This is a genomic window from Bacillus sp. MBGLi79 (genome assembly GCF_002953915.1).
Map to the genome: position 1 here is coordinate 2,135,166 of NZ_CP026521.1, position 57,671 is coordinate 2,192,836.

Annotated in this window: 11 protein-coding genes (1 of these 11 only partly in view); all 11 read left to right on the plus strand. The window is 45.8% G+C overall.

Going from position 1 to position 57,671, the window contains the following annotated elements; translation table 11 throughout:
• Positions 1-66: 66 nt before the first annotated feature.
• Positions 67-1,041, plus strand: a complete 975-nt coding sequence (locus C1T29_RS10890; protein ID WP_103748754.1) for an acyltransferase domain-containing protein — start codon at positions 67-69, stop codon at positions 1,039-1,041.
• The gene (gene fabD / locus C1T29_RS10895; RefSeq protein WP_103748753.1) at positions 1,038-3,341 is read left to right on the plus strand and encodes an ACP S-malonyltransferase; all 2,304 of its coding nucleotides are present in this window, start codon (positions 1,038-1,040) and stop codon (positions 3,339-3,341) included. Before C1T29_RS10890 ends, fabD begins: the two co-directional genes overlap by 4 nt.
• Before the next feature lie 54 nt (positions 3,342-3,395).
• The gene (locus C1T29_RS10900) at positions 3,396-3,644 is read left to right on the plus strand and encodes an acyl carrier protein (protein ID WP_003231809.1); all 249 of its coding nucleotides are present in this window, start codon (positions 3,396-3,398) and stop codon (positions 3,642-3,644) included.
• Positions 3,622-4,869, plus strand: coding sequence for a polyketide biosynthesis malonyl-ACP decarboxylase PksF (gene pksF / locus C1T29_RS10905; protein WP_103748752.1), 1,248 nt, complete (start codon positions 3,622-3,624; stop codon positions 4,867-4,869). The genes C1T29_RS10900 and pksF overlap by 23 nt, the downstream gene beginning before the upstream one ends.
• Positions 4,870-6,132, plus strand: coding sequence for a polyketide biosynthesis 3-hydroxy-3-methylglutaryl-ACP synthase PksG (gene pksG / locus C1T29_RS10910; RefSeq protein ID WP_014664042.1), 1,263 nt, complete (start codon positions 4,870-4,872; stop codon positions 6,130-6,132).
• Positions 6,120-6,899 (plus strand): enoyl-CoA hydratase/isomerase, encoded by a 780-nt coding sequence (locus tag C1T29_RS10915; protein WP_103748751.1) that lies wholly within the window; start codon positions 6,120-6,122, stop codon positions 6,897-6,899. Before pksG ends, C1T29_RS10915 begins: the two co-directional genes overlap by 13 nt.
• A gap of 39 nt (positions 6,900-6,938) precedes the next feature.
• On the plus strand, positions 6,939-7,688 hold the full coding sequence (locus tag C1T29_RS10920) for a polyketide synthase (RefSeq protein ID WP_095431334.1): 750 nt from the start codon (positions 6,939-6,941) through the stop codon (positions 7,686-7,688).
• Between the two features lie 44 nt (positions 7,689-7,732).
• Entirely contained in the window at positions 7,733-22,852 is a 15,120-nt protein-coding gene (locus C1T29_RS10925; protein WP_103748750.1) for a non-ribosomal peptide synthetase, read from the plus strand.
• The gene (locus C1T29_RS10930) at positions 22,836-36,461 is read left to right on the plus strand and encodes a type I polyketide synthase (protein WP_103748749.1); all 13,626 of its coding nucleotides are present in this window, start codon (positions 22,836-22,838) and stop codon (positions 36,459-36,461) included. The genes C1T29_RS10925 and C1T29_RS10930 overlap by 17 nt, the downstream gene beginning before the upstream one ends.
• Positions 36,462-36,476: 15 nt before the next feature.
• Positions 36,477-49,268, plus strand: a complete 12,792-nt coding sequence (locus C1T29_RS10935) for a type I polyketide synthase (RefSeq protein WP_095432811.1) — start codon at positions 36,477-36,479, stop codon at positions 49,266-49,268.
• 67 nt (positions 49,269-49,335) lie between these two features.
• Positions 49,336-57,671, plus strand: the 5' portion of a protein-coding gene (locus C1T29_RS10940; RefSeq protein WP_103748984.1) for a non-ribosomal peptide synthetase. The gene runs 8,131 nt beyond the window's last position; the window shows 8,336 of its 16,467 coding nt (coding positions 1-8,336); it begins with the start codon at positions 49,336-49,338; its stop codon lies beyond the right edge, outside the window.

Below are 57,671 nucleotides of genomic sequence, written 5' to 3' on the forward strand. Positions count from 1 at the left end.
TACAGCATATATAGAACTGAAAAATCAAAATAGCCGTCATAAATATAAAAAAAGAAGGTTATACACATGAATGAACCGCTTGTTTTTATGTTTTCCGGACAAGGTTCCCAATACTATCACATGGGGAAAGAACTATTTAAGGAAAATGCCGTGTTTCGCCAATCGATGCTTGAAATGGATGCCATTGCAGCACGGCGAATCGGCACATCTATTGTTGAAGAAATCTACCATCCAGATAAACGGGTGTCAGATCCGTTTGATCGTATTCTTTTTTCCCATCCAGCTATTTTTATGGTTGAGTATTCCTTATATAAAGTTTTGGAAGACAGGGGAATTTATCCTGATTACGTATTGGGATCAAGCCTGGGAGAATTCGCATCAGCGGCAATTTCTGGTTTGTCAGACGCAGAGGATATACTGGATTGCATACTTGAACAGGCTATTGTCATCCAAAATTCCTGCGATAAAGGTAAAATGCTGGCCATTCTTGACAAACCGCAATTGCTGAAAGATTATCCGCAACTGTTTAGAAATAGTGAACTTATTTCTATCAATTATGATTCGCACTTCGTCATTTCTGGTGAAGAAAATCATATAAAGCAGATTATGGAGGCTTTAAAAGAGAAACAGATTCTTTGCCAGCTGCTTCCTGTATCCTATGCTTTTCATTCTTCGCTTATCGATCCGGCAGAGAGTGCCTATGAAGAATTTTTAAGATCAAAATCTTTTAAAAAACCGTTCATACCGATTGTATCGAGCTTAACGGGAAGCTGCCTTCACGTAATCGACAATCATTTCTTTTGGAATGCGGTCAGAAAACCAATGATGTTTCGTGAAGCGATTCGATATTTGGAAAGCAAGCATACATGCAAGTTTATCGATTTAGGGCCATCCGGCACCTTAGCTGCATTTGTGAAACAGCTGATTCCGGGTGATTCAGCTGGCCGCTGCTGCTCAATCATAACACCATTTCATCAGGAGCTGAAAAATCTGAATACGGTTGAGGGTTTCCGTACACCAGAAAGGAAGTTTACAAGATGATTACATATGTCTTTCCAGGGCAAGGCTCCCAGCAAAAGGGAATGGGACAAGGGTTATTTGAACAATATCAGCATTTGACTGATCAAGCAGATCAAATATTGGGCTATTCAATAGAGAAGCTATGTACAGAGAAATCCTATTTAGATGTAAACCATACTGAATACACGCAGCCTGCTTTATACGTTGTAAATGCACTCAGTTATTTGAAGCGAGTGGAGGAAACCGGCAGAAAACCTGATTTTGCGGCAGGACACAGTTTAGGAGAATACAATGCGTTGTTGGCTGCCGGTGCATTTGATTTTGAAACCGGATTAAGACTTGTCAAAAAAAGAGGAGAATTAATGGGACGAATTACAGGAGGCGGAATGGCAGCTGTGATCGGCCTGAATAAGGAACAAGTTACAGCCGTTTTAGAAGAGAACTGCCTTCATGACATTGATGTGGCAAATGAAAATACGCCTCGGCAAATTGTAATTTCCGGCCCGAAAAAAGAGATTGAAAAAGCTCGGGCTGTTTTTGAAAACACCAAGGATGTAAAGCTGTTTCATCCATTAAATGTGAGCGGAGCTTTTCATTCCAGATATATGAATCAAGCAAAACAGGTCTTTAAGCAATATATTGACTCATTCCAGTTTGCACCTTTGACGATCCCGGTTATCTCCAATGTCTATGCAGAGCCATACCATCAGGAACGGTTAAAAGATACATTATCTGAACAAATGGACAACACAGTGAAATGGACGGACAGCATTCGTTTCCTGATGGGAAGAGGAGAAATGGAGTTTGAAGAGATTGGGCCTGGTACTGTATTAACCGGTCTCATTCATCGGATTAAAAATGAAGCTGAACCATTGACATATATACCGAAAAAGAATCTCGCGATCAACGTGCATCTAAAGGAAAAACCCAATGTTCAAGCCGGAATTACGGCAGAATCTTTAGGAAGTGCTGAATTTAAACAGGATTATCATCTTACATACGCTTATCTTGCAGGAGGAATGTACCGCGGAATTGCTTCGAAAGAAATGGTAGTAAAGCTCTCAAGAGCGGGAATGATGGGGTTCTTTGGCACAGGCGGTCTGAGCCTGAATGAGGTTGAAGATGCGATCCGTGCTATACAAGGTGAATTAGGGAAAGGACAAGCCTACGGCATCAATCTGGTACACAATATGAAACATACTGAATCAGAGGAAAAAATGATCGATCTTTTATTGAGGAATCAAGTGAGCGTTGTGGAAGCTTCAGCATTTTTAAGTGTCACTCCTGCATTAGTAAGGTACCGCGCAAAAGGAGTGAAACGAACTGAAAATGGTGAGGTTATATGCTCAAATCGTCTCATAGCAAAAATATCACGTCCGGAAGTTGCAGAGTCATTTCTGAGCCCTGCGCCTGAGAATATGCTGCAAAAGCTTTTAGGAGAAAATAAAATCACCATGAATGAAGCTGAGTTGCTGCGGTGCATTCCGATGGCTGACGATATTTGTGTGGAAGCTGATTCAGGCGGACACACAGATGGCGGTGTGGCATACAGCCTGATGCCGGCGATGACATCTTTAAGAGATGACATGATGAAAAAATATCAATATCGGAAAAAAATAAGAGTTGGTGCAGCTGGAGGGATTGGAACACCTGAGGCAGCGATGGCGGCTTTTATGCTTGGGGCAGATTTTATTCTAACAGGTTCAATTAATCAATGTACGGTTGAGGCGGCAACAAGTGATAAAGTAAAGGATTTGCTTCAGCAGATGAATGTACAAGATACAGCCTATGCGCCTGCTGGCGATATGTTTGAATCGGGCAGTAAAGTGCAAGTGCTAAAAAAAGGCGTGTTCTTTCCCGCACGTGCAAACAAGTTATATGAACTGTACCAGCGGTATGGGTCTATACGTGAGCTGGATGCAAAGATGCTGGCCCAGCTTGAGGAGAAATACTTTAAACGCAGTATAGAAGACATATATAAGGAAATTACCTTACATTATCCCGTCGCAGACATTGAGAAGGCTGAACAAAACCCGAAGCATAAAATGGCTTTGATTTTCCGATGGTACTTCAGATACAGCTCAAAGTTGGCAATCAGCGGAAGCGAACATTCGAAGGTTGATTATCAAATTCACTGCGGTCCCGCGCTGGGAGCCTTTAATCAATGGGTCAAAGGATCGCAATTAGAAAATTGGCGAAACCGTCATGTCGATGAAATCGCGAAAAAATTAATGACAGAAACGGCAGTATTGCTTCATGAACGGATACAATCGATGTATCAGCCGTCGCATGAAACAGACAACATAAGGATAAAAGTTTGAATATTATGAAAATATACCTATATAAAAATCATCCATTGAAGGAGAGATCGTGTTATGGATAAACAGAGAATCTTTGAAGTGTTAATCACCAATATTTGCGAGGTGCTTCCTGAATTAGACGGACACAGATTTGAGCCTGAAGATCAGTTAGTTGAGCTAGGGGCTGACTCTGTAGACAGAGCTGAAATTATCACAATGGTGCTAGAAGATTTATCGTTAAAAATTCCTCGCATTGAGCTATCCGGAGTGAAAAACATCGGTGAATTAGCTGAGGTGCTTTATGACAAAGTGCAATCTGCCTGAGGTTGTAGTGACCGGTGTAGGCGTCACGGCCTCCATCGGTCAAGGGAAGGAGGATTTTGCTTCCTCGCTGCTGTCCGGCAGACATGCCTTTGATGTCATGAAGCGTTCAGGCAGACAAAAAGACAGCCGGTTTATCGGAGCTGAAATCGCATCATTGTCTTATCCCGACCGGCTTTCTAAAAAAATATTGCGGAAAGCTTCATTTTCCAGCCGCGCTGCATTGGTAACTCTCACGGAGGCTTGGGAGGAGGCTGAATTGGACGATACAGATTCCTCTCGTATCGGACTGGTAGTCGGCGGATCAAATTTCCAGCAGAGAGAAACCTTAGAGGTTTATGAAAGCTATCAAGACCGCTCTGGTTTTATTTCGCCGGCGTATGGCCTGTCTTTCATGGATAGCGATCTTTGCGGGATATGTACAGATCAGTTTGGCATCACAGGATTGGCATATACGGTAGGAGGAGCCTCGGCCAGCGGCCAGTTAGCAGTCATTCATGCGATTCAGCAAGTCCTGTCAGGCGAAGTTGATACTTGCATAGCACTTGGTGCTTTAATGGATCTTTCTTATATGGAATGTGAGGCGCTAAGGGCTTTAGGCGCTATGGGAACGGACAAATATGCTGATGAACCTGAAAAAGCGTGCCGGCCCTTCGATCAAAACAGAGACGGGTTTATTTATGGAGAATCGTGCGGTGCATTGGTAATAGAACGAAGGGAGACGGCTTTACAAAGAGGTGTTAAACCTTATGCAGCATTGCCTGGCTGGTCAATTAAACTGGACGGAAACCGGAACCCTGATCCTTCATTAGAAGGAGAGATTCATGTCATCCAGAAGGCGCTGGGGCGTGCCGGCCTTTCACCAGAAGATATTGATTATATTAATCCTCATGGTACAGGTTCTTTTATTGGAGATGAAACAGAATTAAAGGCGCTCCGTGCATGCGGGCTTTCCCATGCTTATATCAATGCAACAAAATCGATAACCGGACACGGGCTTAGTGCGGCGGGCATCGTAGAGATTATTTCTGTTTTGCTGCAAATGAAAAAATCTGCCCTGCATCCGAGCCGGAATTTGGATCATCCAATCGATGATTCCTTTCATTGGGTAAATGAGAAATCGATTTCATACCGCATCAAAAATGCGCTGAGCTTAAGCATGGGGTTTGGTGGAATGAACACTGCGGTTTGTATACAAAACATTGAGAAATGTGGAGGCGAATCATAAATGGTTTCAGCCGGAATAGAAGCGATGAATGTCTTTGGCGGAACGGCATACCTTGATGTCATGGAGCTGGCCAAATACAGACGCTTAGACACTGCCAGATTTGAAAACTTATTAATGAAAGAAAAAGCGGTAGCACTGCCTTATGAAGATCCCGTGACCTTCGGAGTCAATGCAGCTAAGCCGATAATTGATGCTTTATCTGAAGCAGAGAAGGACCGGATTGAATTATTAATCACTTGCTCTGAATCCGGGATTGACTTTGGAAAATCGTTAAGTACATATATCCACGAGCATTTAGGCCTCAACCGCAACTGCCGTTTGTTTGAGATTAAACAGGCATGTTATTCAGGAACGGCTGGATTTCAGATGGCGGTGAATTTTATATTATCCCAGACTTCCCCGGGGGCCAAAGCACTGGTTATCGCCAGTGATATTTCACGTTTTTTAATCGCAGAGGGTGGAGACGCATTAAGCGAAGATTGGTCTTATGCGGAACCAAGCGCCGGGGCGGGAGCGGTGGCCGTTTTAGTTGGCGAAAATCCCGAGGTGTTTCAAATAGATCCCGGAGCAAATGGGTATTACGGCTATGAAGTCATGGACACGTGCCGCCCCATTCCCGACAGTGAAGCGGGTGATTCTGATCTCTCTTTAATGTCATATCTGGATTGCTGCGAACAGACCTTTCTGGAATATCAAAAACGTGTACCGGGAGCCAATTATCAGGACACGTTTCAATATCTTGCTTACCATACGCCCTTTGGCGGGATGGTGAAAGGTGCGCACCGGACAATGATGCGTAAGGTGGCGAAGATGAAAACAGCTGGGATTGAGACGGATTTTTTAAATCGGGTAAAACCAGGTTTAAATTACTGTCAACGGGTTGGAAATATTATGGGGGCAGCCTTGTTTCTGGCATTGGCCAGCACGATCGACCAAGGGAGATTTGATTCGCCTAAACGAATTGGCTGTTTTTCCTACGGATCCGGCTGCTGTTCCGAGTTTTACAGCGGAATTACAACTCCGGAAGGCCAGAAGCGTCAGCGAACATTTGACATTGAGAAGCATTTGGATCGCCGATATCAGCTCTCTATGGAAGAGTATGAGCTGCTGTTTAAGGGGAGCGGGATGGTGCGGTTTGGGACGCGTAATGTAAAGCTAGACTTTGAGATGATACCGGGCATCATGAAGTCTACTCAAGAGAAGCCGCGCTTGTTTTTAGAAGAAATTTCTGAGTTTCATCGGAAGTACAGGTGGATCACGTGACCTATCAAACGATAAAGGTCCGCTTTCAAGCGTCGGTTTGCTATATTACCTTTCACCGCCCTGAAGCGAATAATACGATTAATGACACGCTGATAGAAGAATGCCTGCAAGTGTTAAACCAATGTGAAACATCATCAGTTACAGTTGTCGTTTTAGAGGGGCTTCCCGAGGTGTTTTGTTTCGGAGCGGATTTTCAAGATATCTATCAGGAAATGAAAAAGGGCAGAAAACAGGCAAGTTCTCAAGAGCTTCTCTATGATTTGTGGCTGAAATTACAGACCGGTCCTTACGTCACGATATCTCATGTCAGGGGAAAAGTGAATGCAGGCGGTCTTGGATTCGTTTCTGCCACTGATATTGCCATTGCTGATCAGACAGCGTCATTCAGTCTCTCTGAGCTGCTATTTGGCCTGTACCCTGCGTGTGTTTTACCGTTTTTGATCCGCCGTATCGGCTGGCAGAAAGCGCATTACATGACACTTATAACAAAGCCGATTTCCGTTCAGGAAGCCAGTGAATGGGGGTTAATAGATGCTTTTGATGCTCAAAGTAACGTGCTGCTGAGAAAGCATTTATTGCGTTTGCGGAGGCTGAATAAAAAAGGAATCGCACATTATAAACAGTTTATGAGCTCACTCGTTCATCAAGTCAGCCGTTCGAAAGCCACCGCTTTAACTGCAAATCAAGACATGTTTTCTGATCCCCAAAACCAAATGAGAATCATCAGGTATGTTGAAACAGGACAATTCCCATGGGAGGATCAGTAACCGTTTAAAAATGACAATCAGAACCGTTAGGAGGACATCATGACGCATTCCGTTGTGGAGCTTATTGAAATTGAACACGCCATTATTCAGGTAAAGATGCATGATCGTGCTCATAAAAACGCGTTTTCACAAGAACTTACAGACGGTTTAATTCAAGCGTTTGAATACATACGGCAGCACCCCAAATATAAAGCGGTCATTTTGACAGGATATGATAATTATTTTGCTTCAGGAGGAACGCAAGAAGGACTGCTTCGAATTCAGCAGGGGTTGACCAAGTTCACTGATGACAATCTTTATTCTCTGGCGCTGGATTGCGAAATTCCAGTTATTGCGGCAATGCAGGGCCATGGAATTGGAGGCGGTTTTGTCATGGGGCTCTTTGCTGATTTTGTCATTCTGAGCAGAGAAAGCGTGTATACGGCTAATTTTATGAAATACGGATTTACGCCTGGAATGGGCGCTACCTTTATCGTTCCTAAAAAACTGGGATTCAGCCTGGCCCAGGAAATATTATTGAATGCGGGAAGCTACCGCGGAGCTGAGCTTGAAAAAAGAGGGGTTCCCTTTAAAGTGCTGCCCCGTGCAGAAGTGTTAGATTATGCAGTGGAGCTGGCGCAAGAACTGGCGGAAAAACCGAGAAACTCATTGGTTACCCTGAAAGATCATCTGGTTGCTCCGCTTCGTGATCAGCTGCCGCGCGTCATTGAACAGGAATTGATGATGCATGAGAAAACATTTCATCATGAAGAAGTCAAAACAAGGATCAAAGGTTTATACGGGAATTAACTGAAAATCTATAAAAATTTCGCAGGTGAAATGGAGGCAGCGCGATGAGAAATAATGATAATATCCGCCTATTAGCTAATCCTTCTGTCAGTCATGGTGAGCCTTTACATATATCTGAAGAGCAGCCGTCAACAATACCTGAAGTTTTATACAGAACGGCTGCGGAGCTTGGAGATACAAAGGGAATCATTTATTTGCAGCCGGATGGAACTGAAGTTTACCAATCCTATAGACGTTTATGGGATGATGGATTGCGCATTGTGAAGGGACTTCGCCAATCAGGTTTGAAAGCAAAACAAAACGTGATTTTGCAGCTTGGTGACAATTCACAGCTTCTCCCTGCGTTCTGGGGGTGTGTGTTAACAGGGATTGTTCCGGCTCCGTTAGCCGTTCCGCCAACGTATGCTGAATCGAGCAGCGGCACTCAAAAGCTGAAAGACGCATGGACGCTTCTCAACAAGCCGGCGGTCATTACAGACCGGGGGATGTACCAGGAAATGCTCGATTGGGCAAAAGAACAAGGGCTTGAAGGGTTCAGGGCGATTGCTGTGGAGGATCTGCTCAGCGCTGAAGCGGACACAGATTGGCATCAAGCCAGTCCCGAAGACTTAGCGCTTTTATTGCTGACTTCAGGCAGTACGGGAACACCTAAAGCAGTGATGCTTAATCATCGTAACATTATGAGCATGGTGAAAGGGATTATTCAAATGCAAGGCTTCACCAGAGAGGATATTACGTTTAACTGGATGCCGTTTGACCATGTCGGAGGCATCGGAATGCTGCATTTGCGAGATGTTTATCTTGGCTGTCAGGAAATTAACGTCTCAAGCGAAACGATCTTAATGGAGCCGTTGAAATGGCTGGATTGGATTGATCATTACCGAGCTTCTGTTACGTGGGCGCCGAATTTTGCGTTTGGTCTTGTCACTGATTTTGCAGAAGAAATAAAAAATAGGAAATGGGATCTATCTTCAATGCGGTACATGCTAAATGGCGGTGAAGCAATGGTAGCCAAGGTAGGGCGCAGAATACTTGAGCTTTTAGAACCTCATGGACTGCCTGCTGACGCCATCCGACCTGCATGGGGAATGTCCGAAACTTCATCGGGCGTTATTTTTTCTCATGAGTTTACCCGGGCTGGAACAAGTGATGATGATCATTTTGTTGAAATAGGCTCTCCAATCCCTGGCTTCTCTATGAGAATTGTGAATGACCATAATGAATTGGTTGAAGAGGGCGAGATCGGCCGTTTTCAAGTTTCGGGTCTTTCTGTTACTAGCGGTTATTACAAGCGGCCTGATTTGAATGAGAGTGTGTTTACAGAAGACGGCTGGTTTGAAACCGGAGATCTCGGCTTTTTGCGAAATGGGCGCTTAACGATAACAGGCCGTACGAAAGATGCAATTATCATTAATGGCATTAATTATTACAGTCATGCGATTGAGTCTGCAGTTGAAGAGTTACCTGAAATTGAAACTTCTTATACTGCTGCCTGCGCTGTCCGTTTGGGCCAGAATTCAACAGATCAGCTGGCTATCTTCTTTGTTACTTCCGCAAAATTAAATGATGAGCAGATGTCTCAGCTTCTTAGAAACATACAATCCCATGTCTCGCAGGTGATCGGAGTCACTCCAGAATATTTGCTGCCTGTACAAAAAGAAGAGATACCAAAAACGGCTATCGGAAAAATTCAGCGCACCCAGCTGAAAACTTCATTTGAAAATGGAGAATTCGACCACTTGCTTCATAAACCCAACCAGATGAAAAATACGGTCCAGGATGAGGAGATACAGCAAGCAGACCATGTGAAAAGAGTAAGGGAAGAAATACAGGAGCATCTTCTCACCTGTTTGACTGAGGAACTGCACGTTTCCCGCGATTGGGCGGAGCCAAATGCAAATATCCAAAGTCTTGGTGTGAATTCTATCAAGATGATGAAGCTCATTCGATCGATCGAGAAACATTATCAAATCAAACTTACAGCCAGAGAGATACATCAATATCCTACAATTGAACGCTTAGCCAGCTATCTATCTGAACATGAAGGCATCAGCAGTTTGTCTGCTGACAAAAAGGGCACTGACACATATAAAACGGAACCGGAAAGGAGTCAGGCAATTTTTCAGCCCCTCTCTGAGGTTCAAAAAGGATTATGGACATTGCAAAAAATGTCACCCGAAAAAAGTGCATATCACGTACCGCTCTGTTTTCGATTTTCATCAGGGTTTCACCTTAAAACATTACAGCAGGCTTTCGACTCTGTATTGAATCATCATCCAATCTTAAAGCACGTCATCCAAGAGAAAGACGGAGTGCCATTTCTGAAAAATGAGCCAGCGCTTTCAATTGAAATCAAGACAGAAAACATCTCAAGTATGAAAGAGTCTGATATTCCTGCTTTTCTTAGAAAGAAAGTAAAGGAACCGTATGTAAAGGAAAACAGCCCGTTAGTGCGTGTCATGAGCTTTTCCAGATCTGAACAAGAGCATTTTCTATTAGTTGTCATTCACCATTTGATTTTTGACGGAGTTTCGTCTGTCACATTGATGCGCAGTCTGTTTGATACCTATCAGCTTCTTTTACAAGGACAGCAGCCGGATACAGCTGTTTCTCCTGCTATTTATCATGATTTTGCGGCATGGGAGAAAAACATGCTTGCCGGCAAAGACGGTGTGAAGCATCGTACGTATTGGCAAAAACAGCTATCGGGAACGTTGCCGAATCTTAAATTGCCTAAGGTCAGCGCAAGTTCAGGCGATTCTGAGTTTGAAGAGGATACATACACCCGGCAGCTGTCCAGCGGCTTCATGAATCAGGTCAGGACGTTTGCGAAAGAGCATTCTGTAAATGTTACGACGGTATTCTTAAGCTGCTATATGATGCTGCTTGGCCGTTATACCGGGCAAAAGGAACAGATCGTCGGCATGCCGGCCATGGTGAGACCGGAGGAAAGATTTGATGATGCCATTGGACATTTTCTCAATATGCTCCCGATTCGGAGTGAGCTGAACCCGGCAGACACTTTTTCTGGCTTTATTTCAAAATTGCAATTAACGATATTGGATGGGCTTGATCATGCACCTTATCCTTTTCCAAAAATGGTGAGGGATCTGCATATTCCTCGGAGTCAAGCAGGTTCACCGGTATTTCAAACTGCTTTTTTCTATCAGAATTTTCTTCAATCCGGAAGCTATCAAAGCTTGTTGAGCCGCTATGCTGACTTCTTTTCTGTCGATTTCGTTGATTGTATTCATCAAGAGGGCGAATATGAACTAGTTTTTGAGCTTTGGGAAACAGAAGAAAAAATGGATCTGAACATCAAGTACAACACAGCTCTGTTTGATGCGGCTTCGATATCGGCCATGTTCGACCAGTTTGTTTATGTAACAGAACATGCGATGTTGAATCCTTCTCAGCCCTTAAAAGAGTACGCTTTATTGTCTGAGGCAGAGAAGCAGATGATTCTTAAAACATGGAACGCCACTGACAAAACGTATCCATATACATGTTTTCATGAGTTGTTTGAGCAGCAGGCGAAAAAGACGCCTGATAGAGCAGCTGTCAGCTATGAAGGCCGAACATTGACGTATCGGGAGCTTGATGAAAGAAGCACACAGCTCGCCATTTATTTGCAGGCGCATGGAGTGGGTCCGGACCGTCTGGCGGGAATCTATGTGGATCGATCGCTAGAGATGCTAGTGGGATTATTAGCGATTCTTAAGTCCGGGGGAGCATATGTGCCGCTAGACCCATCCTATCCGGCTGAACGATTGGAATACATGCTAAAGGACAGTGAAGTTTTCATTACACTGACGACAGCAGAATTAGTAAATACTTTGAGTTGGAACGGTATCGAAACTGTTCTTTTAGATCAAGATTGGGGTGAGATTGCTCAAACAGCCTCAGATCGAACAGTGCTTACACGAACTGTCACACCGGAAAACTTGGCATATGTCATTTATACGTCTGGCAGTACAGGAAAGCCAAAAGGTGTCATGATACCGCATAAAGCTTTAACAAACTTTCTCGTTTCGATGGGGGAAACACCAGGTCTTACGCCAGAGGATAAAATGCTTGCTGTCACAACCTACTGTTTTGATATCGCCGCTCTGGAATTATTTTTGCCTTTAATAAAAGGTGCACACTGCTATATTTGTCAAACGGAGCATACAAAAGACGTTGAAAAACTGAAACGGGACATCCGAATGATCAAACCGACAGTGATGCAGGCAACCCCCGCTACGTGGAAGATGCTCTTTTATTCAGGCTGGGAAAATGAAGAGAGCGTGAAAATTTTATGCGGAGGCGAAGCATTGCCTGAGACATTAAAACGATATTTCTTAGATACGGGCAGCGAAGCCTGGAATATGTTCGGGCCAACCGAAACAACAATCTGGTCGGCGGTTCAGCGCATTCACGATGAATGCTCTCATGCCACGATAGGAAGGCCGATCGCCAATACACAAATTTATATTACGGATTCTCAGCTCGCGCCAGTTCCGGTTGGTGTCCCGGGTGAGCTGTGCATTGCAGGAGACGGTGTGGCGAAGGGCTACTACAAAAAGGAAGAATTAACGGATTCGAGATTCATTGACAATCCTTTTGAGCCGGGGTCTAAGCTTTATAGAACGGGAGACATGGCCCGCTGGCTTCCGGGAGGACGAATTGAATATATAGGCCGCATCGATAATCAGGTGAAAATCCGCGGATTCCGTATTGAACTTGGTGATATTGAAAGCAGGCTTAGTGAGCATCCCGGCATTCTGGAATGCGTTGTGGTTGCAGGTATGGATAACCTAGCAGCCTATTATACAGCTAAACATGCAAATGCTTCTATTACAGCGAGAGAGCTGCGTCATTTTGTGAAAAAAGCTTTGCCTGCCTATATGGTGCCTTCTTATTTTATTCAGCTGGATCATATGCCGTTAACGCCGAACGGAAAGATAGATAGAAACAGCCTTAAGACTATCGATGTAACAGGGGAACCGCTAATGGAAAAGCAGCCTTCACGTAAGAACATTCAGGATACTGTTTTGGCCATTTGGCAGGAAGTGCTGAAAACGAGTGAGATTGAATGGGAAGACGGATTTTTCGATGTGGGCGGGGATTCGCTTCTCGCGGTCACTGTGGCTGACCGCATCAAACATGAACTATCCTGTGAGTTTTCTGTCACAGACCTGTTTGAGTTTTCATCGATCAAAAATATCAGCCAATACATCGCTGAACAGCGCATGAACGATGCAAGCGATCATGTGCCGACAGAGCCAGCAGCTCATATTGCCCATTCTATCGAGATGAGCGATCTCCCGGACTATTATGAGAATAGTGTGGCGATTATTGGCATATCGTGTGAATTTCCAGGGGCAAAAAATCATGATGAATTTTGGGAGAACCTCAGAGACGGCAAGGAAAGCATTACGTTTTTCAGTAAAGAAGAGCTCCAGCGCTCTGGCATTTCAAAGGAAATAGCGGAGAATGCCGACTATGTCCCGGCTAAATCTTTTATTGAGGGGAAAGACAGATTTGATCCAAGCTTCTTTCAAATCTCCCCTAAAGATGCTGAATTTATGGACCCTCAGCTTCGAATGCTGCTGACTCATTCATGGAAAGCAATAGAAGATGCCGGTTATGCTGCGAGACAGATTCCGCAAACCAGTGTTTTTATGTCGGCAAGCAATAATTCTTATCGCGCGCTGCTGCCGTCAGATACAACAGAGAGCCTGGAGACGCCGGACGGCTATGTTTCGTGGGTGCTTGCACAGAGCGGGACGATTCCGACAATGATTTCACATAAGCTCGGACTGAGAGGGCCAAGCTTTTTCGTCCATGCCAACTGCTCATCATCTCTGATTGGCTTGCATTCTGCCTATAAAAGCCTGCTGTCGGGTGAATCTGATTATGCTTTAGTTGGCGGTGCAACGCTGCATACCGAGTCAAATATCGGATATGTGCATCAGCCTGGGCTGAACTTTTCGAGTGACGGACATATTAAAGCTTTTGACGCTTCAGCTGATGGAATGATAGGCGGCGAGGGCGTTGCTGTTGTATTACTGAAAAAAGCTGCTGCAGCTGTAAAAGACGGGGATCATATCTATGCCTTGCTAAGAGGCATAGGTGTAAATAACGATGGCGCTGACAAAGTCGGTTTTTATGCTCCAAGTGTCAAAGGGCAGGCTGACGTCGTGCAAAAGGTCATGAATCAAACGAAGATACAGCCTGAATCAATCTGTTATGTGGAAGCACACGGGACCGGAACGAAGCTGGGCGACCCAATCGAGCTGGCGGCTTTAACGAACGTTTACAGGCAATATACAGATAAAACGCAATTTTGCGGCATTGGATCAGTGAAAACCAATATCGGACATTTAGATACAGCCGCCGGTCTCGCGGGCTGCATTAAGGTCGTGATGAGTCTCTATCATCAAGAGCTTGCACCGAGTATCAATTATAAGGAGCCGAATCCAAATACAGACTTAGCCAGCTCTCCTTTCTACGTCGTCGATCAAAAGAAAACGTTAAGCCGTGAGATCAAAACGCACAGGGCTGCACTTAGCTCGTTCGGGCTTGGCGGGACAAATACCCATGCCATTTTTGAACAATTCAAAAGGGATTCAAATCAGAGAAAGATAGACAAGGCCTGCATTATCCCGATCTCGGCGAAAAATAAAGAGAGGCTGCAAGAGTATGCAGAAGATATTCTGGCCTATTTGGAAAGAAGAGGGCTTGAGAACAGCCAACTGCCTGATTTGGCGTATACCCTTCAGGTGGGGCGGGAAGCGATGGAGCATCGCGTTGCCTTTATAGCTGAGCATGTAAATGAGTTAAAACAGAGGCTCGCAGATTTTATTAATGGAAAAACAGCGATTAAAGGCTGTTTTCAAGGAAGTAAGCACAATGCAAGAGAGGTTTCATGGCTGACGGAGGATGAGGACAGTGCTGAACTTATCCGCAAGTGGATGGCCAAAGGAAAAGTAAACAAGCTTGCGGACATGTGGAGCAAGGGAGCGCATATGGATTGGATGCAGCTTTACGAAGGTGAGCGCCCATACAGAATGAGCCTGCCGACATATCCATTTGCAAAGGAACGATACTGGCCGTCACAGGATGACCGCAAACCGGTGGCGCAGGGATCCGGAAATGCAACAGGGGTCGGCTCTATTCATCCGTTGCTTCATCAGAATACATCTGATTTTTCTGAACAGAAATTCAGTTCGGTTTTCACTGGTGACGAATTCTTCCTGAGAGACCATGTGGTAAGAGGAAAGCCGGTGCTTCCTGGTGTTGCGTACCTTGAAATGGCGTACGCGGCTATAAACCAGGCGGCAGGAAGTGAAATTGGCCAAGATGTCAGAATCAGATTGAATCATACAGTCTGGGTTCAGCCTGTTGTGGTTGACAAACATTCAGCTCAAGTCGATATCAGTCTCTTTCCTGAAGAAGATGGAAAAATCACTTTTGATATTTACAGTACACAGGAAGACGGGGAAGACCCTGTTATTCATAGTCAAGGCAGCGCGGAGCTGGTATCTGGAGCCGAAACGCCGGTCGCTGACCTCGCCGAAATGTCACGCCGCTGCGGTAAAGGAGAGATGTCACCCGATCAATTTTACGAGGAAGGCAGGAGCAGAGGAATGTTCCATGGTCCGGCCTTCCAAGGAATTAAGTATGTGAATATAGGAAACAGAGAGGTTTTGGCGCAGCTGGAGCTTCCGGAAACCGTTTCTGGAACGAATGAACAGTTTGCGCTGCACCCAAGTATCATGGACTCCGCCTTGCAGACGGCAACGATATGCATCATGCAGGAATTAGCGGATCAAAAGCTGATTTTGCCATTTGCGCTTGAAGAGCTTGAGGTGATCAAAGGCTGTTCGTCTTCTATGTGGGCTTATGCTCGATTAAGTGACAACGACCACTCCGGGGGGGGTGTCCAGAAAGCGGATATCGATGTCATTGACGAGAGTGGAAACGTATGTGTCAGGATCAAAGGATTCTCAACAAGAGTATTAGAAGGAGAGGTTCATACTTCAAAGCCTTCAACACGCCACGAACGCTTAATGCTAGAGCCGGTGTGGGAAAAACAGAATGGAGAACGAGAGGACGAAGATCCTTCGTACACGGAGCATATCATTGTTCTCTTCGAAACTAAACGAAGTGTCACAGACAGCATTGCCTCCCACATGAAAGATGCCCATGTGATTACTCTGAACGAAGCTGAAGGACATATTGCTGAACGTTATCAATGTTACACGCAGAATCTATTTGAACTCCTGCGAAGCAAGTTCCGTGAGCTTTCTGCAGGCCGCATCATCATTCAAGCGATCGTTCCGTTAGAAAAAGAGAAGCAATTGTTTGCCGGCGTTTCCGGTCTGCTTAAAACAGCAGAAATAGAGTTCAGCAAACTGACTGCTCAGGTTATCGAAATTGAGAAACCTGAAGAAATAAAAGACCTTCATCTCATGCTGAAAGACGATAGCCGGAGGCCATTTGACAAACAGATTCGATATGAAGCTGGAAACCGTTTTGTGAAAGGCTGGCGGGAAATGGCGATTCCTTCAGCTGATACGCCCCATATGCCGTGGAGAGACGAAGGCGTTTATCTTATCACAGGCGGAGCAGGCAGCTTAGGCCTTCTGTTTGCAAAGGAAATTGCCAATCGAACTGGCCGATCGACGATTGTGCTGACGGGACGGTCTGTTTTAAGTGAAGATAAGGAAAACGAGCTGGAGGCTCTTCGAAGCATCGGAGCGGAGGTTGTCTATCGAGAGGCTGATGTAAGTGATCGGCAGGCTGTTCATCATCTTTTTGAGGAAATCAAAGAAAGGTATGGCACTCTCAATGGAATCATTCACGGTGCAGGCAGCATTAAAGATCAGTTCATCATTCATAAAACGAATGAAGAGCTTCAAGAAGTGCTGCAGCCGAAAGTAAACGGGTTGTTACATGTAGACGAATGCAGCAAGGATTTCCCATTGGACTTTTTCGTTTTATTCTCATCCGTTTCGGGATGTTTAGGGAACGCTGGACAAGCCGATTATGCAGCAGCCAATACGTTTATGGATGCCTTTGCCGCGTACCGCCGTTCTCTTGCGGCATGTAAAAAGCGATCCGGCTCCACCATTTCCTTCAACTGGCCGTTGTGGGAAGAAGGCGGTATGCAAGTCGGCGCTGAGGATGAAAAGAGAATGCTGAAAACGACGGGAATGGTCCCGATGTCGACAGATAGTGGCTTGAAAGCATTTTATCAAGGGATGGCATCTGATAAGCCGCAAGTTTTTGTGATGGAAGGACAGCTTCAAAAAATGAAACAAAAACTGCTACCTGCAGGAACGAAAGCCAAGCGGAACGATCAGAGAAAGACGGATCAGGATCACGGACAAGCTCGACAATTGGAAGCAGCCTTAATCCAAATGGTTGGCGCGATTTTGAAAGTGAACACTGACGATATCGATGTCCACACAGAGCTAAGTGAGTACGGATTTGATTCGGTTACATTCACTGTCTTTACAAACAAGATCAACGAAGAATTTCAGTTAGAGCTAACGCCGACCATTTTCTTTGAATATGGTAGTGTCCAAAGCCTGGCTGAATATGTAGTTGCTGCGTATCAGGGCGAATGGGATCAAAATGCTACTTTTAAAGGCGTAGAGGAAAGAACAAACTCATTGCACAGTTTAAACAGCCTGGAGGCATCATTAAGCAACATGGTAAGTACAATTTTAAAAGTAAATCGCGAAGAAATTGATGTCAATACAGAGCTGAGTGAATACGGATTTGATTCGGTTACATTCACTGTCTTTACAAACAAGATCAACGAAGAATTTCAGTTGGAGCTAACGCCGACCATTTTCTTTGAATATGGAAGCATCCAAAGCCTAGCTGAGTATTTGACTGCTAAATATGGGGACACCCTAGTTCAGGAGCGAGAAAAACCAAAGGGGCAGGAAGAGAGAAAAACATTATCCCCTGAAGCGCCGAAAATCACATCGCGTAGAAAGCGCCGCTTTACACAGCCAGATATTGCAAAAGCAGAAAGAAACAAAAAGCAGGCTGCCGATTTTGAGCCGGTTGCAATTGTCGGCATCAGCGGCCGATTCCCTGGCGCTATGGATATAGATGAATTTTGGAGAAATCTTGAGGAAGGCAAAGACAGCATTACAGAAGTCCCGAAAGAACGCTGGAATTGGCGGGAGCATTATGGAAACCCAGACACTGACGTCAATAAAACCGACATCAAATGGGGCGGATTTATTGACGGTATCGCAGAGTTTGATCCATTGTTTTTTGGTATTTCGCCGCGAGAAGCTGATTATGTAGACCCTCAGCAGCGATTGTTAATGACATACGTATGGAAGGCACTGGAAGATGCGGGTTGCTCGCCGCAAAACCTTTCGGGTACAGGGACTGGTATCTTTATCGGTACGGGAAACACCGGTTATAAAGATCTATTTCATAGAGCGAATCTTCCAATTGAAGGCCATGCTGCTACAGGTCATATGATTCCTTCGGTTGGCCCGAATAGAATGAGTTATTTTTTGAATATCCACGGTCCAAGCGAACCAGTCGAGACGGCTTGTTCCAGCTCTCTTGTAGCCATTCACCGTGCTGTGACTGCGATGCAAAACGGTGATTGTGAGATGGCGATCGCTGGAGGCGTGAATACGATCTTAACAGAAGAGGCGCACATCAGCTACAGCAAAGCTGGCATGCTTAGCAAAGACGGCAGGTGTAAAACCTTTTCCGCGGATGCGAATGGTTATGTCAGAGGCGAAGGGGTCGGAATGGTCATGCTGAAAAAGCTGGCAGATGCCGAGCGCGACGGAAATCACATTTACGGTGTTATACGGGGGACGGCGGAAAATCACGGCGGAAGAGCCAATACCCTGACATCGCCTAATCCGAAAGCACAAGCTGATCTGTTGGTGCGTGCATATCGACAAGCAGGCATAGACCCAAGCACTGTCACATATATCGAAGCACATGGAACAGGGACTGAATTGGGCGATCCGATTGAAATAAACGGGCTGAAAGCCGCGTTTAAGGAACTATCCAGCGAGAGACAGCTGGATGTTATTGATCACCGTTGCGGCATTGGCTCAGTTAAAAGCAATATCGGTCATTTAGAGCTAGCAGCAGGCATTTCCGGTTTGATCAAAGTGCTTCTTCAAATGAAGCATAAAACGTTAGTGAAAAGCCTGCATTGTGAGACGCTTAATCCTTATCTTCAGCTGACTGAAAGCCCGTTTTACATCGTTCAGGAAAAACAGGAATGGAAGGCTGTCACAGATCGTGACGGAAACGAGCTTCCGCGCCGTGCGGGAATCAGTTCGTTTGGGATTGGCGGAGTAAACGCTCATATTGTGATTGAAGAATATATGCCAAAAGCCAATTCAGAACACACGGCTACAGAACAGCCAAACGTGATTGTTCTGTCGGCTAAAAATAAAAACAGGCTGATAGATCGTGCCTCGCAATTGCTTGAAGCGATCCGCGATAAAAAATATACAGAGCAGGATTTACACCGCATCGCTTACACCCTGCAAGTTGGACGCGAAGAAATGGATGAGCGTCTTGCGTGTGTTGCGGGGACGATGCAGGAACTTGAAGAGAAACTGCAGGCGTTTGTTGACGGTAAGGAAGAAACAGAAGGGTTCTTCCGGGGACAGTCTCATCGAAATAAAGAGACCCAGGCTATTTTTACAGCGGATGAGGATATGGCGTTGGCAATTGAAGCTTGGATCAGAAAAAGAAAATACGCCAAACTTGCTGATTTATGGGTCAAAGGCGTCACCATTGAGTGGAACACATTATACGGAGAGACCAAACCGCGCCTGATCAGCCTCCCTTCATATCCGTTTGCGAAGGATTACTATTGGGTGCCGGCAAAGGAACATTCACAAAGGGACAAGAAAGAACAGGTGAATGCAATTGAAGACCGCATCCCATGCTTTTTGACAAAACAATGGAGATTGAGTCCAATTGGCTCAACAGTGCCGGGAACAAGAACGGTTGCTATCCTGAGCAACCAAGAGACAGCAGATTTAGCAGCAGAAGTGTCTTCGTATTTTCCAAATCATCTCTTATTAGATGTGAGCCGGATAGACAATAATCAGTCAGACATCGATTGGAAAGAGTTTGACGGTATAGTGGATGTCATCGGCTGCGGCGAGCATGATGAAGACCGGCTGGATTGGATTGAATGGGTGCAAAAACTGGTTGAATTCGGGCATAAAGAAGGACTCAGGCTGCTTTGTGTGACGAAGGGGCTCGAATCGTTTCAAAATGCATCCGTCCGGATGGCTGGCGCCTCACGAGCTGGGTTATATCGGATGCTTCAAAGCGAATACAGCCACCTTACTTCAAGGCATATGGATGCAGAGGGAATTATTGATCGTCACCGTCTCGCGAAGCAGATCGCTGATGAGTTTTATTCAGATTCTCATGATACGGAGGTTTGCTACAGGGATGGTTTACGGTATCAAGCTTTTCTAAAAGCTCATCCAGAAACAGGTAAGGAAGCGAAACAGAACGCGGCCTTCCCGAAAGATCATGTGCTTTTCATTACAGGCGGCACACGAGGCATTGGGCTATTATGCGCCCGACATTTTGCGGAGCACTATGGAGTGAAAAAGCTGGTGCTGACCGGACGAGAGGAGCTTCCTCCGCGAGAGGAATGGGCTCGTTTTGACACCTCGAACACATCAGTGGCCCAGAAAATCCAGGCAGTGAGGGAACTGGAAGCACAAGGTGTGCAGGTGCAAATGCTGTCCCTTGCTTTATCTGATGATGCTCAGGTCGGGCAAACGCTGCAACATATCAGGCAAACCTTAGGGCCGATCGGCGGTGTCATTCATTGTGCAGGTCTGACGGATATGGATACGCTGGCATTTATCAGAAAAACTGCCGATGATATTCAGCGGGTCCTGGAACCTAAAGTGTCAGGTCTTACAACGTTATATCGCCATGTGTGTAACGAGCCATTACAGTTTTTTGTCGTATTTTCTTCTGTTTCAGCCATTATTCCGGAGCTTTCGGCGGGGCAGGCTGACTATGCGATGGCCAATAGCTATATGGATTATTTTGCAGAAGCACATCAGACACATGTGCAGATCATCAGTGTTCAATGGCCGAACTGGAAAGAAACCGGTATGGGTGAAGTGACAAATCAAGCGTATCGGGCAAGCGGCTTATTGAGCATTACGAATTCAGAGGGATTACGTTTTCTCGATCAAATCTTATCAAGAATGTACGGACCGGTTGTTCTCCCTGCGATGGCGAATCAAACAAACTGGGAGCCGGAACTGCTGATGATGAGGAGAAAACGGCATGAGGGCGGTTTGCAGGAAGCTGCTTTACAGAGCACGTCAGCAAGAGACATTGAAGATGTCGATGCAGTTTCCAAAAATGATGGATTATTATCTGAAACACAGTCCTGGCTTGTTGACTTGTTTGCCGAAGAGCTGAGAATAGATCGTGAAGACTTCGAGGTTGACGGGTTATTTCAGGATTATGGCGTGGATTCGATCATTTTGGCGCAGGTGCTCCAGCGTATAAACCGCACATTAGAAGCAGCGCTCGATCCGTCAATTCTATATGAATACCCGACAGTTCAAAGGTTCGCAGGTTGGCTGATTGGTTCTTATTCCGAAATGCTGTCCGCTCTATTTGGAGGCAGGGTATCGGATGCATCAGCCCCTTTGGAGAACAAAATAGAGGCGGAGGTACCTGTTCCTGTGGAGGATCGAGCTCCTGCCACTCAGATTCAGGCGCCAGCGATTTTGTCACCGGGCTCTCATGCAGAAGATGTTGCTGTTGTCGGACTCTCTTGCCGTTTCCCTGGAGCAGATACACTGGAAACCTATTGGTCGTTACTATCTGAGGGGCGTTCGTCAATCGGCCCGGTTCCGGAAGAGCGCTGGGGCCGTAAGACGCCATATTATGCCGGCATGATTGATGACGTCAGGTATTTTGATCCGGATTTCTTTTTGCTTCATGAAGAAGACGTAAGGGCGATGGACCCGCAAGCACTGCTTGTATTGGAAGAATGTCTGAAACTCTTGTATCACGCCGGTTATACACCTGAGGAAATAAAGGGCAAGCCTGTAGGCGTTTATATTGGAGGCAGAAGCCAGCACAAACCTGATGAAGAGAGCCTTGATCATGCTAAGAATCCGATCGTGACAGTCGGCCAAAATTATTTAGCGGCAAATATTTCACAATTTTTTGATGTCCGCGGCCCGAGTGTTGTAGTTGATACTGCATGCTCATCAGCTTTGGTCGGCATGAATATGGCCATTCAGGCGCTGCGTGGCGGAGAAATTCAATCCGCCATAGTCGGCGGTGTCAGCTTGCTGAGCTCTGATGCCTCTCACAGTCTGTTTGATCGGCGCGGCATTTTAAGCAAGCATTCATCCTTCCATGTGTTTGATGAGCGTGCTGATGGAGTTGTGTTAGGTGAAGGCGTCGGAATGGTCATGCTAAAAACCGTAAAACAGGCGCTGGAAGACGGAGATACCATATATGCTGTTGTGAAAGCGGCCTCGGTCAATAATGACGGAAGAACGGCGGGGCCTGCAACACCTAATCTGGAGGCGCAAAAGGAAGTCATGAAAGATGCGCTTTCCAAAAGCGGAAAAAAACCAGAGGACATCAGCTATCTCGAGGCAAACGGGTCAGGTTCAATCGTAACCGATCTCCTTGAGCTAAAAGCGATCCAATCCGTGTACCGTTCCAGTCACTCATCGCCTCTTTCTCTCGGTTCAATCAAGCCGAACATCGGGCATCCGCTATGTGCTGAAGGGATTGCCAGCTTTATTAAGGTTGTGCTGATGCTGAAAGAGCGCCGCTTTGTCCCATTTTTATCAGGTGAAAAAGAGATGGCGCATTTCGATCAACAGAAAGCGAACATCACGTTCAGCCGAGCCCAGGAAAAATGGACAGATTCACGGCCCGCGGCGGCCATTAACTGCTTTGCCGATGGGGGGACGAATGCCCATGTCATCGTAGAGGCGTGGGAAAAAGATGAAAAACACGCCATCAAGCGGAGTCCAATATCGCCTCCTCAATTAAAGAAACGACTGCTTTCGCCAGGCGAGCCAAAGCTGGAAGCGGAGACTTCGAAAATGACTGCGGCAAACATATGGGATACTTATGAGGTGGAGGTCTAACGTGAAAAAGATAACGAAACAACTCACATTATCGTTAAAAAATCCGTTTATTTATCACCATGTGGTTTACGGACAAAATGTCCTGCCGGGATTGGCTTATATCGATATAATCTACCAGATATTCAGAGAATACGGCTTCTCCTGCTCAGAGCTTCAGCTGCGCAATTTATCCATCTATCAGCCATTAACGGCTGAACAGGATGCAGTAATTGTTCTTACTATCCAATGCGCGGAGAAAAAAGAAGGACAGTGGCAAATCACAGCCAAGGGAATTGAAAAACGTGATGGGACAGAAGCTTCAGAAGAAAAGCTCTATATGAAGGCTGACATGTACGCAGACTCCCCAGCCATATTTGAAGAAACACTGGATCTCAGTCAAATCAAAGCATCTGTACAGAACGTTGTTCAGCTTGATGATGTATATGAACAATGCAGACGTCAGGAATTGGTGCACAGCGAATATATGAAAGCAAGTGGCTGCATCTATGAAGAGGAAGACGGCGTCCTTCTTGAGCTTTCTCTCGGTTCGGAAGCAATGCTTCACGCAGAAGGCTTTATGTTTCACCCGACTCTCATAGACGGGAGCGGGGTGGGTGCCAATCATTTGCTCACATCTTTGCTTAAAGGAGAACAGAGGCTGTATTTGCCTCTGTTCTATGAATCCTTTTCCGCTTCTGCACTTTTGCAGTCGGATTGCATGACGAGAATTAAGCGCTCCTCCGTCCGGCGGGAAAAAGAGCTGATTTATGTAACACTTGAATTTTTTAATGCATCGGGAGAAAAAGTGGCTGAGTTGAAAAACTTTACAAGCAAATTGGTGCGCGAAGCGGAGCTGATTAGCGGAAAACATCAAGATGCACAGGAGACCCAGATGACAAGAGCGGACACTGCTGAGCGTGATAAACCTGCTGACGCAGTATCTTCTCCCATAGATTCCTATAGCGGGGCTGAACAGTTCGTAAGTCAATTAATCGCAGAGAAAATCAATAAGCCGATAGAACAAGTTGAAAAACAGGTCGGTTATTACCAAATGGGACTGAATTCATCGGGCTTGCTTGAGGTGGTAGAAACGATCAGTGATAAGATCGGTGAGAGCCTTTCGCCGACTCTTCTGTTTGAGCATACCACCATAGCGGAGCTGTCAGCGTTTCTTGCCGAGGAATATGCTGAGCATTTTAGTGCCGCTGGTTCCGTTGGCCAGAATGAAGGAGCATGCGTTTCCGACACAATAAACGATCGTAAGACTGTTGAAGAATCTCGTGCTGTACCTATCGAGGCAGCAGGCGACATTGCGATAATCGGTTTGGCGGGCAGGTATCCGAAGGCAGCCAATATTCATGAATTTTGGAACAATCTGAAAGAGGGGAAGGACTGCATTAGTGAGATCCCTGAATCGCGCTGGGATTGGCGGCGCTTTGAAGGAATCACATCTCCTTCGGGTAAGGACATTTCCAAATGGGGCGGATTTATTGATGATCCCGAATGCTTCGATCCCCAATTTTTCAGAATCACGCCGAGAGAAGCAGAGACAATGGACCCTCAGGAGCGGCTGTTTTTAGAGACATGCTGGGAAACGATTGAGGATGCGGGCTATACGCCAAAGACGCTGGCCAAGCCTAAAGGACGAAACAAAAGGCAGCATGTAGGCGTTTTTGCCGGCGTCATGCACAAGGATTATACATTAGTAGGAGCTGAAGAAACATCAGCAGAAAATGTGTTTCCTCTCTCGCTCAACTATGCGCAAATCGCCAACCGTGTTTCTTACTTTTGCAATTTTCACGGTCCGAGTATGGCGGTCGATACGGTATGTTCATCCTCTCTGACCGCAGTGCACTTGGCGTTGGAAAGCATACGCCACGGTGAGTGCGATGTCGCGTTAGCAGGTGGAGTGAACCTGTCTTTGCACCCGAATAAATATATGACATACGGGGTCTGGGATATGTTTTCCACTGACGGACACTGCCGTACGTTTGGAAAGGGTGGGGACGGTTATGTGCCGGCCGAAGGTATAGGCGCGGTTTTATTGAAGCCTTTGCAACAAGCGGAGGAAGACGGAGATCGCATTTATGCAGTTATTAAAGGAAGTGCTGTGAATCATGTGGGCACTGTCAGCGGCATTTCAGTGCCGAGCCCTGTTTCTCAAGCTGATCTGATTGAGACATGCTTGGAGAAAACGGGAATTGACCCGCGGACGATCAGTTATGTGGAAGCTCATGGAACGGGCACGTCCTTAGGAGATCCAATCGAAATACAGGGGTTAGTGAAGGCGTTCCGCCAATATACGCAGGATCGGCAGTTTTGTTCAATCGGTTCTGTAAAGTCAAACATCGGGCACGCCGAATCCGCTGCGGGGATCAGCGGTTTAAGCAAGGTTGCCCTTCAGCTTCATCATCAAAAACTTGTGCCTTCTTTGCATTCCGAAGAACTGAATCCGTACGTTGATTTTGAAAAGTCTCCATTTTATGTACAGCATGAAACAGAAACGTGGAAGCAGCCTGTTATCAAGGAGAATGGGGAAGACGTCCCTTATCCGCGGCGGGCGGGGATCAGTTCTTTTGGCGCAACAGGTTCAAACGCACATATTATTCTTGAGGAATATATTCCTCAAACAGCGGAGCAGGACGTTTCTTTGTCCTCAGATTCTGACATGTCCGCAGTAATTCCGCTTTCTGCGCGTAATCAAGAACGTCTTCGTGTATATGCAAAACGTCTCTTGGATTTTCTTCATGATGGGATTCTGATTAGAGATTTGGCGTATACATTGCAGGTAGGCCGTGAACCGATGGAAGAACGAGTTTCTTTCTTAGCATCCGGAATTCAAGAATTGAGCGACCAATTGAAGGCTTTTATAGAAGGACGAGAAACCATTCAGCATTCCTGGAAGGGCCGCGTGTCACGAGGAAGCGAATCATCGCTTTCTGCCGAATCGGTACATAAATTGCTGGAGCAAAGAAAGCTCGATCAGATTGCAGAGCAGTGGGCGAAAGGATCTGGTGTTGACTGGAAGCTGCTTTACGCCGGAAACAAACCAAAGCGGATCAGCCTGCCGACTTACCCATTTGAGAGGGTGAGTTATTGGGTGCCGAAAGCGGAGAAAAAGACTGATCGTTTAAAGGAGAAACGACACATCCTGCATCCTCTCCTGCATCAAAATGTGTCCGACATATCGGGTGTCCGCTTTCGTTCAACATTTACAGGACGTGAATTTTTCTTGAAGGATCATGTCATAAAGGGCGAACACGTTTTACCTGGCGCGGCATTATTGGAGATGGTTCGGGCAGCTGTGGAAAGGGCAGCTGCGGATCAGTTCCCGGCAGGGTTCCAGCTCCGGAACATCGTCTGGGTCCGGCCGTTTGCCTTCACGGAACAGCAAAAAGATATAGATGTATGTCTATATCCTGAGGACAATGGGGAGATTGCATTTGAAATCTGCCGGGCCCCTGAAAACACAGAGAGCTCTCCGATTATATACGGGCAAGGAAGTGCAGTGCTTGGTGAGACGGGTGAAAATCCGGTCATCAACATTGAAGAACTGAAGGCAGGCTATCATGAGCGGACTCTGTCACCTTTTGATTGCTACGAGGCTTATAGAGAAATGGGGATTCACTATGGCGACAGCCACAGAGCGATCGACAGCCTATATGCCGGTAAAAACGGAGTTCTAGTGAAATTGACGATGCCTCCTGTAGTTTCTGATACAGAAGACCATTATATTCTGCATCCGAGCATGATAGATTCGGCATTTCAAGCATCTATCGGTTTGAGGCTGGGAGAAGATATAAGTTTAGGAGACAGAAAGGCAATGCTGCCTTTTGCAATACAGGATGTCCAAATCTTCAAAGGCTGCGAGGCATCTATGTGGGCGCGGATCACATATAGCGAGGGAAGTACAGCTGGGGACCGTATGCAGAAGCTCGATATCGATTTATGCAATGAAGAGGGGCAGGTTTGCGTGCGGTTGAAAGGCTATTCTGCAAGAGTGTTAGAAACAGATGATGAAGATCCTTCTGGAGCGACTGACACGCTATTGTTCGAACACATTTGGGAAGAACGTGCTGCAGAGAAGCAAGAGTTCATAGAGTACGACACGCATAAAGTCGTTGTCTGTGATGTTGGAGAACAAATGGAAAGCATCCGAAATCATCTTGACTGTACAGTTCTGCAGCATGATGCTGAGGCAATTGATGAACGGTTTGAAGGTTATGCCATACAGTTATTTGAAGAAATCAAACAGCTGATGCACTCAAATACAGGGGGACATACATTCATTCAAGTGGCGGTGCCTGCGTTGGACGAGCCTCAGCTATTAAGCGGCTTAACGGGACTGCTCAAAACGGCTGAACTGGAAAATCCAAAACTGACAGGGCAGTTGATTGAAATAGAAACCGGGATACCAGCCGGTGACCTATTCAAAATATTGGAGGAAAACAGACGCTGTCCGCGTGACACGCATATCCGCCACTGGCAAGGAAAGCGATTTGTCAGCAGGTGGAAAGAAGCGTCTGGTGTGCACCTAAGTACTGACATGCCATGGAAGGATAATGGCGTGTATCTGATCACAGGCGGTGCAGGGGGTCTTGGATTTATCTTTGCAACTGAAATCGCAAACCAAACGACTGGCGCGGTTGTGATCCTGACAGGCCGCTCTCCGCTTGATGAAAGAAAACAGAAGAAGCTTCAAGCCTTACAGAAACTTGGCATCCAAGCGGTTTACAGACAAGCGGATCTGACCGAGAAACAAGCGGTTGATACTTTATTAAAAGAGATCCAAAACGTTTATGGCGACTTAGACGGCGTCATTCATAGCGCCGGTTTAATAAAAGATAATTTCATTATGAAGAAAAAAAAAGAAGAGGTTCAAACCGTTCTCGCTCCAAAGGTAGCCGGACTGATTCACCTTGACAAAGCAACGAAAAATATTCCGCTCGATTTCTTTATCCTTTTTTCCTCCGGTGCCGGAGCGGTAGGAAGCGCGGGACAGGCTGATTATGCAATGGCCAATGCATTTATGAATGCATTCAGCGAATATCGAAATGGCCAAGCGGAACTTCACAAACGCTACGGGAAAACACTTTCGGTGTGCTGGCCGCTGTGGAAAGACGGGGGCATGCAAATTGATGCGGACACTGCAAGAATGCTGAAAAGCGAAACAGGCATGGTGGCCATGGAAACAGATCGTGGGATTCAGGCGCTATATCATTGCTGGTCGTCTGGAAAGCCGCAAGTGTTAGTTGCTTCCGGTGTTACTGATCGGATTTGTGCATTTTTACATGAAACGGGACATGGCAAGGGCCAATCTCACAATATCCAAAAAGCAATTCTCAATCACGAGGCAGAAAAAGCAGGCATGATCGGGGAAGCCGATGAAGAGATACTGAGAGAAAAAGCGGAGAACTATTTTAAACAGGTGCTTTCTTCGGTGATCAAGCTGCCAGCCGGCCAGATTGATGCTAAAGCTCCTCTCGAAGATTACGGGATCGATTCTATCATGATCATGCATGTAACGGGTCAATTAGAAAAAGGATTCGGTTCTTTGTCCAAGACGTTGTTCTTTGAATATCAGGATATTCGGTCATTAACACGGTATTTTATTGATTCCCACAGAGAAAAATTGCTGGACATCTTGGGAATTGAAACAAGAAAAGCTTCTGTTGAAAGACAACCAGAACCTGAAAAACAAGAAATCCCAGTTACCCCAAGAAAGTCTGGATTTCTTCCTTTGCAAGGCAAAGAGCAGGAGAAGTTAAGAGAAAAGGAAACGGAAGAAATCGCGATCATCGGTATCTCTGGCCGCTATCCACAGGCAGACAATATTGATGAATTGTGGGAAAACCTGAGAAACGGTCGAGACTGTATTACTGAAATTCCGGAAGATCGCTGGGATCACAGTCTTTATTATGATGAAGATAAAGACAAGCCTGGAAAAACCTACAGCAAGTGGGGAGGCTTCCTAAAGGATGTAGACAAGTTTGATCCACAGTTCTTCCATATATCGCCGCGTGAGGCCAAATTAATGGACCCGCAAGAGCGTTTATTTTTGCAGTGCGTGTATGAAACGATGGAAGACGCAGGCTATACAAGAGAACACCTCGGCCGTAAGCGTGATGCTGAGCTTGGCGGAAGCGTCGGTGTTTACGTCGGTGTCATGTACGAAGAATATCAGCTGTACGGGGCACAAGAGCAGGTGCGGGGACGGTCTTTGGCTTTAACAGGAAATCCATCATCCATCGCGAACCGGGTATCTTATTATTTTGATTTTCACGGGCCGAGTATTGCTTTAGACACCATGTGTTCTTCTTCTTTAACGGCTATCCACTTGGCATGTCAAAGCTTACAGCGCGGAGAGTGTGAGGCGGCATTCGCGGGCGGCGTGAATGTGTCAATCCACCCAAATAAATATTTGATGCTTGGGCAGAACAAATTTATGTCCAGCAAAGGCCGGTGTGAAAGCTTCGGGCAGGGCGGAGACGGCTATGTGCCGGGAGAAGGCGTTGGAGCAGTGCTTTTGAAGCCATTGTCTAAAGCCATTGAAGATGGTGATCACATTTATGGAATCATTAAGGGGACGGCCATCAACCACGGCGGAAAAACAAACGGGTACTCAGTTCCCAACCCGAATGCCCAAGCAGATGTCATCAAAAAGGCGTTTGTGGAAGCGGAGATTGACCCGCGGGCAGTCAGTTACATCGAAGCCCACGGCACCGGAACCTCTCTCGGTGATCCTATTGAAATCACAGGGCTGTCCAAAGTGTTTACGCAAGAAACCGATGATAAACAATTTTGTGTAATAGGGTCAGCCAAATCAAATATCGGGCATTGTGAGAGCGCGGCAGGTATCGCAGGAGTAACGAAGGTATTGCTTCAAATGAAATACAGGCAGCTTGCGCCATCCCTGCATTCAAACGTGCTGAATCCGAATATTGACTTCCTTAACTCACCGTTTCAAGTACAGCAAGAGCTAGAAGAGTGGAAGAGGCCGACCATCAGTGTCAATGGCAAAGACATCGAATTACCGAGAATCGCAGGAATCTCTTCATTTGGTGCCGGGGGTGTGAACGCCCATATTTTAATAGAAGAGTATGCTCCGGAATTTGTGGAGGAACGTTCCCAAGCGAGGAAGCAGCCAGCTGTTATTGTGCTCTCAGCAAAAAATGAGGAAAGACTTCAAAAACGCGCGGAAGATTTGCTGGATGCCATTCGGAAACAAAAATATGTTGAAGCAGATTTGCACCGAATTGCCTATACGCTGCAAGTCGGACGGGAAGCGATGAACGAACGGCTGGCGTTCGTTGCGGAAACGATGCAGGAGCTTGAAGAAAAACTGAATGAATGTATCTCGGGAACAGAAAATCGTGAATATGTCTATCGCGGACAAGTAAAGCGCAACAAAGAAGCCATTGCTGCTTTTGCTGCTGATGAAGATATGTCAAAAACAATTGAGGCATGGCTGCAGAAAGGAAAATACGTGAAGGTTTTAGACCTGTGGGTAAGAGGTTTGCGAATCGACTGGAGCACGCTTTATCAGGACCAAAAACCGCGGCGCATCAGTTTACCCGTCTATCCTTTCGCAAGAGATCGCTATTGGATAGACGTAAATGCAAAGGCTGAGGAAAAAAGAACGGTAGAGACATTCGCTCCGGTACAGCCCGTTATTTCAAAGCCGTCTGTAGCCAGAGAAGCCAGCGGCAAGCCTGCCAATATAACGCTACAGCCTTTAACAGCAGACCAGGGAAAACAGCAGCTTTCAGCAGTCCAGCTTCCTCCAGATACAGAAATAGAGACCATTACAGCGGAGTCCTTGTGCGATGAACTGACAGCGAGCTTAGCGGAAGTGCTGTACATGGACCAAAACGAGATTGATTCAGATGAAGCATTCATAGATATCGGAATGGACTCGATTACCGGGCTCGAATGGATAAAAGCAATAAATAAACAGTATGGCACATCGTTAAATGTCACAAAGGTATATGATTATCCGACAACACGAGAATTCGCTGTTTACTTAGCACGTGAGTTAAGCCCACACGCTAGGGAGAAAAAACAAACGGAGACGTACCCGCCAATCAGACAAAAAACAGCTGTGCATGCTGCTAAACCGGCTAATATATCTTTGCAGCCGTTAGAACATCAGTCAGTGCAAGAAGCACCTGAAGAAACGATTCAATATGCAGCGACAGAAATATCTGTATCAAGACAATATACGGAAGCAATTGAAACGCTGCATGAAAAATTGAAAGAAAGCATAGCAGACGTGTTATACATGGAGCCATACGAGGTGGATATTGACGAAGCGTTCATAGATATCGGAATGGACTCGATTACCGGACTCGAATGGATAAAAGCGGTGAACAAGCAGTACGGAACGTCTTTCACAGTCACCACAGTATATGATTATCCAACGATACGTGATTTTGCCGAAATGCTAAAGTCTGAGCTTGGAGCTCATCATGATAGAAAGATAGAGCATACTGTCCCGACCGAAGCAACGCAGCAAAAACCAGCAGCACCATCTATTCCAAATCCGGCAGCGCGACCGCTACAGTCTGTTCAACATCCTATAAAGAAAGAATATGAGAAGGAACAAGTTCCTGGTCGTCAAGACCGCCCCGAGGATGCGATCGCGATTGTCGGGATGTCGGGAAGATACCCGGGTGCTCGTAATGTAAGAGAGTATTGGGATAACCTGGTTCATGCAAGGAATGCCATTCGAGACATTCCAACATCACGGTGGGATGTTGACAAATACTATGATCCTGCCCTCAACAAGAAAGGGAAAGTCTACTGCAAATCAATGGGGATGCTTGATGATATTGAACATTTTGATCCGTTGTTTTTTAATATTCCGCCGTCAGAAGCTGAACTGATGGACCCACAGCATCGAATCTTTTTGCAGGAAGGCTATAAAGCCTTTGAGGACGCTGGGTATAACGCCAGAACTTTAAATGAGAAAAAATGCGGCGTTTATCTCGGCATTATGAGCAATGAATACGGGGTCATGCTGAATCGGCAGTCAAGAACAAATGCCACCGGAAACAGCTTTGCGATCGCAGCGGCGCGTATTCCGTATTTTCTAAATTTAAAAGGGCCTGCGATTCCGATTGATACCGCATGTTCATCTTCATTGGTCGGCACTCATTTAGCGCGCCAGGCACTTATAAACAAAGAAATTGATATGGCGCTGGTCGGCGGTGTCAGCTTATATCTAACGCCGGAATCTTACATCAGTATGTGTGAGGCCGGCATGCTTTCACCTGATGGACAATGTAAAGCTTTTGACAATGGCGCGAATGGTTTTGTGCCCGGCGAGGGTGCGGGTGCGCTTGTTCTGAAAAGGCTGAAAGATGCAGAAGCGGACCGTGACCATATTTATGGCATCATCATTGGCTCGGGTATTAATCAGGACGGGAAAACAAACGGAATCACAGCACCGAGTGCGAAAAGCCAAATGGACCTGGAAAGAGGCATATATGAAACATACGGCATACATCCTGAGAGTATCAGTTATGTCGAGATGCACGGAACAGGAACAAAACAAGGCGATCCAATTGAATTAGAAGCCCTGTCTGCCGTATTTCAAGAAAAAACAGACAAAAAGCAGTTTTGCGCAATCGGTTCCGTCAAAAGCAATATTGGCCATACATCCGCGGCGGCAGGAGTAGCCGGGGTTCAAAAAGTGTTATTGTGCATGAATCATAAAACACTTGTGCCAACATTGAACTTCACGACACCGAATGAGCATTTTCAATTTGAGCATTCTCCTTTATACGTAAATACGGAGCTCAAGCCTTGGGAAACGGCTGATGGAAAACCGCGGAGAGCATGTGTGAGCTCTTTCGGATATAGCGGAACGAATGCCCATATCGTAATAGAGGAATACCAGCCTGAAAAGAGGAACAATCGATTAACAAAGCAGCACCGCTCATCATTATTTGTACTTTCAGCGAAAAAAGAGAAGCAATTGAAAGCCTATGCGGAAGCAATGAAAGATTTCGTAACTTCCAATGAAGATATCAATTTGGAGGATATAGCATACACACTTCAGACGGGTCGGGAAGCAATGGATTATCGGCTGGCATTTTTGGCGGATTCGAGCGAAATGCTGATCAAAGCTTTAGATGATTATTTGGCTGAAATGCAGAACAACAGCACATTTGCTGCTCACGTGAAAACGAAAAAGAGCGAAATCAAGCTGTTTGAAACGGATCACGATGCCAAAGCGTTGCTGCAAACATGGATAGAGAAAAAAAGGCTGGAGAAAGTAGCGGAACTATGGGTGAAAGGGCTGCAGATAGATTGGAATGAGCTTTATGGAGAATACACGCCTCGGCGAATCAGCCTGCCTGCTTATCCGTTCGCGGAAGAGTATTACTGGCTGCCAACTCAAGAAGGTGAACTCGAAACCATTGCTACAGCACTCCCTCATTCCGAACTGATGCCAAAGCGCTGCTTTCTGCGTAAACAGTGGCAGCCTTGTCCGATTGAACCGGCAGAAATGACGAATCAAACCGTCGCCATTTTGGCAAATGAGGAGACAATGGCATTAGCGGAAGAGCTTTCGATGTATTTCTCGAAATACCGTATATTTGACAGTCAAGAGCTGGATCGGGTGTCAGCTGCGGACTATGAACACGTTGCTGGAGCAATCGATCTGATCGGATGCGGAACGAGCCACGAGCAGTCTTTGGGCTGGATAAACTGGCTCCAAAAGCTGATCGAGCAAGGACGTACAAGCAAGCATCATTTGACAATCTTAGGTGTAACAAAGGGGCTGGAGGCTTATGCAAATGACGCTGTTCATTTGTCTGGTGCTTCGCGGGCCGGGTTATACCGCATGCTTCAAAGCGAGTACAGCCACCTTACTTCAAGACATGCAGATATGGAGTGCGAAGCCTCTCTTGAGGAGCTGGCCAGACTGATTGCAGCAGAGTTTTATGCCAAGAGCACAGAAGCAGAAGTCTGTTATCGAAACGGACAGCGATATCGCGCATATTTGGCAGAGCAGCCAGCAGAAGCCGCTCATAGTCATAAGCAAGTATCGTTTTCAACAGACAAAGTCCTGCTCATTACAGGCGGGACAAGAGGCCTCGGCTTACTGTGTGCGCGGCATTTTGTAAAAACATACGGCGTTAAGCGGCTGGTGCTTATCGGCCGTGAAGAGCTTCCGCCGCGAGACCAGTGGAATTCGGTGAACATTGTCTCGCTTGCCAAGAAAATAAAAGCCGTTCAAGAGCTAGAAGACATGGGTGCGCAAGTTCAGGTGCTGTCTCTGGATCTGGGAGACAGGGTTACTGTCGAACAGAGCCTGAAGACAATACACGAAACAATGGGAGCGATTGGCGGAGTCATCCATTGTGCCGGGATGGTGAACAAACAAAACCCGGCTTTTATCAGAAAATCACTTGAAGAGATCGAACAGGTGCTTGAACCGAAAGTCGAAGGTCTGCAAACGTTGTTTGACCTGCTTTATGATGAACCATTGGCGTTTTTTGCTTTGTTTTCCTCAGTTTCAGCGGCGATTCCTGCCCTAGCAGCAGGACAAGCTGATTACGCGATGGCAAATGCTTTTATGGATTATTTTGCAGAGGCTCATCGAGATAAATGTCCCATTGTAAGCATTCAGTGGCCTAACTGGAAGGAGACCGGGTTAGGCGAGGTCCGAAGCAAAGCTTTAGAACAAACTGGATTGATCAGTTTAACAAACGATGAGGGATTACAGCTGCTTGACCAAATTCTATCTGACAGACAGTATGCTGTCGTGCTGCCGGCGGTTCCAGATAAAAATGTTTGGAAGCCGGACAAGCTGATGCAGCCGTCACTGCCTGCCGAAGCTCTTTCGCATCCTGAGATGAAAGAGCAGGCCGGCACTCGAACCGTGTTTCTTGAAACAGTTGACTGGCTCGTAACGCTTTTTTCAGAAGAACTGAAGATAGCTGCAGAAGACTTTGAAACGGATGAGCCTTTCCAAGAATACGGAATTGACTCGATTATATTGGCTCAGCTGGTGCAGCAGATGAACGAACAATTAAATGGAGATATTGATCCGTCAATCTTGTTTGAATACCCGACAATAGAATCCTTTGCACACTGGCTCATTTCGAAATATGACATAGCAGCTGTTTTACAACCATCTGTTCCTGAGAAGCAGACACCTGTCAAGCCGCAATCAGCAATGAAGCAAAAGCCGGTGCCAGAACAGCGGCCGCAGCAGATAAGTCATGAGAAAACGGCACTTCTTGCTGAGGACATCGCCATCATCGGTCTTAGTTGCAGGTTCCCAGGAGCGGAAACTCTTGAAGAATACTGGGATTTAATACGTGAAGGACGGTCCGCGATTACACCTGTTCCGCCTGACCGATTCGGGGATTCCAGCTCCAATTACGCGGGCCTCATTGAGGAAATGAACCGATTTGATCATGATTTCTTCATGATGTCCGAAAACGATGTCAGAGCGATGGATCCCCAAGCTTTGGCTGTATTGGAGGAAAGCTTGAAACTGTGGTATCACGCCGGTTATACAGAGAAAGAAGTGAAGGGCATGAGGGCTGGTGTTTATATAGGAGGCCGCAGCCAGCACAAGCCTGATCCGGCCAGTCTTTCAAAAGCAAGAAACCCGATAGTCGCTGGCGGACAAAACTATTTAGCAGCTAACATCTCACAATTTTTTGACTTGAAGGGACCGAGTATTGTCCTGGATACTGCTTGTTCCTCTGCGCTTGTGGGGCTGAATATGGCCATTCAGGCTCTGCGAAGCGGAGATATTGAGGCAGCGGTTGTAGGCGGCGTCAGTTTGCTTGATGCTGATGCGCATCGAATGTTTCATGAACGCGGACTTTTATGTGACAAACCGTCATTCCATATTTTTGATAAGCGGGCAGACGGTGTCATTTTAGGAGAAGGCGTTGGCATGGTTCTCGTCAAAACCGTCAGCCAAGCGCTTGAAGACGGAGATTCCATATATGCAGTCATTAAAGCCGCTGCGATTAATAATGACGGAAGAACGGCAGGCCCATCATCTCCGAATCTAGAGGCGCAAAAGGATGTCATGCTGACAGCGCTTGAAAAAAGCGGCAAAAGGACAGAAGAGATCAGCTATCTTGAAGCGAACGGATCGGGGTCGGCAGTAACAGATTTACTTGAATTAAAGGCGATTCAATCCATTTACCGTTCTGAATCAAAGGCTCCGTTAGGGCTGGGATCGGTGAAACCTAACATCGGGCATCCATTATGTGCAGAGGGAATCGCGAGCCTGATTAAAGTAGCTTTAATGCTGAAACATAGACAATTGGTTCCATTCCTGTCAGGTAACGAACATATGCCGTACTTTGATATAGAAAAGACAGATTTGTATTTCTGCAGATCACAGGCCGAATGGAAGGAGACAACGCCTGCTGCGGCAATTAATTGTTTTGCCGATGGCGGAACGAATGCCCATCTCATTGTAGAAGGTTGGAAAGACTCGGCTGAGCGTCCAATTAGAAGAAAGCCTCTGCCTTTGCCGGAATTACATCGACAGCCGATTTTAACTAAACCATTGGCTCAAAACGTGCAGAAAAAAGTGCATTCAGACACGAAGGCTTCTAACGAAATGTTTTGGAAAACTTTCAAATAAGAGAGGAGTGGGAAAATGATAACTGAACAACTGCACATTTCATTAAAAAATCCAATCATGTCCAACCACAAGGTATATGGACAGGCGTTATTACCCGGCCTTGCTTATATAGATTTGATCTATCAAGTATTCCAAGAACATGGTTATGCATACCAAGAGCTTGAATTAAAAAACCTGATCATTTTTAACCCTTTGATCGCAGATGAGTCATATGACATTGCCCTGACCATTCACGTGTCTGAAAGAAAGGAAGGGACATGGTCCATTATCATCGACGGACAAAAACAGCATGGAGAGTCGCTATCTGACAAGAGACAATATGTGACTGCTGACATGCAGCGTAAAGAGCAAACCGCTTTTGCAGAATCAATAGACCTTAATCAGTGGAAACGTACAGCTGACAGGATTCTGAATTTAGATGAAATATATGAACAATGCCGATCTCAAGAATTAGTGCATACCGGCATGATGAAGGCGGAAGGGCAGATTTATGAGACCAAAGAGGGTGCTTTAATTGATTTAGCAGTCGGACAGGAGGCGCTGCGCCATTCTGATGCTTTTCTGTTTCATCCGACGCTCATTGATGGGAGTGGTATAGGATCAAGCTGCCTGCTCTCAGATCAAACGATGTATCTGCCATTGTGTTATGAATCGTTTTCAGCTTCAGAACGATTGCAAAAAGGATGTACAGCACGGATCCTCTCCTCATCTGTGCGCCAGAAGAAAGAGCTCACTTATATGACGATTGAATATTTTAATTCATCAGGACAAAAAGTGGCCGAGCTGAGACAGTTTGCAGGCAAGTCTGTACGGAATGGGTCAGCTTTTCACTCTGCAAAAGAAATTCAAGAAGAAAGAGCCGCTGTCTCTCAGCACACCAGTCGAGACTATCACGCATTTGAAACGTATTTGCGTCAATTGCTTGCTGAGCAGCTTGAAAGGCCGGCAGAACAAATGGATATCCACGCTGGGTACTATGAGCTTGGTCTGGATTCACCGTCGTTGCTTACAGTGGTTCAGGAAATTGGAGATAAGGTTGGAGCGGATCTTGCTCCAACACTGCTGTTTGAATTCACAACAATTGCAGAACTGGCTGCACATCTTGCTGATCACTATTCAATTAGAGAGGCGGACGATGCTGTCCGCCAATCTCCTTCACAAAAGAAGGATTATTCAGAAGGTGCTGCCTATTCAATGAAGCTCGGGGAGGACATTGCCATTATCGGGATGGCAGGCCGCTATCCTAAGGCAAAAAACATTCAGGAATTTTGGGAACATCTTAAAGCTGGTACCGACTGCATCACAGAGATCCCAAGCTCCCGCTGGGAATGGAAAGAAAACGATGGTCTGGATTCCCCTGCAGGCAAGCCGCTCTCGAAATGGGGCGGGTTTATCGAGGAAGCTGATTGCTTTGATCCTCAATTTTTCAGAATCTCTCCTCGTGAAGCGGAAATGATGGACCCTCAGGAGCGGTTATTTTTAGAGACGTGCTGGGAAGCTATTGAAGATGCGGGTTATACACCAGAGACAATTGCTTCGCCAAAGGGAGAAAATAAAAGGCAGCATGTCGGTGTGTTTGCCGGTGTTATGCATAAGGACTATTCGCTAATAGGGGCGGAAGCTCTATCAGAAAACAATCCATTTCCTTTATCGCTGAATTACGCGCAAATAGCCAACAGGGTCTCTTACTATTGTAATTTCCACGGCCCAAGCATGGCTGTGGATACGGTCTGCTCTTCCTCATTAACTGCGGTTCATTTGGCAATAGAGAGTATCCGGAATGGAGAATGCGAGGCCGCGCTTGCCGGAGGCGTCAATTTGTCACTGCATCCGGCTAAATATATCAGCTATGGCAGTGTAGGGATGCACTCAAGTGACGGTTATTGCCATACTTTTGGCAAAGGCGGGGATGGCTACGTATCTGGAGAAGGTGTCGGCACAGTATTGCTAAAGCCGCTTCGAAAAGCTGAACAAGACGGTGACCGAATCTATGCTGTCATCAAAGGCAGTGCGATAAATCATGTAGGGAAAGTAAGCGGAATTACAGTACCGAGCCCGGTAGCCCAAGCTGATGTGATTGAAGCATGCCTAGAAAAAACAGGAATTGATCTGCGCACCATCAGCTATGTTGAAGCCCATGGCACGGGCACCTCATTGGGAGATCCGATTGAGATACAAGGATTAGTAAAAGCTTTCAGCCGGAATACGCAGGACAAGCAATTCTGTTCAATCGGTTCTGTGAAATCAAATATTGGCCATGCTGAAGCGGCAGCCGGCATTAGCGGTTTAACGAAGACAGTTCTGCAGCTGCATCATAAAACATTGGTGCCGTCATTACACTCAGAAGAGCTGAATCCTTATTTGCAGCTCGATCAAACCCCATTTTTTGTCCAGCATGAAACAAAGGAATGGGAGCAGCCATCTTTTGAAGAAAACGGGATGGACGTCACATTTCCCCGCCGCGCAGGTTTAAGTTCGTTTGGCGCTTCAGGATCAAATGCGCATCTTATTTTGGAAGAATATACTCCGGCAGAGAGCCATTCAGAGACGATTTTAACGAAAAATGAAGGAATAGTGATACCTTTGTCCGCGAGAAACAAAGATCGTCTGCAGGCTTACGCACTTAAACTTCTGGATTTTCTTAGCGAGGACGTCAATCTTAAAGCGTTAGCTTATACCATGCAGACAGGACGGGTTGAAATGGAGGAGCGCGCAGCTTTCTTCGCAAAAGACAAAAAAGATTTAGCTGCTAAACTTCAGGCGTTTGCCAATGGCGAAGAAAAGATCGAGGGCTGCTGGACCGGACAAGCCAAGGAAGATCAAATGGCGGCTGGATCAACGTCGGTGAATGCACTGAATAACAATTTGATAACAGACAGTGAAATGAAGGAAATGGCGACATCATGGGTTCAAGGAAAGCGAGTCACCTGGGACGATCTATACGGCGATCGCAAGCCGTTTAAAATCAGTGCTCCGACCTATCCGTTTGCAAGGGAACGCTACTGGATCCCAGCTCCTGAAACGAAAACCAGCTCTGTGAATCACATCTTACATCCGCTGGTGCACCGCAATACATCAGACTTTACTGAGCAGCGCTTTAGCTCTGTATTTACTGGCACGGAATTTTTCCTGTCTGATCATGTTGTACAGGGACAGAAGATTTTGCCTGGCGTTGCCTATTTAGAAATGGCAAGGGAAGCAGCGGAAAAAGCTGCAGGCGACCTGGACGGTGAACAAAGAGTTGTGTCGCTTAAAGACATTGTGTGGATACGCCCTATCACGATAGAAAATGACCCAAAAGAAATACATATTGGCCTTTATCCTGAGGATAACGGGGACATTTCCTTTGACATTTATAGCAGCTCTGAACATAAAGAAGAAGCCCTGACGATACACTGCCAAGGCCGCGCTGTCATTTCAGATGAAGCGGACACTTCCATTTTAAACCTATCATCAATACAGACAGAATGCAGTCTGGACACAGTGACGCAAGAACAATGTTATGCAGCGTTTCGAAAGATTGGGCTTGACTATGGAAAGGGCTATAAAGGGATTGAAAAAGTCTATGTCGGAAAAGATCAATTGCTTGCAAAAATCTCGCTACCCGCTTTTCTAAAAAACGATAAGCAGCATTTTGCGCTCCACCCGAGTTTAATGGATTCCGCGTTCCATGCCACAGTCGGTTTTATCGTTAGCTCAGTCAATGCCGCTGGACAAGCGCAGACGCTGTCTCTTCCATTTGCGTTGCAAGAGGTTGATATTTTCAGCCCGTGTCCAGAGGAGATATGGTCTTATATTCGATACAGTTCAGACAGTAAAGCGGAGGACAACGTCAGAAAGTATGATATTGATTTATGCGATGAGAACGGAAATGTTTGTGTGCGAATGAAAGGTGCCTCAATGCGGGCGCTTGATGGACAGCGGGATTTAAGGTCTCAACTAGTAACTGCTTCTCAGCTGACCGGGCATACGATGATGATTCCCGTCTGGGAACCAGTCTCTCTAGAAGCGGAGGATAATGCTTCGTTTGCTGGTACAAGAGCTGTTTTATGCGGAGCTGCTGAAGCTGATTGGACTTTCATAAAGCATCATTATCCGCAAATTTCCTTTTTCGATATCCGCCCTGCAGATGACATTGAGGCAATAGCGGACAAACTGCAAACGTACGGAAGCATTGAACATGTCTTGTGGATTGCCCCGTCAGACCTGGAGGATAGTGATAGACAAGGAGAAGCTGTTCTTCACTTATTTAAGCTTGTGAAAGCTTGCCTGCAATTAGGCTATGGCGAGAAACAACTTGAATGGTCTCTTGTGACAATCCAAGCGCAGCCGGTTACGCAACATGAGACAGTACAACCCGCTCATGCAAGCATCCATGGACTTGCCGGCACAATGGCAAAGGAGTATCCGCATTGGAAAATCCGTCTTCTTGATCTGGAAAAAGACTGCACATGGCCGGTATATCAAATGTTTACACTCCCTGCTGACCGTCTTGGACACGCTTTGGCCTATCGGAATCAGCAATGGCATCAGCAGCAATTGATCCCGTATCGGCACTCACTGGCAAATGACACGCTTTATCGAAAAGGCGGGGTGTATGTGGTCATTGGAGGCGCCGGGTACATTGGAGAGGCATGGAGTGAGTACATGATCCGCCGCTACCAGGCGCAAATTGTTTGGATTGGACGCAGTCAAATCAATGCTGCCATCCAGTCGAAAATAGACCGTCTTTCGGCGCTTGGCCCTGAGCCTTTCTATATTGCAGCCGATGCTGCCGATAAGCATTCATTGCAGCAGGCATATGATCAAGTGAAAAAACGCCATCCTCATATTCACGGGATTGTTCACTCTGCGATGGTTTTATTTGAACAAAGCCTGGAAAATATGACGTTTGAAGAATTCACCGCCGGACTTGCGGCGAAGATCGATGTCAGTATTCGGATGGCCCAAGTGTTCCGCCGGGAGAATGTAGATTTTGTTTTATTTTTCTCTTCGCTTGTGGCACATATCAAAAATGTGAAGCAAAGCCATTATGCCTCTGGCTGTACATTTGCAGATGCTTTTGCTCACCAGCTTTCCCAGAGCTGGGCATGCCCTGTAAAAGTCATGAACTGGGGATATTGGGGGAATAGTGAAGCGGCTGAGGATGAACATTATGTACAGCTTATGAATCAAATCGGCTTAGGTTTAATTGAGCCTGCGGAAGCAATGAAGGCGCTGGACGTACTGCTTTCTGGGCCAGTCGGCCAAACGGCTTTCATTCATACGACAAAGCCTGTAGCAGTCGAAGGCGTGAATCAGAATGAATGCATCACCCTTTATCCCGAGCAACCTTCAGCAGATGCAGAGAGCCTGATGGAGCGTCTGCCGAAAACGGGACGAATACAAAGAGCGACACATGAAGAACTAGACGATCTTCTTTACAGGCTGTTGTTAGGACAGCTGCAAACGGCTGAACTGTTTGATGGTCATACATTATCGGTTGAACGTCTTCGACAATACAAAACTCGTGAATTTTATGGAAAATGGCTTCGGCAAAGCAGCGAGTTTCTTTTGCAGCATGGCTATCTTAAGAAAGATGGAGATTCATTGGTTAGGAAGGATCAAGCAGAGGATATCGAGCTGCTTTGGCAAGAATGGAACGCCAAAAAAGAAAAGTGGCTGAAAGACAGCGAGACAAAGGCGATGGTTGTCTTAGCAGAGGCCATGCTAAAAGCACTGCCGGATATTTTGACAGGGAAAGTCCCTGCGACAGATGTCATGTTCCCGCAATCCTCGATGGAATTGGTGGAAGGCATTTATAAGCATAACCAAGTGGCAGACTATTTTAATAAAGTGCTTGCCGATACATTATTAGCTTATCTGGATGAACGTCTGAAGCAAGATCCTGAGGCATCAATTCGCATTATGGAAATAGGCGCGGGCACAGGCGGCACGAGTGCCGGAATCTTTGAAAAACTGAAACCATATCAAAAGCATATCAACGAATACTGCTATACAGATCTGTCGAAAGCATTTTTGCTGCATGCAGAAAAGGAATATGGGGCGGAAAATCCGTATCTGACGTATCAGCTTTTCGATGTGGAAAAACCGGTTGACCAGCAGGAAATCGAGGCTGGCGGCTATGATGTCGTCATTGCGGCTAATGTCCTTCACGCGACAAAAAATATCCGTCAAACCCTGCGGCATACAAAAGCAGTGATGAAAAACAACGGAATGCTGCTGCTGAATGAAATGGCGGGAAACAGCCTGTTCCCTCACATCACCTTTGGTCTTTTGGAAGGCTGGTGGCTGTATGAAGATCCTGCAGTGCGGATTCCCGGCTGTCCAGGCTTACATCCTGACAGCTGGAAAGCGGCACTCGAAAGCGAAGGCTTTGAATCTGTCTCTTTCCCGGCCGAGGCGGCTCATAATCTGAGTCATCAAATCGTCGCAGCCTCAAGCAACGGGCTGGTTCGCCGTATAATGAAAAATGAGCTCTTGCCGGAGAAGGATGTTTCACAAGCGTCTAATCAGGAGTCAGCCTGCATTCAATCCATAGATTCAGAGGGAGCAGGACAATCTAAACATGCTCTCCTAAGAGAAAAAAGCACAGATTATATGAAAAAACTAATCGGAGAAACGTTGAAAATTCCTGCAGGTAAGATTGAGTCATCTGAACCGCTTGAAAAGTACGGTATTGATTCTATCGTTGTTGTCCAGCTGACGAATACATTGCGTAAAGAATTTGACCATGTTAGCAGCACTCTATTTTTCGAGTACCAGACCATTGACGCATTAGTGGAGCATTTCATCAAAACAAAAACAGAAGCGCTGTTGAAATTAACAGGTCTTGACCGTCAAGTTCAACAACAGACACCGGCCGAAAGCAGAACCCAATCTTCACAGAAACCTGATGGGGCCGCTAAAAGAACACGGCGCTATCGCCAGCTTGGCTTCAGCAGGGAAAAAGAAACACCGACAAACACTCTTGCCAGACGTGACGTTGCCATTATCGGCATTTCCGGACGCTATCCTCAGGCGGAAACAGCAGAAGACTTTTGGAACAATCTAAAAGAAGGAAGAAATTGTATTGAGGAAATTCCGAAAGAACGCTGGGATTGGAAAGCTTATTACGATAAAGAAAAAGGAAAAGAAGGATCGATTTATACGAAATGGGGCGGATTTATCAAGGATATGGACAAGTTTGACCCATTATTCTTTCAGATTTCGCCGCTTGAAGCAGAACGAATGGACCCTCAGGAGCGATTATTTCTGCAAACCGCTTATGCAAGTATTGAAGACGCGGGATACACGCCTGACTCGCTCAGTTCAAGCAGAAAAATCGGCGTCTTTGCCGGAGTCATGAACAAAAATTATCCGACAGGCTACGGCTATTGGTCTATCGCCAACAGAATATCCTATTTGCTGAATTTCCAAGGCCCGAGCCTTGCCGTCGATACAGCCTGCTCATCCTCTCTGACAGCGATTCATTTAGCGCTGGAAAGCATTTATAGCGGATCGAGTGATTGCGCCATTGCCGGCGGTGCCAATTTAGTCGTCGACCCGGTTCACTATCAGAACTTATCTGTCATGAATATGCTCTCTTCTAGTGATACATGTAAATCATTCGGAGATGATGCAGATGGATTTGTCGACGGTGAAGGCGTAGGCGCGATTGTGTTAAAGCCGCTGCAGCAAGCAATAGCAGACGGCGATCATATTTACGGTGTGATAAAGGCAAGTGCCATTAACAGCGGAGGAAAAACAAATGGATACACGGTTCCAAATCCTCATGCACAGGCACAGGTGATTAAAGATGCAATGGAGCGCGCCAACATTCCTGCCCGAACCATCAGTTATGTGGAGGCGCATGGAACAGGCACAGCATTAGGAGATCCGATTGAGATAGCGGGGTTAACAAAAGCATTTGAGGAAGATACGCAGGAGAAACAGTTTTGCGCGATCGGCTCCAGCAAATCAAACATCGGTCATTGTGAAAGTGCAGCCGGAATTGCAGGGCTGACAAAAATACTTTTTCAGTTTAAATATGGCCAAATTGCGCCATCATTGCATGCTCAGCGGCTGAATCCGAACATTGAGTTCAGCCATACTCCATTTGTCCTTCAGCAGCAGCTTGGTGAATGGAAACGCCCGGTGATTGGCGGACAAGAGGTGCCTAGGCGCGCTGGATTGAGCAGTTTTGGCGCCGGAGGGTCCAATGCCCATATCATTCTGGAAGAATATATTCCGAGAATGGGAGCGCAAACGCCGGAAGACCATCCCCCAGCGCTGATTGTGCTGTCGGCCAAAAACATGGAACGTTTGCAAGAAAGAGCGGAACAGCTGCTCACAGCCATCAAACAAAAAAGGTACCGTGAAGCAGATCTGATCAGAATCGCCTATACTTTGCAAACGGGACGTGAAGCAATGGAGGAACGGCTGGCCTTTATAGCGGAATCACTAGAGCATCTTGAGAGAAAGCTGAACGATTTTATCGAAAACAAAGCAGATAGCCTGTATCTGGATCGCATTGATGATAGCAAAAAAGCATTAGCAGTCTTATCAGCGGATGAGGATACGGAAAAAATCATAGAAGCATGGATGAGCAAAGGGAAATTCACGAAACTGCTGGATCTTTGGGTGAAAGGCTTGTCTTTCGACTGGGATATGCTGTACGGCACCCAAACGCCTGTCCGGATCAGTCTTCCGGCATATCCATTTGCAAAAGAACGATACTGGGCACCAGGCCCGGCAAAGGCCCCGGCGCCTATAGAAAAAAATCATGATCAGCAAAGAGAAGAACCTTTCGAGGTTATGACGTTTCAAGAAGTGTGGAAAGAAGAGCCGGCAACCCACGCTCCGAAACGTATCAAAACGCTCATCTGTTTTCTGACTGATAGAGAAAAGCAAAACACATTTGCTTCAGCGGTAAAAAATGTTGATCAAGACACCAAGCTCATTTTTATTTCGCAGGGTGAGGTGTACAGCAAACAGTCTGAATATAGCTACCAGATTGTGCGGCAAGAACCCGTTACTTTTGAAAAGGCCTTCCAGAGCATTAAAGAAGAACATGGAGAGCCAGATGCAATTCTCTATATGTGGCCTGCGGAAGACAAGAGCTGTATAAAGGACCATTCCTGTATTGTCTATCTATTACAAGGTATGTCCGCAGCAAAGCTGCATCCTTTACGGCTGATGCTGGCAGGATGTTTTGAAAATGGCCTTGACCGAAGCTATCTGGAATCATGGATTGGATTCGAACGATCGCTCGGGCTTGTCCTTCCGCACACAAAAGTGACTGGAATCTTTCAGCCGGCAGATCAAGGATCGATGGATGATTGGGCACGTAATATGTGGACAGAATTACAGGCTTCAATAGAACAAACCGTTTTGTATCAAAATGGGAAACGATATGTAAGTCACATAGAACGGACAACGTTACAACCGAACAACAGCAAATTAAAATCTAGCGGGACTTATCTGATTACAGGCGGGTTAGGAGGGCTCGGCTATTTATTCGCCAAGCATTTGGCTAAAAACTATGCCGCAAACCTGATTTTGACAGGGCGGTCGCCTTTCAATGAAGAAAAACAAAAGAAAATAAAAGAATTAAAGAATCTAGGCGGCGAAGCGATGTATGCAGAAGCAGATGTATCTGACCCTATCGCGATGGGAGACTGCGTAAAAAGAGGGAAAGACCGATTCGGTGAAATCAACGGTGTTATTCATGCAGCCGGAATTGAGAGCGACTCTGCTATTTTTGACAAAAAGATCGAAAGCTTTCAGCACGTCATTGAACCGAAAATCAACGGAACAATAGCGCTTGATGAATGGCTTAAAAATGAAGCCCTTGATTTTATGTGTTATTTTTCTTCTTCTTCGGCGGTTTTGGGGGATTTTGGATGTTGTGATTATGCGATTGGCAACCGATTTCAGATGGCTTACGCACAATACAGAAACCAGCTGCATAGCGGCAAAACGTTTGTCATCAACTGGCCTGTATGGAAAGATGGCGGAATGAAAATCGGTGATGAAGAAACAACTGATATGTACCTGAAATCAAGCGGCCAACGCTTCCTAGAAGCCGAGGAAGGCATCCGTATGTTTGAGCATATTCTAGCTCAGCAGGATGCTCAGCACCTCGTGATAGCCGGTCACCCAAGCCGTGTCAGCCGATTTTTAGGAATGACTGAACCAGTAATTCCAGAACCGGCCACTCAAGTCCCTGTCGTACAAGAAAAAAACAATGAGGTAAAAACACTAAGCGTTGAAAAGCGGTTAGAACACGATTTGAAAGAGCATATCCACACATTGCTTAAGATTTCAAAGGACAAGCTGAATGTGAACAAAAATTGGGCTGACTTCGGATTTGATTCAATCTATTTGGCTAAATTTTCGAATGTGTTATCAAAGCATTTCAACATCGAAGTAACACCGGCTTTATTCTTCGGCTATTCGACTTTACAGGAATTGATCGGCTTTTTCTTAACGGATCATAAAGAGCTGATTGAAGCATTTTACCGGGATGATGCATCTGAGTCGCAAAAGTCCATAGAAGCTCCTGCTGCAAATTCTGTAGTTCCCGAAGCAGAAACCAGTAAAAAAAGCAACGGACAAGGTCACAATGAGCCGATCGCCATTATCGGCATGAGCGGCAGGTTCCCTCAAGCTGATTCGGTCTATGAGCTGTGGGATAATCTGCAAAACGGAAAAACGTGTATCTCTGACATCCCGGACGAACGCATGGACTGTGGGGGATCGAACGGAGATCCAGAAAAAGCAGTGCCAAGGTGGGGCGCATTTTTGAAGGACATAGACCGGTTTGATCCGCTGTTTTTTCAAATATCGCCTAAAGAAGCCAAAAGCATGGATCCGCGCCAGCGCATTTTTCTAGAGGAAGCATGGCGCACGTTTGAAGACGCCGGCTATATGGGAGACCGGATAAAAGGAAAATCCTGCGGTGTCTATGTAGGTGTGGAAGAAGGAGAATATGCGCATTTAACAGGAGATACGAATTACATTAATGGAACACAAAACGCCACATTATCTGCGAGAATTGCGTACGCATTGGATTTAAAAGGGCCTAATATGGCGTTGACAGCAGCATGTTCATCTGGACTTGTGGCGATTCACCAGGCATGTTCAGCTCTGCGTCAGGGGGAGTGTGAAATGGCTTTAGCCGGCGGCGTCAGCTTGAATATTTCTCACATGTCTTTTGAGGCGCTGACAAGAGCCGAAATGCTGTCTCCGAACGGACAATGCAAAGTATTTGACGAGAATGCCAATGGTCTTGTGCCAGGTGAAGCGGTGGCTGCTGTTCTCTTGAAACCATTATCAAAGGCAATTGAAGATAAAGATCATATTTATGGCTGCATCAAGGCCAGCGGCGTGAATTACGATGGCAAAACCAACGGCATTACTGCGCCAAATCCTTTTAGCCAGGCAGAATTGATCGAAAACATTTATGAAAAAAATGAAATCAATCCGCTCGATATTCAATATGTGATGGCGCACAGTACCGGCTCGAATATTGGTGATCCGCTTGAGGTCCAGGCTTTAACGAACGTGTTCAGCAAATATACGAAGCAGAAGCAATTCTGTATGATCAGCTCAATTAAACCTTTAATCGGACACACATTTGCAGCGTCAGGAACGGTAGCTTTAATCAGTATGCTGATGGCTATGAAAAACCAGATCATCCCGGCTACTCATCACTGTGAATCGGAAAACCCGTATATTCCGTTTAAAGAAAGCCCGTTTGTGCTTTGCAAAGAAAACCGTCCATGGATCAGGAATAATCAGAAGCCGAGGATGGGAACGATCAGCACGACTGGAATCAGCGGCACCAATGCACATGCAGTCATTGAAGAATACATTCCGGATGATCAGCCGTCCACACAGCGGCATCAAGGGTCACCGCAGATCATTGTGATTTCAGCCCAAAATGACGATCGGCTTCAGGATGCTGCCTGCCGCATGATTGCGTATCTGGAGCAGAATCATAACCTTTCTTTACCTGATGTGGCATATACGCTTCAGGTTGGGAGAAAAGCCATGGAAGCAAGGCTCGCGATCGTTGCAAACAATCAGAAGCAATTGGTGCGAAAATTGAAGGAATATGTGGAAGCAATGAAGAATGGTGGGGTATCAGGCCAACAGAGATCCCTTTATACAGGATATACAGAAGGGATTTTAGAAGAACAAGATGAAGCAGTTCTGCAAGCTCTCGCAAAAGAAAGAAATTTGGAAAACATCGCGGAATGCTGGGTGAAAGGATATCAGATTCCTTGGGAACTCCTTCATGATGGCGATCACGTTCGGATGGTTTCTTTACCTGGTTATCCATTTGCAAGGGAACGGTATTGGATTTCGTCAGGCACTCAGCAATCAGAGGCCGTTAAACAGCATTCACAAGATATGAAAACAGAGATTGACGAGCCGAATGGCAAAACCCATATTCAAAAGATCATTGTTCAATTTTTAGCACGAGAGTTGGACATATCTGAGGATCGAATCAATTTTAATAGAAATTTTCTGGATTATGGGATGGATTCAATTCTTGGCCGAAAATTGATGCGGCATATCGAAAAAACCACACAGCTGAAGATGACCGGCCGAGAAATCCTTGAATGTCAGACAGTGCAAGCTCTATCTAACCATTTGGCCTCAAAGGCTGAAAAACAAAATCATAGCGCAGCACATCAAACAACGGGCACGTATACAGACGAGCAAATCATCGGATTGATGCAAGAGGTGGCGCAAGGGAAATTGGATTTTAAGAGTGTGCAAAACATCATAGAAGGGAGTAAATCGTATGAATCATAAAGAAATTCTTGATGCCTTCAGATCAGGAGAATTAACCATTTCTGAGGTGGAAGAACGTCTTAAAGGCATGAAGCGGCAGTTGAAAAGCCCGCTTTCAGAAGGGCAAAAAGGGCTGTGGATGCTTCAAAAAATGTCTCCTGGGATGAGTGCATATAATATTCCTTTATGCTTTCGCTTCAGCAAGCCAATACATGCACAAACGTTCAAGAAGGCCCTTCTGTTTGTACAGAGACAATATCCTGTCTTAGCCAGTGTGATTCAAGAAGTGGATGGCATTCCATTTCAAACGGTTCAGTTATCAGAGAATCTTTATTTTGTGGAAGAGGATATATCAGCAATGAAATCAGCAGATATCTTGCCTTTTCTAAAAGAAAAAGCAAAAGAACCTTTCCATTTAGAAGCTAATCCGTTAATGCGCACACATCTTTTTCATCGATCGAAAGAAGAATGCATTGTTCTTATAACGATTCACCATATCATATTCGATGGTGTGTCGATGCTGACATTGATGGCGGCGCTATTTGAAACGTATCAACAATTGCTGAATGGGATTGAGCCCGTGCAGCAGCCAATAACAGCTGATTATTACGATTTTGTCGCTTGGGAAAACCGGATGCTGACTGGCAGAGAAGGGGAAGAGCATCTCGCTTACTGGAAAGAACAGTTGTCTGGGAGTCTGCCAGTTCTTGATCTGCCAGCTGACCGTCCGCGGTCTTCAGCACGAAAATTCAAGGGGCAAGCTTATAAAAGCTTGCTCCCTCATCACCTGAGAAATCAAATTAAATCGTTTGCCCGCACTTATCATGTGAATGAATCTGTTGTGTTTCTCTCCATTTACAAAGTACTGCTGCATCATTATACAAAACAAAAGGATCTCATTGTCGGCGTTCCGACAATGGGTCGGCATGAAGATAGCTTTGAAACCCTAATCGGTTATTTTATCAATATGATGGCTGTTCGGAGCAAGAATATCGGAACTCAGCCATTAACAGCATTTATTCGGGAACTGCAGCTGACAATGGCTGACGGTCTGGATCATGCGGCGTATCCGTTCCCTGCATTGGTAAGAGAGCTGAATGTAGACCGATCGGCCGCGGATTCTCCGGTTTTTCAAACAGCCTTTCTGTACCAAAACTTTTTTCAGGCAACAAGCTTGAAAAAAGTGCTCGAACCGTATCAAACGCTTGGCATTGAATATATTGAAGACATTCGGCAAGAGGGTGAATTTGAGCTGGCACTCGAAATATATGAGCAAGAAAATGAAACAGTGCTTCATCTTTTGTTTAACCCTGATTTGTATGATGTGCCCTCCATTGAAAGCATGATGGAGAACTATATGAAGCTTGCGCAGCACATGATGGAGGACCCGTCTTTGCCGCTTGAGGCCTACTCTTTGCAATTAAATCAAGAACAAACTAGTTTGCTGGAACAATGGAATGCGACAGGGACAAACATCGCAAATGACAAGTGTATACATGAGGTGTTTGAGGAAAAAGCGAAACAAACCCCAGATGCTGTTGCTGTGATGTTTGAAGACAGATCACTTACATACAAAGAAGTAGATGAAAAAAGCACATCTGTGGCAGTCTACCTTCAACATCAGGGGGTTGGACCAGAACAGCCAGTTGGCATTTGTGCAGAGCGTTCGTTTGATATGATCATCGGAATTTTAGGAATACTGAAAGCCGGCGGAGCATATGTGCCATTAGATCCAAGCTTCCCGCAAGAACGATTAGAGTACATGCTCAAAGACAGTCAGGCATCCGTTGTCCTCACCCAATCTAACGTTCATGATAGAATCAGCGGATTAACGGGGAGCCAAGTGAAAGCAATCAATATCGAGTTGGCTTGTCGAAACGGTTATCCTGATCAGCAAAGCAACGGCTTAAAACGGCAAGTAAAGCCAGAGCACCTCGCTTATATCATTTATACATCAGGAAGCACCGGACAGCCTAAAGGGGTTATGGTAGAGCATCGGAGCATTATGAATACCCTGAATTTTCTTGAATCTCATTATCCTGTTATGGCTGAGGATGCCTATTTACTGAAGACGAACTATGTGTTTGATGTATCGATCTCAGAATTATTCGGATGGTTTATTGGAGACGGCCGTCTTGTGATTCTTCCGCCTAATGGGGAGAAATCACCGCAGCTTTGTATGGATTACATTGAAACTTATAAAGTGACTCACGTTAATTTTGTGCCGGCCATGCTGCATGTTTTTTTAGAAATGGCGAAAGACAACAAGCGATTTACAGAGGATGGACCACTGAAGTATATGATGGTTGCAGGTGAAGCCTTCCCTAAAGAATTAGTGAAAAAGGCGGTATCGCTCTTTACAAACTGCCGTGTTGAAAATATATACGGACCGACGGAAGCCTCCATTTACGCTGCCTATTTCGGGTGCGGAAAAGGGGATATTGCAAGTCACCATACACCGATTGGAAAGCCTGTCTCCAACACGAAAATTTATATTGTGGATGAGCATTTGAAGCCTGTGCCAATCGGAAAGCCTGGAGAGCTTTGCATCGCTGGAGCCGGCTTGGCAAGAGGCTACTTTAAAAAGCCGGGGCTTACGGCTGAAAAATTTATTGACAATCCCTTTGAACCAGGGATGAAGCTATATAAATCGGGTGATTTAGCCAGATGGCTTCCTGATGGCAACATAGAATACTTGGGACGGATGGACAGCCAAGTGAAAATACGCGGTTTTCGCGTCGAGCTGGGCGCAATAGAAACAAAGCTGAGTGAATACCCGGGCATTTTAGATCAGGCTGTAGTGGTAAAGCAGCTGGAGGGCCATCAACAGCTCGCTGCTTATTATACAGAGGAAAGTGGACATTCTCCTGCCGATCCGAAAGAATTGCGCTGCCATTTAAAGTCCAGTCTGCCGGAATATATGATACCTTCACACTTTATCCGCTTGGATGAGCTTCCATTATCGCCCAGCGGAAAAGTGAACCGTAAAGAACTGGAAAAACGTGAGATTGTTTTCAATAGTAGAAAATCAATTCACTTGCAGGCAACGGAAATAGAGGATCAGGTGCTACGCATTTGGGAGGAAACTCTCAAGGTCAGCGGATTTGGGCCGGAAGACGGATTTTTCGATGCGGGCGGCGATTCGCTTCTGGCTGTAGCTGTGGCTGAGCGAATCAAAAAAGAATTCGATTGTGAGTTTAGTGTTACTGAGCTGTTTGAGTATTCCACGATCCGTGCAATCAGTGAATATATTTTGGAGATGAAAAACTCAGATCCAGCCGTGACGCAAAATGAAGATGATCATGATGACAAAAAAGATGGAAAATACCCGCAACAGACAATTCCCCCTTATTTTGACGACAGTGTTGCGATTGTGGGGATATCGTGCCAGTTCCCAGGCGCGAAAAATCATCATGACTTCTGGAACCACATCAAAGAAGGCAAAGAAAGCATACGATTCTTTTCTGAAGAAGAACTACGCGCAAATGGAGTTCCCGAAGAATTGATACAGCACCCTGACTATGTGCCAGTGCAATCTGTGATCCAAGGGAAAGACTTATTCGATCCCGGTTTCTTTCAAATCTCGCCAAAAGATGCTGAGTATATGGATCCTCAGCTCCGCCTCTTATTGCTGCACTCCTGGAAAGCGATTGAAGATGCAGGATATGTGGCTAAGGAGATTCCGGCAACAAGTGTATATATGTCTGCAAGCAGCAATTCATATAGAACGTTATTGCCGAAGGAAACAACAGAAGGACATGAATCACCTGATGGCTATGTTTCATGGGTGTTAGCCCAAAGCGGAACCATTCCGACAATGATTTCGCATAAGCTCGGATTAAAAGGGCCAAGCTACTTTGTTCATTCTAACTGCTCCTCATCACTAGTTGGTTTATATCAAGCATACAAAAGCCTGACATCAGGCGAATCAGAATATGCGCTTGTCGGAGGCGCAACATTGCATGCACAATCAGCGATCGGCTATGTGCACCAAAACGGGTTGAATTTTTCAAGCGACGGGCATGTAAAGGCGTTCGATGCTTCGGCGGATGGAATGGCTGGGGGCGAAGGTGTTGCGGTCATCCTGCTGAAAAAAGCTGTGGATGCCGTAAAAGACGGAGACCATATTTATGCCATTATGCGCGGAATAGGCATCAATAATGATGGGGCAGAAAAAGCCGGCTTCTATGCGCCAAGTGTAAAAGGCCAAACAGAGGTGATACAGCATGTATTGGATACAACCAAGATCCATCCTGAAACGGTCAGTTATATTGAAGCGCACGGGACGGGAACGAAATTAGGCGATCCTATTGAAATGTCTGCTCTAAATAAAGTGTACAAGCAATACACCGACAAAACACAATTTTGCGGAATTGGTTCAGTGAAAACGAATATCGGCCATTTGGATACAGCTGCGGGGTTAGCCGGATGCATTAAAGTTGCGATGAGCTTATACCATAATGAACTTGCACCGACCATCAACTGTACCGAGCCAAATCCGAATATAAAGTTTGAAAGCTCTCCTTTTTATGTTGTCCGTGAACGAAAATCGTTAGAGAAACACGCAGGTGTCCATCGGGCGGCTCTGAGCTCATTCGGGCTAGGCGGAACTAACGCTCATGCTATATTTGAGCAATATGAAAACAATACTGATGCAGGTTCCGAAAACGAAGGCAATCAGCCCTACATCATTCCAATATCAGCAAAAAATAAAGAACGGCTCCATGCATACGCGAAGGAAATGCTGTCTTATATCAGTCAAGACGAGAAAAAGAATTTCTCTTTAAAAGATATTGCCTATACCTTTCAGGTCGGCCGTGAAGCAATGGATAACAGGATCGTTTTTATGGCGAGTGATCCGGAACAATGGAAACAGCAGCTGGAAGCTTTTGTGAATGGGGAGACGCTTCCAGAGGGTTGTATCCAAGGAGAAAGAACGAAAATGACATCCGCTGAACAGCTGCTTGGAAATGCTGAGGCAGAAGATATGGCTTCATCACGGATATCAAAAGAAGAAGTGAGAAAGCTTGCCGAGATGTGGGCAAAAGGCTTTCACGTTGAATGGCGTAAGCTCTATCCTGATGCAAAGCCGCGCCGCATCAGCATGCCGACATACCCTTTTGCCGAAGAACGATACTGGCCTGAAAGCAATACCATCACAGCAATTGAACAGGCGCGTTTGCATCCTTTAGTGCACCATAATACATCGGTTCTGTCAGAGCAGCGTTTCAGCTCCATTTTCACAGGACAAGAGTATTTTATTGCCGAGCATATCATTAAAGGCATGGCCATTTTGCCGGCGGCAGTCACGCTTGAAATGGCAAGAGCCGCTATAGAACAAGGAATTGGCGGATTGGAGGATCATAATACTGGAATCAGGCTGAAAAATGTCGTATGGATTCGTCCGGTTGTAGCAGGAAGTGAGCCGGTTCAGGTAAATATCGGACTTTACGATGAAGATGGCGGACAAATCGCTTATCGGATGTATGGTGAGCCGGAATCCGCTGATGCAGAACCAGTTGTATATAACCAAGGTACAGCGGAATTGATTCAGTTAAAGCAAGAAAAAGCACTGGATCTTTCTGAGACCAAGAAACAATGTGATCAAAGCAGAATGGATGCTGTCTCGTTTTATGAAAGCATGATCGGCGCCGATTACGGTCCGGGTTACAAGAGCGTAGAGGCCGTATATAAAGGCGACGGACAGCTACTTGCCAAATTATCACTGCCGGAATCTGTCACACATACCTTGGACGATTATGTTCTTCATCCGAGTGTATTGGACGGAGCGTTACAGGCAGCTGAATATTTGCAAAATGTCGTCAGAGCGGAACTTTCAGACACGGAAGACTTTAAGGCAGCACTGCCATTTGCCTTAGAGGAACTTGAGGTCTTTCGTCAGTGCGTTTCTGACATGTGGGTTTATGTTCAATTCAACTCGAAAAACAAACCAGGAGATGTGATACAGAAAGTCGATATTCATCTATGCGATGAGCATGGCATGATTTGCGTGCGGCTGAAAGGATTTTCGGCGAGAGTGATGGAAGCAGATGTACAAATCGAACCATCAAACACCAACAGCGAAACTTTATTGCTTGAGCCCGTTTGGCAGGAACAAAAGGCAGCCACCGGCTTAGCTGCAAAAAAATATGCAGAGCATCTCGTATTCTTATGTGAATATGATCATGAGACGAGACAACAAATTGAAGCAGCCATCAGGGATGTCCGTGTATACAGCCTGGAAGCAAGGCCTTCTTCAGTAGAGGGGCGTTTCCATTCTTATACAGAACAAGTGTTTAAAAAGGTACAAGAGATCATTCGTACGAAACCGAAAGACGGCATTCTCATTCAGATCGTAACCTCTGTAGAGGGAGAACAGCAATTGTTTTCAGGATTGACAGGACTGCTGAAAACAGCTTGTCAGGAAAATGCCAAACTAACCGGCCAAATGATTGAAGTCAGCAGTGAAGAAAGCGGAGAAAGCATTGCCAGCAAACTATTAGAAAATCAATTGAGCAAAGATTCATATGTCAAATATCAAAACGGGACACGGTATATTGCTGACTGGCGTGAAGTCAAACAGGCAAAAGGAGACGTCAGCAAACCGTGGAAAGACAATGGCGTTTATCTCGTTACAGGAGGCGCCGGCGGACTAGGCCATATTTTTGCAAAGGAAATCGCGGAACAAACGAAGAATGCGACAATCATTCTGACGGGCCGATCCTCTCTTAGCGAAAGCAAAAGCCAAAAGCTGAAAGAGCTTCATAGCAAGGGGGCTGAGGTCACCTATCGGCAAACGGATGTTACCGATAAGATTGAAGTCTATCAGCTCATTGACGACATTCAAAAAAAATATGGCCGTCTGAACGGTATTCTTCACAGCGCGGGAATCATCAAGGACAGCTACATGGTCAATAAACAGGCAGAAGATCTGCACGATGTACTGGCGCCTAAAGTGAAAGGGCTTGTTTATCTAGACGAGGCAAGCAAGGATTTGCCTTTGGATTTCTTTATTCTCTTTTCATCTCTTTCAGGAAGTTTAGGAAGCATCGGTCAGTCTGACTATGCGGCAGCCAATGTATTTATGGATATGTATGCGGGCTATCGAAATAGGCTTGCGGACCTCAGCCAGCGGCATGGGAAGACACTTTCTGTAAACTGGCCTTTATGGAGAGATGGAGGCATGCAGGTCGAAAAAGAAACTGAGAAAAGGCTTGTACAAGTAGCGGGTATTGTTCCTATGAGGGCAGAAAAGGGAATTCAGGCATTATATCAAGCGCTTCATTCAGAGGCAAACCAAGTAATGGTGATCGAGGGCGATGGGCAGAAAATAAAACAAAACATGCTGGCAAAAACCGCCTCAGCACCTATGGAAAAGAAGGAAGCAAAAGACATGACTGAACAAGTAAATAGCATTGATACAGACAGTTTGCTGGATAAAGTAAAGGCGATGTTAAAGCGAGAGGTTGCCAAGCTGTTAAAGGTTAAGCTTGAAACGATTGATGATCATGTTGAGATGACGGTGTATGGTTTCGATTCAATCTCAATGACTGAATTCACCAACCATATCAATCGCGCCTATAAGTTAGAGCTGACGCCAACCGTATTTTTTGACCATCCGACGATACATGCGTTTGGCAAGCATTTGTCAGAAGAATATCAATCGGTATTTGCGAAGACATTTGCTGTACGTGCTGCATCGGCTCAGATTCAGTCAGCCGCGAAACAGGAACAAGCCGTGCGTGCCAAAGCTAAAAGACGCCGAAAGCAGCAAGTCATGCTGCCAAACGCCATACAGAGTGATACTGGGCCTGAGCCAATTGCCATCGTAGGCATAAGCGGGATTTTCCCTATGGCGAAAGATATTGAGGCATACTGGAACATCTTAAAAGAGGGCAAAGACTGCATGACGGAAATTCCGAAAGACCGCTGGGATTGGCGTGAATATGAAGGTGATCCGGCGAAGGAAGTCAATAAAACGAACGTAAAATGGGGCGGTTTTATTGACGGAATAGCAGATTTTGATCCATTATTCTTTGGCATTTCTCCGCGTGAAGCTGAACAAATGGAACCTCAGCAGCGCTTACTGCTGACTTACGCCTGGAAAGCGATCGAAGATGCAGGATATTCGGCGAAAAGGTTGTCAGGCACAAAGACCGGCATTTTCATCGGAACAGGAAATACAGGATACAGCTCTCTTCTATCTAAAGCGAACTCGGCAATAGAAGGATCAGCGGCAGCCAATACAAGCCCTTCAGTCGGTCCAAACCGGGTCAGTTATTTCCTTAATCTGCACGGACCGAGCGAACCGATTGATACAGCGTGTTCAAGTTCATTGGTGGCGATCCACCATGCCATCTCTTCCATTGAGGAAGGCACTTGTGACATGGCGTTAGCCGGCGGTGTAAATACGATTATCCTTCC

Bases quoted from the DNA above. Each gene is read 5' to 3' on its own strand.
- C1T29_RS10930 (WP_103748749.1), top strand. From the start codon at position 22,836: ATGAGGTGGAGGTCTAACGTGAAAAAGATAACGAAACAACTCACATTA.
- C1T29_RS10935 (WP_095432811.1), top strand. From the start codon at position 36,477: ATGATAACTGAACAACTGCACATTTCATTAAAAAATCCAATCATGTCC.
- fabD (WP_103748753.1), top strand. From the start codon at position 1,038: ATGATTACATATGTCTTTCCAGGGCAAGGCTCCCAGCAAAAGGGAATG.
- C1T29_RS10890 (WP_103748754.1), top strand. From the start codon at position 67: ATGAATGAACCGCTTGTTTTTATGTTTTCCGGACAAGGTTCCCAATAC.
- C1T29_RS10925 (WP_103748750.1), top strand. From the start codon at position 7,733: ATGAGAAATAATGATAATATCCGCCTATTAGCTAATCCTTCTGTCAGT.
- pksF (WP_103748752.1), top strand. From the start codon at position 3,622: ATGACAAAGTGCAATCTGCCTGAGGTTGTAGTGACCGGTGTAGGCGTC.
- pksG (WP_014664042.1), top strand. From the start codon at position 4,870: ATGGTTTCAGCCGGAATAGAAGCGATGAATGTCTTTGGCGGAACGGCA.
- C1T29_RS10920 (WP_095431334.1), top strand. From the start codon at position 6,939: ATGACGCATTCCGTTGTGGAGCTTATTGAAATTGAACACGCCATTATT.
- C1T29_RS10900 (WP_003231809.1), top strand. From the start codon at position 3,396: ATGGATAAACAGAGAATCTTTGAAGTGTTAATCACCAATATTTGCGAG.